Origin of the sequence: Psychrobacter sp. JCM 18901, from assembly GCF_000586435.1 — a bacterium.
Classification (GTDB): domain Bacteria; phylum Pseudomonadota; class Gammaproteobacteria; order Pseudomonadales; family Moraxellaceae; genus Psychrobacter.
On sequence record NZ_BAWH01000001.1, the window covers coordinates 173,015 to 230,685 of the forward strand.

The following is a 57,671-nucleotide window of genomic DNA, read 5'->3' on the forward strand; positions in this document are numbered from 1 at the left end:
TTCTAGGTCACGTTGCTTATCAGCCATAGTACGGACACGCTGCGCTACTTCAGGACGTTTTACTTTCAGCTGACTTGCCAACTCACTTAGCTGTTGCTCGCTTTGCTGAATGTTTTTGACCGCATTCATACCTGTGACAGCTTCAACTCGGCGGATACCAGCCGCAATACCAGACTCACTGGTGATTTTTAGCACACCGATATCGCCCGTACGCTGTACGTGCAAGCCACCGCATAGCTCGATAGAGAAAGGCTTGCGCTGACCATCAACGATACGGTCTGTACCCATGGTTAGGACTCGAACGTCACTGCCGTACTTTTCGCCAAACAGTGCCATAGCGCCTTGACTCATCGCTTCATCAATCGACATGTGCTCGATGCGGGCAGGGGTGTTGGCTTGGATTTGCTCATTAACGAGACGTTCGACACGCATGATTTCAGCGGCGCTAACAGGCTTGTCATAAGCAAAGTCAAAACGTAACACTTCGCTTGAGACCAACGAGCCTTTTTGCGTGACCGCGTCGCCTAGCACTTCTCTTAGCGCTGCATGCAATAGGTGAGTGGCCGAGTGGTTTTTGGCACTGGCTGCACGAATGCTAGACAGTACTTGCGCTTCAGCGGTTTGCTTAGTGCTGATATCGCCCATGGTGACGACACCATAATGGATAATCGCCTGACCAGATTTTTTTGGTATCTTGCACTTCAAAGACACCAGATGCTGTACGGATTTCACCAAGCTCACCAACTTGCCCACCACCTTCAGCATAAAATGGGGTGCGATCTAATACCACAACGCCTTCCATGCCTTCTGTTAAGCTGTCTGCTGGGTTGCCGTCTTGATAAAGCGCGTCAATAGTCACGCCGTCTTCTTCAAGCTGCTCATAGCCGATAAATGTCGTTGGCGTTTCTACTTGGATGACACTGCTGTAATCGACGTCAAACTTGCCAGCATCACGCGCACGCTCACGTTGTGCCTGCATATGCTCATCAAATTCGGCTTCATCAATAGCAATACCACGCTCACGAGTGATATCTGCGGTCAAATCAAGTGGGAAACCATAGGTATCATAGAGCTTAAATGCCGCTTCACCAGATAGCGTATCGCCATCTTGTAAGCCTTCAAGTTCGCTGGCAAGTAAACGTAAGCCTTGTGCCAATGTTTTAGCAAACTGTGCTTCTTCTTTTTGAATAGCACTTTCGATGACGCTTTGTTTGTCTTGTAGCTCAGGATAGGCACTGCCCATTTCAGCGACGAGTGGCGCAACCATCTTATAGAAGAACTCGCTATCAGCGCCAAGCTTGTTGCCATGACGTACCGCGCGACGAATGACACGGCGCAATACATAGCCGCGACCTTCATTACTTGGCGTAACACCATCAGCAATCAAAAATGCTACAGCACGAATATGGTCGGCGATGACTTTCAATGATGATTGTTGCTCATTATTGATCTCTAAGATGTCAGCTGCTGCATCCATCAAATGAACAAATAAGTCGATTTCATAGTTGCCATGAACGCCTTGCATGATGGCACTAATACGCTCAAGCCCCATGCCTGTATCGACGCTAGGTGCAGGCAGTGGTAATAGTGTGCCGTCCTTTTGACGATTGAACTGCATGAATACACAGTTCCAAATCTCAATATAGCGATCGCCGTCTTCTTCTGGCGTACCTGGCAGGCCGCCTTCGATATCGGCGCCGTGGTCATAAAAGACTTCGGTGCAAGGACCACAAGGACCCGTGTCACCCATCGTCCAAAAGTTATCAGAAGCGTAAGGAGCCCCTTTGTTATCACCAATACGAATGATGCGCTCACTTGGAATACCGATGTTTTTATTCCAAATTTCGAAGGCTTCGTCATCAGTCTCATAGATAGTGACATAGAGACGATCTTTATCAATCGCTAACCATTTATCTGAGGTCAAAAACTCCCAGATATACTCGATGCCTGCTTGTTTAAAGTAATCACCAAATGAGAAATTACCAAGCATTTCAAAGAACGTATGATGACGGGCAGTATAGCCGACGTTATCTAAGTCATTATGTTTGCCGCCAGCACGTACACACTTTTGAGAGGTTACCGCACGTGTATAGTCACGTGGTTCCATACCCAAAAAGGTTTCTTTAAACTGATTCATACCGGCATTGGTAAATAGCAATGTCGGATCATTGTGTGGAATCAAGCTAGACGATGAAACTTGGGTGTGCTGCTTGCTTATGAAAAAATCGATAAAGGCTTGGCGAATATCGGCTGAGCGAAATGGCTGGCTCACAGCGGCTCCTTACTGACGGATAGAATTGAGTAAATGACATAAAATAATTTTGCAAGCGATTTTAGCACAAACGCCCAAGCTCTTGGTACAAGAGTTATAACTACTAGGTTATTATACGTGTGCTAGTCATTGCCTAATTTATAGAGTATGCAAACTAGTTGGTCAAAATTGCCGCATCCGTTTCATCCAATTTGTCTTGTGTGGTTGGATTGGACTCGATTACTTGTACAGGCAAATAACGTAATTGGAGCTTGATTGGCAAGTACTCTGGGAAATTCTCTGCCATATCATTAGTAATGAGCGTTTCAATCTGGCGTACGTCATATGAACTCGGCAAAGTCTCTCCACGTACGATTGCTCGCACCACTTGGTTCTCTTCTGAGGTATCAAACTGCGTATTGGTCAATACATTGCCTTGGTCGATAAAGTAGTTGTTGATGGTTTCTTTGACACTACTCTCAAATACTTGCTGCTTGGCATTGGTCTGTAGGTTGATAGTCAAGTAGCACCTAGGCCGCCAAGTAGCAACAAGGTCACAGCATTCCGCTGCAAAAAAAGTCAGATAGGTATTGGACTTATAATCGTCATCGACCAAACGACGGAAGCCTAATACCCACAATACAAGCGCATTGGTAAACTGGATAGCAAGAATGTTGGTCGCTGCCAATAATAGCGCGCCAAGCCCGAGTTGCATCTCACCATTGGCGAGCAAGATACCACTCGCAGCCAGTGGTGGTACTAAGGCTGTGGCAACTGCAACGCCAACAACAGCAACCGAGAGATGCGGAGATACCATCGCATACGCACCAGCCGTGCCACCTGCTAAGGCAATCATCAAATCCATGGAAGTAGGCTGGGTGCGAGATAGGATTTCTGCCGTTAGCGGTTGGTCTTTATGTAGCCAACCAACGATAAAGCCGACCAATACCACCAATGAGACACCGATAATAACGGTAAAGAGCGACTTACGTAGCAGTGGCATACGGTGATCGATAATCGCTAGGGCTATACCCGTGATAGGACCTAGCATCATCGCAACCAGCATCGCTCCGATGACTACGGCTGCTGAATTGGTCACTAGCCCATAACTGGCAATGATGGCAGACAAAATGTTCATGATGAAGTACATCTTGCTGGGCAGGGCGTTCGCCTCAATCCTAACCCGTACTTCTGGGTAATCTACCTTTTGATTGCTGAATTGCTCGGCGACAAATTGCTTATAAGACTCAAGTTTGGCTTCTTTTTCCTCTTGAACCTCATCTTCGTCACTTTCACCTTGAGACTTTTGAGCGTCGCTGTCTTCTACATCGGTGTCTTTACTTTGACTTTTATCTTCTGAATTATTCTCTTGATTGTCATCATCGCGACTAGATTCATTTTTTTGTCTTTTGTTGATTGGCTGTTTTGTTATCTGATGACTGTGCTGCGATGTTTGTGTCATCAGCAGGGTCATCGGCAGTGTCGTCTTCTGCTTCTACCGTTACTTCAGCACCACTATCATCTTGAGCACTTTTTTTCTGTTATTTCTGCCGTATCCGACTGGAAGAAATCGGACTTTTCTTTCGCTTCTATAGTTTCTGACTCTGCAACCTCTGATGCTTCAGTATTTGATTGTGACTCAGGTTCTGTCGACTCCAATGTTGCTACGACCACATCGTCACTGATGGTTTCCATCGTTATCTCGGCGTCAGGTGGCTGCGCACATTCAGTGTCTACTTCGGAGTCTGTTTTGCTATCTGTATCAGTCGATTGCTTGTGTTGATTGTCTTCGCTTTCATCATTGTCTACAGCGGCATCATCAACTACTGGGTCAATTGTTGCGTCTTGATTTTGAGAAGCGTCAGTAGTGATTGGTGAATCTTTTTGATCCACTGAGTTATGCGCAGTGTTTTTTTCAGATGAGGACATAGCAGATGGCGTTCTTAGTAGAGAAAGAAAGTCATTATTGTAATGATAAATAGATAAAGATATAGGAGATTCTTGAAAATTATAAAAAAGAGTAGAGAGGAGATGGAAGTAAGAACTGATGTTTCTTATGATTAAGTCTAAAACCTTAATAATAGCATGGTTTTTATTCTAAAGTCATTCAATATAGATGCTACAATGGTTCACGGTAAATACTTACTTTTTTTGTGGAATTGAGGTTAAATATATTATATCCACAATAAAGATAAGGAATAACTTATGAACTGGCCATTATTTTCTGTCATATACTCAATGACAGCCACCGTGACTATTGGGCTTTTTATGATCGGCGCTCTCGTTACAGGGTTCGATGAGATATTTCATATTCAAATAGCAGTAGGATTGGGTGTTTTAGCTTCAATACCTGCAGGATTATTCTTTACCAAAAAAATTGGTAGTATTACTGGAAATGAGGAAGGCTATAAAACATAAAGTCGAACAGTATTATCGATATGAAGTGGAACCACTATCAGTAAACAAAAAAAGACCTCAATATTGAGGTCTTTTTTGTCATCATTAGAATTATTTGCTAACTAGCACCGAAGCTAGATTTACTGAGGTTCGATTTATTGAAGTTCGACAACCGCGCCATTTTCGATGTTGGCATAAACTTCTAACACATCCCAGTTGGTCAAACGAACACAACCTGCTGAGCCTTGACGACTGATACCTTCAGGTACTGGTGAGCCATGTAAACCGTAAGAAGGCTTAGATAATCCCATCCAAACGACACCGACTGGGTTGTTTGGTCCTGGTGCTATCATATGAACTTTCTTTTGAGCGCCTTCACCGACGGTTGACTTATACCAAGGCATTTTTACTTTATTGATAATTTTGAACGTACCTTTTGGAGATGGTGTGGCATCGCTACCAACGGTCGTCGGATAAGTAGCAACCAATTTGTCACCATTGTAGGCATACAGTGTTTTGTCGGCTTTGTTGGCGACTACGCGATTGATACGTTGGTTCAGCTTGTCACGAGTATTTAGCACCGTGATAGTCTCGCCAACAGCGTACTTTTTATTTTTGTTGAGTTTGTCTAAGTAACGTACATCCATATGGAAACGTTCACCTAGCATCTCTTTGATATCTTGATAATAAAGACCCTTCATTTTTGACTTCGCTTCTGAACCAGAAGGCGTGGTCGCAAAATTGGTATTGATATCGTCTGCGGTCAACGTATAAGTGACCAGTACAGGTTTGTTCGCAGGGATGTTTTTAACCAAGGCATCCCAAGTTTTTTTGATCCATTTTACCAGTCGCTGGCAAGCCTTTCATCGTTTGGAAGTTAACAAGGGCTTTTTTTGCTGTTCATGCCCCAACCACCATGATAGGACCAGGAGAAGCATGGTTCCAATCGAGCAGCGCCTGCATTTTGATGGTCATCGCTGAGTTGACTTTCATATTAGGTGACCAGACAGCACCATTCACTTGCTTAGCATAGTTCGACAAGTTCAGCGTTGTGTGCTTCTTACCATCCTTGTCTTCGATGTTTTTGATGGTTGGATCATCGCTAAAGTCTTGACGCTTCTCACTCTCTGGTAACTCAAAAGCGAGTGGATCAGACGAGTCGATAGATGATAGGTCGCTAGGCGCCGCGACGGCTTGACCTTCACTAATGTCATCATTGCGGTCAGCTTGCTCATCTTTACGCGTTAGTTCTGCTGCACTCATATTATCAGCAACTGGGGCTGGCACGTTTTGGTTGGCTTCTTGCTTATTATTGATAAGCTGGTTCATGCTGTCGACTGGTTTCGCTTTCTCTGTATTTAACTGTACAGTAGCAGCGCCATCTGAGCGACTACGGTTTTCTTGCACATTAAGGCTAACCTTTTTGGCAAGACCTGGCATAGCGTCAGCCGTGCGTACTGGCAATGTGCGAGTACTATCGGCAGGTGCAGCAAGTGCGGCTACACTAGCACTTACAGCTGCGATAGATATGGCAGTAATAATTGGCTTTATTTTCATCATATTGAGTCACTTGTGGTTGCTACTAATGCGGCTATTATGCGCATAATTTGATTGCATCGCAAACTTTTGACACATCTTTTTGCATTTAAGACTTGCCAAACGTCAACTGCTGACGTATTCGCTACAGTTGGGTAATAATTTAACCAAGGTGTGTATGGCGTCGTGCTCGATTCTTACGCAAACTGTCCATTATTCGCACTATTTTTTTGTGCAAGTAAAAATGACAGTTATTGGCGCTACTAGAGGTTTACGTCTATAATGTATGACTGAATTTTATTTAATATAACGATTTTTAGCAAAAAGCAATTTAACCCGCTAGCAGTTAATCCACAAGGTGCGATATGTCAGAAGACCAAACAATGAGTGCAGAAGAGTTTCAAAGCCAATACTTCAACGATGAGTCTGAAGGCTTAGACGGTGAGATGGAGTATGATTTAGAGACTGGACTTCTTGGTGAGCACGATGAATTTGCTAACTTACATTTAGAGCTAAACGAAGCACGTGAGCAGCTCGTCAGTATTCGCGACTTTATTCGTTTTTCAGTCACGCAGCTGCGTAACTATGACGTTGTTGTTGCACAAGGCACGACCGATGAGTTTGCAGAAGCGTCAGCCATTGTCTTGCATTCTTTGTCTCTCGATTGGTCTGCCAATGAGCAGATTTTAGACTGTCGTTTGACCACGTCTGAAAAGCAGTTGGTACTAGGGCTGTTAGAAGAGCGTATCGCTGAACGTAAGCCGTTAAGTTATTTGATTAACTTGTCGTACTTCTGCGATTTGCCTTTTTATGTTGATGAGCGTGTTCTTATCCCTCGTTCACCGATTGCAGAGTTGATTCGTCAGCAGTTCCATCCGTACTTTGAAGTTACCGAGTTGGCCAAACCACTGGGTGTCAGTCCGAACGAAAAGTCAGCGGTATTTTATGACCATGGCCTAGATGTGAAGCAGTTGTCGCAGCCTGAGCGTATCTTGGACTTGTGTACTGGCTCTGGCTGTATCGCTATCGCGCTTGCTACTCGTTTCGTTGATGCGTTGGTCGATGCCGTTGATATCGATAAAGGCGCATTAGAAGTAGCAATGGTCAATGTCGATCATCATGACCTTGGTCATCAAGTAAACGTAATCGAGTCTGATTTGTTTGCCAAGATACCTGCTGAGAACCAGTATGAGCTTATCGTCACCAATCCGCCGTATGTAGACGCTGCTATCATGGCAGATTTGCCGCCTGAGTTTTTATACGAACCTGAGCATGCACTAGCAGCTGGCCAAGATGGCTTAGATTTGGTACATCGTATCTTATTTGAAGCACCAGATTACCTTAGCCCAGATGGGTTGTTGATCTGTGAAGTAGGTGACAGCGAATGGGCGCTAAAACAAGCCTATCCTGAAATCCAATTTGATTGGTTGAAGTTTGCACATGGCGGTCATGGTGTCTTTGCGATTACCTATGATGAGTTAGTCTCAAACCGTCAATTGTTTGCCTCTTATGTTCAGCTATTAGATAGCCTTCAATAGACAGATATTAGGTTAAATAGACGTCGGCTTCATGAGCCGAAACTATAAGCAACAACTACAATCACTCATTACAAGCAGTATAATTAATAACCATGAGTGATTGGTCAAATAGTCATCAGTAGCGTTTACTTGTTTAAGGACAGTTATGGCAGGCAATAGTATTGGGCAGGTTTTTACGGTTACCACTTGCGGTGAGTCGCATGGGGCAGGCCTTATGGCCATCGTTGATGGCGTACCACCAGGTTTAGCATTATCTGCAGAAGACCTACAAGTAGATTTGGATCGTCGCAAACCGGGTACGTCTAAGTATTCAACCCAGCGCCGTGAATCTGATGAAGTTGAGATTATCTCTGGCGTATTTGAAGGCAAAACCACAGGTACGTCTATCGGTTTATTGATTCGCAATACCAATCAAAAATCTAAAGACTATAGCGATATCAAAGATACTTTCCGTCCTGGACACGCTGACTATACTTATAGTATGAAATATGGCTTCCGTGACTATCGTGGTGGCGGTCGTTCGTCAGCGCGTGAGACGGCCATGCGTGTAGCGGCTGGTGCTATCGCCAAGAAATACTTGCAAGAACGTCTGGGCGTGCAAATTCGTGGTCACGTGACTCAGATTGGCAATGAGCATAGTAATGTCTTAGACCCAAGCCAAATTGACTGGGAATTCGTAAATAGCAATCCGTTCTTTTGTGCAGACAAAGAAGCGATTGGCCGTTTTGAAACCTTGATTGATAACTTGCGCCGTGAAGGCACTAGCTGTGGCGCGCGCCTTGATATCATTGCGAGCGGTGTACCAGTAGCTTAGGTGAGCCAGTATTTGATCGTTTAGATGCAGATATTGCTCATGCGATGATGAGTATCAATGCGGTCAAAGGCGTCGAGATTGGCGATGGGATGGCGGTGGCAGGTCAATTTGGACATAGCGCTCGTGATGAGCTGACGCCAGATGGGTTTGCAGCCAACCATGCTGGCGGTGTCTTGGGCGGTATCTCATCAGGTCAAGATATCCGTGTGAGTATTGCTTTAAAACCAACGTCTAGCATTACTACTGCTGGCAAGAGCATTAACACTCAAGGTGAAGCAGTTGATATGCTGACTAAGGGTCGTCATGATCCTTGCGTTGGTGTGCGTGCTACGCCTATTGCCGAAGCGATGCTAGCGATTGTAGTGCTTGATCACTATCTGCGTCACCGTGGTCAAAACGCCGACGTGAAGCCGCCAGTACAATCGATTACTTAGTATTTTTGTCGTAGAGTAATCAGCCCTTTGTTGTTTCTAGTAGTTTAATACTATACAACAAAGGGCTTTTTTATGTCCAAATAAAATACAGGTGTTACTTAAATATAATTAACGCGTTGAGCGAACAAGATATCAGGCTGCCAGTTGATACTCATCAATAGCCACACACTGCTGATGTCGAAATACCAATAACAACCGGTGACTAGGAATCGCTAGCCAATGTCCAAACTCAATACTATCGACGCCTTGGCTCGTTAATGTCTGTGTACAGTGATGACGGCTAAGGCCGATTAGGCTCTTGACGATAGGGTTATCCGTTAATTGATGTGACATAGATTTTCTACTCCTAATTTACTTTACGAATTTGACGGTTCAATAGATCCTAGTGCTATCGTAAAACAATGAAGTAGAAATCCTGTGTAGTCATGATGGAAAGTTGATGAACTGCTATAAGTGTTTATTTTCAAGCTAAGGGCAAGGTAATACTAACCATCACACCAGAACGCTGGTTTTTACCAGTATCAGCGGCTTTATCATCGTTGGCATGGACATTATTGATGGCTACCTGACCGCCATGGTGCTCAATGACTTGCTTTACTAAAGTGAGTCCAAGACCAGTACCTTTTTTAAGCGTATTACTATTATGGTCAGTTTGCCTCAGCTCAGTCGTTGGATCTGCCGACTCTGTATTTAGATCATTACTATCTGTGTGATTCGTTGTTTGTTCCGTTGCTTGAGCTGATGGTTGGCTTTGATGAGACAAGCTAAAGTAACGCTCAAATGCTTTTGCGACAGCATATTCGGGTAGCAGCTTACCATCATTGAATATATCGATAGTGATGGTTCGAGCAGTGCTATGCAATGAAATCTCAACGATACGACTTGCAAAGTGTATTGCATTATCAAGCACATTTTGCAGTACCTGTATTAACCAAAATTGGTCAGCATACACACTAGTCGATGCCAGTACTTCTACTGGCAAGTTTGCAGTATTGGTCACATTCTTATTATCAATATATATATCAATAGGGTATAGATTCTGCTGTTGCTGCTTGGCCGTATTATCTCTGATCAAACTTTGCAAAAGCGGTAATAGGGGAGTCAGTTGTCGGTTGAGCTTAAAGGTAGGCTGTTCTATTTTAGCCAGCAACAGAAGTCGGTCGATAAGCTGTTGCAATTTTACGCTTTGCTCACCAACCGTCTCAATGAGCATCTGCCGATCTTCATTATCCAGTTTATTGCCATCTAGTCCATCGTCCTCTAATAGCTCGCTACTGGCACGTATGGCGGTCAAAGGGCTTTTTAGCTCGTGGGTCAAAGTATGGACATAATCAGTGACATAAGCACGATTTTCGAGTCGATGCTTCATGGTCTCGATAGTATCTGTCAGGCTGTTTAATTCATGACCCAGATAGAAATAGGGCTTTTTAGTGTCTTCTGCCAGCGCGCTAGTATATTGAGTCACCAAGGTAATGCTCTGCTTGAGCCACCATGCTACTAGACCTGCCAGTATAAGGGCAGCGATGCTGATAAGTAGTGCGGTGATAAGCATGCGGTTACGTGTGTCATCTAAATAAGGCAATACGCTAGCGACAGGCTTACCGACACTGACCACACCGATGATATCTCCAGACGAATTTTTGATGGGCTGAGCCACATACATGACCGAACCATCGCGCCGCTGATAGTCTCGCAGCGTGCTTCTTGCACCGTATTGTCCTTTTAAGGTGAGATAAACATCGTTCCAGCGTCCATAGTTCTGCCCTTCATTATTATCAGGTTTGGGCAGGGAGTCATAAATGACGATGCCGCTACTATCTGTCACATATACGCGAAAGCTACTGTAGCTTTTGGTTCGATCGACAGGACTGAGTGTTTCGTCCATCGCTGGCATGCCGACAAATGCAGCATCAAGTTGCGCTTGATACTCTTCATCATAGAGCTGCCCTGTAGATAACGGCACCTGTAGACTGGCCGCGAGTAATTTACTGGTGTCTAGTAGCGTGTCTTCGATGACTTGCTGCGCGGTTGGCTTGACGTAGCCAAACAACTGAGTAAACACCACCACGCCGCATATGACGAGCACCAACGCAACGGCTAGCCAAATCCTAAAAAATATACTTAAATTGAGCAGTCGTTTGCGTTTAGGGGTTTGCTGAGCAGTACCAATAGGATGCAGTTTGGCATACCAATTGCTTTGGTCATTATGAATATCATTCTCAGCAGGATTGGTTTTATTATTCATAAACTAGCAGCCACTGTTAAGCGGGACATAATGCGTAACCCAGTCCGCGATGCGTATGGATGACATCGACATTAGCATCTACCATAGCAAGCTGTTTACGAATTGATTTGATATGACTGTCTATAGTGCGTGCCAAACGGTGATCAGGATAGTCGCTTACTGCGCTAAGCAACTGCTCACGGCTAAAAACTTGCTGCGGTGCTTGTAATAACGTCAGCAAAATTTTGCGTTCTGTATTGCTAAGCTCAAGCTTTTGCTCTTGCCACGTTAATGAATAGTTCAGCGGTTGATAATGCCAAACGCCAGATTGGTTCTCAAACGTTAACGCTTGTCCTGAAAGATTATTCGAGGAAGTAGTATCAGTACTTTCATCTGAGTTTATGGTATGAGAGCCTGACTGCTGAATCAGCTGTTCACGTCGCCAAATGGCTTTTAAACGCGCGACCAACTCACGTGGACTAAAGGGTTTGGCGCAATAGTCGTCACCGCCCATCTCCAACCCCAAAATCCGATCGACCTCATCGCTACGCGCGGTCAAAAACACGATAGGCAAATCTTTTAAGGCGTCGATATCAGGTGTATGACGTATTTGTTGACATAGGCTCAAGCCGTCACCATCTGGCAGACCGACATCCATAATGATCGCCGATAGATCTTGTGCTTCATGACTATGCAGCATGGGTAACACGCTACTGGCATTATCTAGCCAAGTTATCTGCCAGCCTTCGCGCTTGCAGGTAACCTTAAGCGACATCGCGATCGCAGGATCATCTTCTACCAGTAAAATATGGGTCATAGTCTCTACATCGTCTTATAGGCTCAGTAAATTATCGTAGCACAAAACAGCAGACTGCTCTTGCTGCTACGAGTTAAATGGTGTGAAAAGTTAATGGAAAAATAAGGTATTAAGTGGACAGTTTGCGATGTGATCATTTTGATGCATTTAAAAAAAAGGCCAGCTCAATGGGTAAGCTGGCCTTGGTAATAAAAACTAAGCGTGATTATCTATTAATAGACTAAGCGAAAACCTATTTAAGACCTTTGCAGTTGGCATAGTAGCTCACCGTAGCGGGCCAATCTGAAAAAAAATGCCTTGGACACCGACGTCCTGCGCTAGTACGTCAATATAATTCATCATATCACCGTCATTGTTGATAGCATCGCTAAGACCGCTATAGTACCAATCGCCACCATCGATTAATGGTCCTGAACGCTCTATCGACCAGGTAATTATTTTTAGACCATTGGCTTTGGCTTGTTTTGCGTATTCTGATGGTTGCATATTTCCCTTACCATCAGTAGTGACTAATAACCAAAGGGCTGGAGCAATGGTGTTGATGCCACGTGCTTTGATATCAGCCAATGAATGCTTCCATGTGCTTGCGTCATTTTTATCAAATGTTTTACTCTTAGCGGTCTCATTGCTGTCATCAATCAGATAAACGGCATTAGCCCCATAAGCTGGCTCGTTTTTGATCCAGTAATCAAGATCTTCTATATTGAATGACTGGGCAAATACATCGCTTGCAGGTACATTTGCTGCCTTATAAGTATCTATCAGCTGTTGGCGATAATCGTTCAAACGATAGCCGTTAAACGGCATGGTCACTGCAGGCGCTTTTAGCTCAGGCGTGTGCTTCATACCTAGCTGACGTGCCAACGCGATATGCTCCGTTAAAGTTAACACTTTGCCGTTTTGTGAGTATAAGTCCGTTCGCCAAGGTGCAGTCGCATTCATATACTCGCTAATACTGGTTGCTTTTTTTATTGGCAGCATCCATCTTACCCGTCAAGGCTTTAAACTGGGCCGCACTGATATCTGAGGTGCGACATTCGATACTATCGGCATTGGTAAGTTTGCCTTTAGCATCTACTATTGGCGGTACAGTGCATTGGTTGGCGAGCGGCGTGGCTAATATATTAGTAGTGGTGTGCAAATCATTTTGGGCATGACGACAGACAAGCTCACCGTCATTGGTAAAAGCGACATCACATTCCAAGATGCCAGCACCCATTTGTGCTGACGCCACGTAGCTATCATAAGTATGTTCAGGCAGCTGTAATGGCGCACCTCGATGTGCAATAGAGAAGTCTGTCTTACTTGGCAGTTGCCTCTGCATGCCTGTAGCTCTTCTTTTAGTGGTCCCTCATCCATATCATTTATCAAATAAAACGGACGCACTCCATAGGTATATGCGACAGGTGAAGACGATTGTGATTGCGGTTGCGCTGTCGATAAAGAGGCTTTTGATGTGAGCATTGAGCGGCTGTCAGTAGTGCAGCCTACTATCAATAATGAGCTGATCAGCGTTAAAGGTAAGGCGAGATTCATCTTATTAACCTTAGCCGGCGTCTGCTTACTCAGCTCAAGCGCTGATTTATTAGAAATTGTCATGTAAAATGTTCCTGCAAAATTATAAAAAAATCCCATCGGACGTATGGATAGGAATTGAAAAATTAACGTTTGACTATTGGTTGCTACTTGCCAAAAGAAGCTAAGGGTCGTGCATTCTTATAAAAGCTTAGCCTTGTAAGAACTTGGTCTTGTAAGAACTTAGCATTAATGCGGATACAATTGTAGGCACATGTACTAAAGAATAGACAGCTGACAGTATTTACACTTGATAGTATTGAGCTTATCGGTCGTAAAATCATACGTGTCTTCTTATACTGTTCTCATTTTTGCTATTGTTCGTTTAGTACCTCACTATTGACCATACTCTCAAACTAACAGATGATATTGACCATATAATGACACACACATTATTTCGGCAAAAAATATAGAAATGCTTAAGGCATCTCTCACTACATTATTAAGGATAACTATGAATAACTATTTAGACGCCGTCGTCGTTGAGCACAATCCCTCTCAAAAAAAGATAGATCGCGCGGTGATTTGGCTGCACGGTTTAGGTGCTAGCGGTCATGATTTTGAGCCAGTGGTACCGCAGCTTGGCTTGGCTAATGATATGGCAGTACGTTTTATCTTCCCCCATGCACCTAAACGCCCAGTCACGGTAAATGGCGGCATGGTGATGCCAGCATGGTACGACATCATAGAGATGAGTCTGGAGCGTAAAGTAGATGTGGCTCAGATTGAAGAGTCTGCTCAGCAGATACAAGATTTGATCAGTCGTGAGATAGAGCGCGGCGTGTTACCAGAGCATATCGTTATCGCAGGGTTTTCACAGGGCGGGGCAGTTGCGTATCATGTGCACTTGGCTATCCAAAACGTTTGGCTGGCTTGATGACGCTCTCTACGTACTTAGCAACCAATGACAATATTGAGTATAGTGCTGCCAATAAAGACATGCCGATTTTGATTGAACATGGTTCTCATGACCAGTCGTGCCTGTTATCCTAGGTGAGCAAGCCCAGCAGTTATTGTCGGCAAAGGACTATAATGTGTCTTATAATACGTATCCGATGGCACATCAAGTCTGTATGCCGCAGATTCAAAATATCGGCAAATGGTTAAACATTGTTTTGGCGTAAATTATTAAGCTGTAACGTAATGTAATGCAGGCTACTTATAGGTTGAAACCTAACCGATATCTCCTATATAATAGCCAGTCTTATTGGGGATGTTCTGGCTTCGACGCTGGTGATGAAACTCAATGATGCATGTCGAGAGTGTATGTCCTCTCGTTAATCAAACATATATTGTTATAGTCGCAAACGACGAAACTTACGCTCTAGCAGCTTAAACCCTGCTTACTTAGTTGCTGATCACCTACAGTTGGTTAACTAAGTTGAAGCGTCCGCATGTAGGCTCGCCACAAGGGATTGTCTCAATCGCTTGGGTTCAAAAGTAGAGAATCGTCCAATCCATCCTGACTGTCGGATCGGTGCGGATTAAATTTAAAGACAGAAACTAAACATGTAGATTCATGAGCGTAATGCTGGCGGACGCGGTTCAACTCCCGCCATCTCCACCAAACACTGATAAAGGGCTGACCGTCATAGACTGTCAGCCCTTTATTTTGGGCGTTTTTTGGGTTTTCACTACCTCGTAGGGGTATGGCGAACCATATAGAATGTTGGTATTATTGTTGGTATTAGAGTTTATACACACTCTCAATACAACAAAGGATAGCCCAATGCCCTTAACTCATACCGTCATCAATAAGCTACAGCCTAGTAGCACCTCGATTGATACAAAGCGACCTGACAAGCATAGTGACGGTAACGGGCTGCAATTATGGGTGCGTTATACGGGCGTCAAGTCATGGATCAGCGCATACCGTTGGCAAGGTAAACAGCAAACCCTCACTATTGGCACTTATCCAGTTATGAGCTTGCAGAACGCAAGACAGCGCAATATTGAGATCAAACGCTTAATAGCTGATGGTGTGAACCCTAAAGATCATAAAAAAGAGCAGCAAGCCAGCCAAGACGGTTTAAATATTTTCGATAATATAGCCCAGTCATGGTATGCAGAACGTAAAACCTACCTAGCAGAAAGCACCTTTACCCGTAACTATTCCGCCTACATGCGCGATGTTAAGCCCTCCATCGGTCAAAAGAACATCAACGATATAACCGCGCCTGATATATTAGCCATTGGCAAAGCAGTAGAAAGCCGCGGAGCTAATGAAATGGCAAGGCGTACCATTAGAGAAGTAGGGCAGATATTTAAACACGCCATACGCAATGGACTAGCTACACATAACCCAGCCACTGACCTAGCCGAAGCAATCAAACCACACAAAACAACCAACCATCACCGCATTACTAGCCAGCAACTGCCAAAGCTACTAACAGACATCAATGCTTATCAAGGTGATGTACTGGTGAAGCTAGGCTTATGGTTTTTATGCTATACGTTTGTGCGTACCAATGAATTACGCTTCATGGAATGGTCAGAGATTGACTACAAACACGGTTTATGGCGAATACCAGCCGATAAGATGAAAGCCAAGCGTTTGCACATTGTGCCACTAGCACCACAAGCAATGGCGATACTGGAGCAGATCAAAGAGCTAGGTTTTTCGGATCAGTACGTTTTCTTTAATACCTCAACTCGTAAGCCATACAGTCAAAGCGCATTTATCAATGCCCTATGGAATATGGGTTATAAAGGCAAAATGACGGGGCACGGTTTCCGTGGGCTTGCCAGTACCACACTGCATGAAAAAGAGTTTATGCACGAAGCGATAGAGCTACAGCTGGCACATGACAGAGAAAACAAGATCAGCGCAGCATACAACGGAGCGCAGCACCTACCATACAGAATAGATATGATGCACCAGTGGGCAAAATTCATTGACGATGCTTACGCTGGCAAACTGGATAACGTGATCCGTGCAGACTTTAAAGGACAAAAACAAAAGCTAGGCTAACACTTAGCACCAACTATGCAAGGCTAGGACTAATTACCCGAACGACAGCTATTTACACACCCTTATGCTGTCACTGCCTTGCGCCTATTTTGATAAAAGGGTGTAGGGGTGTGTATTGTGAGTACTTTAATTGATGAACTAGAAGCGCGTAAAAATGACTATGTTTTAGTAGCAGATGTCATAACTTTGATGGAAAATGCGACCAATAGCACACCTCATGAGGTAGTAAAATACCTTGACGCACATAATATCGATGAGCAGATATCTATATTCTATATGGACGAGAGCTATAATTTTGAGCCTTATAATGGTCACTTAATAGGTCTAGGAAATGATGCAAACCGTACTTATTTCCACAAGTCTGATGTGATGGCGTTTGAACCAATCACAAAGCATAATGTTTTTAAAGAAAGTCTATACACGAATAATATAGTCGCTGATGTTTACGGGCGAACTCATGATGTTAATCAATATAAGAAAAATCGCGAGGAAACCTACTTAACACTAAGTGAAACAATTGATTTAATTAATACCAATATCAACCCTAGCAACCAGTATGGACTATCTGTTGATAACACTAAATTAAGAGACCTAGCTAGGAAAAAGAATTTTACACCTTGTTTTTATTATCATGGCTATGTTGGTGAAATAGATTATCAAGGCATTTTGCACACAGAAATTATCGCTGGTTACTTCACTTATAGGTTATTAACTGAGGAAATTTGTGGTTTCGATAATTACATGGAACTACCCAGTGATGGAGTGAAGATTTACAGAATTATCGAAAGGAAGTCCGCAAGGTTTGCAGATTATGATGATGGATTATTTTTATTCTATAAAACCCTAATGGACTGACCAATGCTGAAGCAGATAGGCAAACGCATGTTGAAGCGGACGAAATTAGGTTTGTAAAACGAGAAGTAGATAGCTACATAGCATCGCTCGCGAATAACAGTATGAGCCGAGACGACACACCAGCACAGAATGATAGTAAATTACTCGCAAAGCTGAAAAAGTTACAATCTGAAAATGACGACCTTAATGCTAGGCTGAGCACTGCTAGAAACACTTACAAGCAACACCGAAATGAGATAAAAGCACTCACAGAAAAGAACGAAAAAGCGGACAGTGAAAAAGCGGAACTTATCGAGCAGCTGAATAGCGTCCAAGCAAAGTTGGCAGACAAACAGACTGATAGCGCTACACTTTCAAACACTGATATTCAAAACATAAAGAAAGCAGCTATCAAGCAGTTCAATAGAAGCCTAGCGATGGCTTTGATTGACCTAGATTACCAAAGTAACCTAAGAAAGGGTGACATAGTCAATTTCATAATACCTTATATGAAAGAGTTGGCATATGTACTTGCTGATGAGCAGGCAGATAAAGCTAAAGTTTTGACGGTAAAAAGTAAGACAATTTATGATACTCACTTACAAGGATTAAAGTTTAAGCAGGGGACACAGACTAAAAAAGAAAGAGAACGAGTAAATATTGAACTTTTATTCAAAAAACAATTACCCGTCACGGAATAAATACCCCGTTAAATACCTTTCACAGCCCGTAAGCCCTCTATTTAGAGGGTTTTTTGTTATCTAAGCTATCCATATCGCAGAACACCGCTGCGATGCCACTTACACGATATGGAGTAGTTAGAATGACATACCCAACCCAAAACACCTCAGTTATCCCTTTGACTGGTAACACTTCTCACGATACCGAACTAACCACTGCAAACAGTCCAGTTATTCAACTGCCTACTACAGGTATGGGTAGAGCAAAGGACATTTTGCCGTTCCTACCTTTTAGCAAAACCACCTTGTTTGAATGGTCAAAAGATGGGCGTTTTCCAGCTGGCAGAAAGTTATCACCAACGATGACCGCATGGAGCTATGCAGACGTTCACGAATGGCTTAATTCTCACACCTCAACCACTAGCGAGGTGTAAGCCATGAATACACGGCAACCAAAGCAGACCTATAGCCAAATCATTATGGCGCACCTAATGGCAGGTAAGACTATAACCAATATGCAAGCCTATGACGAATACGCCATCACTTGTTTGGCTCAGCGCATTAGTGAGATACGAGCCGATGGCGTGATTATTCAAGATGAAATGATTAAGCAGAACGGCAAACGCTTTAAGCGGTACTGGATAGATCAGCCGACACCGCAAACTATAGAGGAGGTGTAATCATGCTTACTATCTCAAACAGTAACATAGGTATGAAAGACGGGCTTTACTCACTCAATGACCTACATAAAGCTAGTGGCAGTAAAAAGAAGCACCAAGCCAGTAACTTCATGCGATTAGAAGCCACAAAGGGCTTAATTGCTGAAATAGACCGTTCCTCAGATATGAGTAACGGAACAAATTCAACAGCTTACAAGATTATTCAAGGTGGTGACTCAGAGCAGCAAGGCACATTTGTATGCCGTGAGCTTGTCTATAGTTATGCAATGTGGATCAGCCCACGCTTTCAACTACTGGTTATACGTGCCTTTGACTCAATAGCTAATCAGCAAAATCAGCTTAGCCAGCGACTCAATGAGCTATGCCATGATCTTAATATTGTTGATGCTGGACTCACTAGCGCAGGTCGTTTCCTTTGCAAGGTTGGTAAGCAGATCAAGCCGCAAATCCAGCACGATATTGATAGTACCCTAAAACAGATGCAACCCAGCCTTTTAGACGTGGAGGACATGCAAGATGAGTAATGATGACAAAACCAATCTAAAAGCGCATCACGGGCAGCACAGCGACAGCCAGCCACATAAGCGTGGCTTACTACTTAGCTTTGTCATCTTTATGGCATGGGTGGCAGGTATTGGCTTGCTACTCTCACTAATCGCGTGCCAACCAGTACAACCAAAACCGATTGCAACCAATGATAGCAGCGGTTACTATATAGACCTCTCAAAAAAACACGCAAGCGGACAGCCAATCCGTAAACCTTTGGCTTTTTTTGTGCCTGTCATTGGTATGGACTCTCAATCCTCAACCAAACAGACAGACACCGCCCTAAGAGCGCATTTAAGCGCATCAAGGGGGCAAACCATCATATCTATAGCAAATCACTTGCTAACCGACTATGACGGGTTGACGCTGCAAAATAAAATAGCCTTTGGGCGAATATGCAGGGCGGTTGCTTGCGTGACCGAGAGTAAGACCCGTCACCCTATACTTTTACCGTATAGCGTGGCACATACTCAAAAAACGACGCAAGGAGGGCATTATCATGCCTAATTCAATCCGTACGACCTCAAACACCCAAACCACTACTAACAGCACACCAGCCACATTCAAGGCAGGTGATAGCGTTCTGTGCCCGTCATTGAGCCTTAACCCGTTTGTACTTCACAATGACCCATACGGCAAGCGCAAACTATTGGCATTTACTCACGATGACAGCCACTTGTACTATGACAAGCAAGGCTATTTTGTCCCAGCTTGTGACAAACAGACAGGCGATTATCAGCCGTCACTATTCCACGACACGCCAGCAAACCGCCAAGCGATAGCCACGCTATACAATGGCAGCCAATCAAGCCAGCGCACAGTAATAGACATAACCGAACCGAACGACAACGAAGTTATCATCATGTCGTCGCATGAGTTATCAGATATTGCTTGTGACCTTGAAAGCGCAGCCGTTGTTATAAGTGACATTGGCAAGCTATTAGCCCTTATTCACTATGAGAAAATAAAACCTGATGTTGCTATATCAATGGCACGTTTAACGCATGACACTACTGAAACATGGCACGAACTGCTACAAAGCCAGTTAGGTTCAATCAAGAAAACCCTAGCAATGACTCGTTACGCTTTGTTGGAGGCAGCCAGTGAAAACTACCCTCCAAAACAAAGCCGTAAGCACGCCAAGCGCAAAAGCTACTACAAGAAGTACATAGCCATGCGCCAGCCTAAACAGTCACATGCAAGGGGGAACAGATGACCACCACACCACAAACGATAGACAATAAAAAAAGCCCATGCGGACAACATGGGCGCTCATACTCTCTTACAGGATTGCAAGCCACCTACAGAGGAACAGCTGGCAAACAATCCGTTTTTAATCAAACTCAATGACATGCTAGAACCTGAACGGCTGCTATTCGTTACAGGTGACACCACTATATATTATGGTGAACAAATTGGCAAAACTGAACCAACAGCCAACACCATAGGCTTAGCATTGACCGACAAACAAGGCGATACAGTAGGCGCGGTATTCTACACACCAAACAGCAAATCAAAGCCCATTGTCATTGATCCTACAGGTTATGGCGCTATTGTCATTGGTGAGCCAAACAAAGCCAATGAAATGATAGCGTTTAATGACCTTGATAGCGGTATTGATGTTTACAGCTACCTGATGGGCAGCGATAAAACAATCATTGTTAGCCCTCACAAAACCAAGCAGTGCCTTAAAAAGATGGTGCAGCACTGGAGCAGTGGATCACAAGTAATTGTACCTATGACACTTGATGACAAGGGCTTGATAAACCTATTGGCAGGTGTGAGAGCGCAAGCATTGGTTACTGTGGCTCATATCGTCACTATGCTACAAAATGACAGCTACGAAGCGATACTGGCAGACAGTGACACCCAGCTAATCAACTTACAAGATACTGCCTATTATCCTGAATGGCGCGATGATCCCCAGCTGAATGAACCGATGATCTACAGTGATGGGCGTTTTGAGCTTTACCACGATGGACTGTTTTTCGTGAAGTATAACGATGATGACCCAGCAAACATTACGTTCAAGTTTAAGGCGTTTGTTTGTTCACCGATAGAGGTTATCGCCAAAACAAGGGACACAAGCAGCGTACATGGGGACGGTTACTGCAGTGGCGCGATGATGACAGCGTATTGCATACATGGTCAATACCGTTATCACTACTGCAAGGTGATGCAAGGGAATACCGCCGTGAGCTTGCCAGTCAAGGCTTGAACATTACCACCAACCCCAAACAGCGCAGCTACTTAGACACCTACATTCAAAACTACCCTATTCACAAACGGGCGTTATGCGTGGATAAGTTAGGCTGGCACGATAAGCAATATATATTACCTGACAGGGCCATAGGCAGCGATGGTAAACAGCTTATTGTCTATCAGTCTGCAAATAGCATTAACAGCACCTTAACCCAGCAGGGAGAGCTAGCCCAGTGGCGCGATAACTTATGCAAACCACTAGCAGAGCAAAGCCGTTTTGTTTTCTCTATTGCTTGCGCGTTTGCAGGTCAATTACTGGAGTTATTAGAGTATGACGGGGGCGGTTTTCATCTCTTAGGATCATCAAGCATGGGCAAGTCATTATCGCTTAAATTGGCTGCTAGTGTATGGGGCAACCCTAACAAGTATGTTAAGACATGGCGCAGCACTGATAACGCACTAGAGAGCACAGCAAGCGAGCACAACGACAGTTTTTACCACTTGATGAGATCAGCGAATGTGATCCCAAAATAGTAGGTAAGACCGTTTACATGCTGGCTAATGGTCAAGGTAAAGGACGTAGTACCACCACTGGACACAATCGCATAGCCAAAACATGGCGCATTATCTTTTTGTCTAATGGTGAGGAGTCGCTACAAAATTTCATGGCGCAAGCAGGACAGAAAACGAATGCAGGTATTGAGGTTCGAGTCGCGCATATTGATGCTGATGCTGGCAAAGGGTTAAAGACCTTTGATAGTTTGGTACTGGCAAAAACAAGCGAAGCACAAGCCGATAGGATCAAAGAGCTGTCACACGCTTACTATGGATCAGCTGGCATAGCATGGCTAGAACATATCACCAGTGATAAGGCAGCGACCACCGCCAACGCTGGGCAGCTTGTCAGTGACTTTATGAACCAGTACAGCGACCTGACAGCACAAGCGCATAGAGTGGCTAAACGGTTCGCTATCGTGAGCGCAGCTGGTGAGATAGCAACACAGGCAGGTATAACGGGGTGGCAAGCAGGACAAGCAACGACAGCCGTCATGACATGCTTAGATAATTGGCTTGATAACTATGGGCGTGATGGTGAGCATGAGCAGCGCCAAATTATAGATCATATCAAAGCGTTTATTGAACAGCACGGATCAAGTCGTTTTCAGCCTTGCCACATTCACACATACCAAGACTTTGAACCCAAGATAACCAACCGCGCTGGCTATCACAATTACGACACAGGGGAATACTATTTCTCTACCAGTACCTTTGATGAAGTCTGTTCACCATTTAACAAAAGCAAAGTCTTACAAGTGTTAGATGAAGCTGGATTGTTGAATGTGACTGAGAATGACCGTAAGACTTGCAAAGTGCCTTTACCATTCAAAAAGAACCGCCAGCGTGTTTATGCGGTCAAAAGTGAGATATTAAGTTGTGAAACTAAAAAAAGCACTGGGACAACTGGGACAACTGGGACAACCTATACACCACAAGGGCTAGAACCTGTCCCAAGTATTAAAACACCACTGGGACAGCTGGGACAAAATAGCTCAATTTGTTAATCTGTCCCAAGTGTCCCAAAGGCTAAAAAAGGGCTGGGACAGCTGAAAGCCAGTAAGTACGGGCGCTGTCCCGTTGTCCCAAGTGTCCCAAGCAAAAAAGCAGATGCAGACAAAAATAATCTAAGGTGGGCGTTTATCGTTTGCCTTTTTTTGTGCCTGATGTTTATAAATGTTTATCGTGAGATCAGGTTAATGACTAACCTGTATTAAGTACTCCATGCTAACGTGAGCAGCTCAAATAGGAAGTACTAAAGATATCGAAGTCAGTTTAATTCATTGAATTAAGTTCTTTATAGCATGCTAGGTAATTCATTGAAGTAAACTCTTCTACCGCTTGTTGCTTATCGTCTTCACTACTGTAACGAGGCTCATTGAAGCTAAGCTAATTAATTCAATTGCGAGGGCATCTTCATCTCCGAATGCCTTTTCTGCTGCATTTATTAAAGTCGATGCAGCCATACCATTTTGTCTTGCAGCCATTATAAAACCTGCACTTTCTGAAACAGTTTCACAAATATCATCTTCAGCTTGTGCAAAAATAGAAACAACTGATAAGCCAATCGTTAAAAGTATTTTTTTTCAAAGTTTATTCTCCCTAATAAAAAAGAAATATAGCTGACAAATAATTTAATATAATCAATAGCGGATTATAGATAAAATCAGTTTTGAGACTATCACTTGCTAAAAACAGTCTTAGACACGTTAGGCGATTACTGCCAAGCCTTTTTTTATAATGTAAAAAAACTAAGGTTTCCCTAATTTTCTTACATTATAAAAATATAGAAAAGTCGCAAGGTTCTTAAAAGACCTTTGCGACTCAAAAATACTAAATTAAACTTCTTACTTAATGACAGTGATAAGTACCTCGTTTGGTGTCATTGTGGCAACCTGATGCATCAGTTCCACCACCATGAGCGAAAGCAGCTGAAGCGAATGTTACTGTGAAAAGTACTACTAGTAGCTTTTTCATAAAATTATCCCACTATAGTTGATTAATATAGATTCTACTATATGTAAAAATACGAAGTATTGATACTTAATAAACCATTACAATATTGGTTTTATCATTAGTTTTTCTAAACTTTGAGCTGATATTATCTCAATATGAGAATTGTTATGTCTGAATCAGTATTGGCACGCATCGTAGCAATGAGATATGTATAATTTTCGAACTCGTTAAAACCTGACAAAACCTTACATTCAAAACCAATTTGCATGTTGTCATTTGTTAACATTGGCAGACAGTACCGACTTAATAAAACTTAACATTGAAAACCAAAGCACACACCGCTAAACGCTGGAATAGATGCCCCCAAGTTTGGGGTTATTTAGTTTTCGGAGTCCATAAAAGGGACAATTTACGGACATCATAAGCAGGGTCAAAAATGAGTTTATGGAACAGTACGCACACGCGCGAAGCAAGCACCAATGACGGGGGTTCTTGGAGTCCATAAAAAGGGGACTTTTCGGACAGGTATCGAGGGGGGTATTGTTTTGAGTGTTGAGCGTATCGACAGAGGACACCGCCACCATTCACACGCACAAAATAAAAACCATTTCAAAAAGAGGTTAAAGGGACTTTCGCGACAAGTATCGTAAGAGTAGGGCTTACAGCGATCAGCAGTAGGTTAAAGCCGTGTTAAAAGTTAAAGCACACTGTTTGTCAGTCATGCTAAGGTATAGTGTATTGAATGGACACCAGTGGACGAATAGATGAACAAGTTAATCCCTATAATCTTATTATCACTGACAGCTTGCCAGCCCAGTAAAAATACGATTGATAATGTTGATGATGCTATAACTGTTCATGATTTATATTGGTCAGGTTATGGCAATGTTCAGCCATACCCGTTTACTACTGAGTATGGTCATATTGCTTGCAGTTTAAACGAAGTAACATATTATCCTGATGATACGATCAATGATGAGTCGCAAGTAGGCTTGCCATTAAACAAGCTAGCTCAACAAAGACAAGATGAAAGCGGTATAACAGCAACCGTACCAAACGCCATAAAGCCTAATGCTGATTTGTCCGAAGCTATTAGAATGGGGCTAGATAGGTGCAAGCAGGTACAACAGCAATTAGATAAACTTAGATCAGAAAGTGGTATGTAAAAAAATCAATGAGCTAAACTTTTAATTTCGCTTATGTGAAAATATGCATATGTCAGCGGTCACCGCTTGTGAAGCCCTGAACAATTACACCACCCTAGTATGTTAAAGCAGTAAATAATTACAAAATAATATTTAGTTGATAGGGTTGGCATTGAATAACAGCAAAATAAAAAAACGATTGTTGGTATTATGGTTGGTATCGTCTATTTTTAAATTGTTAATAATGTTTATTATCAGTTACTTATAGCTATGGTTTGGTTTCCGCCATCTCCACCAAACATTAAAAATCCGATCACTTAGGTGGTCGGATTTTTTTTGTCTAAATTTTATGGTTAATTAAAGAAACAATGATACCAATAAACTTTTGATGAGAAAGTAAAAACTATTTATATAGAGTAATCATCAAGTCTTTGAAGTTGAATCACAGTTTTTCGTCGCCTATGGAGAACATAATATTAACTTGTCTTAAAGAATAATTCTGATTATTCTTAGTTGAGGCCTATTCTTCGCATCAGGCAATGCAGTAGCAAGAATAAGCGGACTTTCAAATAACTACAGGGAATGTATTATGTTAGGAAAAATGATGTATCAGCCATTGCTGATCAGTGGTCTAATCGAACACGCTGCCCGTTATCATGGCGATACGGCGGTTTTGTCCAAAGAAGTCGATGGACAGATGACTCATACCAATTGGCGTACTGTCTCAGATAACTCAAAACGATTGGCCAATGCGTTGGCTACACTGGGACTTCAATCATCAGAACGCATAGCGACCTTGGCTTGGAATAATCGTCGTCATTTAGAAGCTTGGTATGCGATTTCAGGTAGTGGCATGGTTTGCCATACTATCAATCCACGTTTGTTCCCTGAGCAGCTTAGCTACATTATCAATGACGCTGATGATCGAGTACTGTTTTTGATACTACTTTCCTACCGTTAATTATGGCAATCAAAGAGCATATCAAAGGTGTTGAACACTTCATTTGTCTAAGTGATCGAGATGATAGTATCGTAGAAAAACTGCCTAATGTATTGTTCTTTGATGAGCTATTAGCAGAAAATTCTACTGACTTTGACTGGCCTCAATTCGATGAAGCAACAGCCAGCTCTTTATGCTACACATCAGGAACTACTGGTAACCCTAAAGGGATTTTATATACGCATCGCTCTTCTGTGCTACATGCGATGGCGTTATGCATGCCTGATGTCTCCGCGCTCTCTGCACAAGACGTTTTGTTACCCGTGGTACCGATGTTCCATGTCAATGCGTGGGGCACGCCTTATGCAGCTGCCTTGACTGGTTGCTCTCTCATACTTCCTGGTCCAAATCTCGATGGTGATAGTCTGGTATCTCTTATTGATGATTGTCATGTCACGGTTGCTTTGGGTGTTCCAACGATTTGGCAAAGTCTATTGACCGCTGCCAAAGCCCGAGGTAGCAAGCTTGATAGTATGACGCGTACCATTGTCGGAGGGGCGGCATGTCCACCATCGGTAATCAAAACGTTTAGAGAAGACTTTAACTGCGATGCGGTGCATGGTTGGGGCATGACAGAAACTAGCCACTTGGAACGATGAATCAAATAAAAGCCAAGCATAAATCGCTGAGTAAAGATGAGATTAATGAGTTGCGTAACTCTCAAGGTCGTCCGCCCTACGGCGTTCAGCTACGTCTCATAGATACTGATGAACCGCTACAGCGAGTCGAAGAAGATGGTATGTCTCAAGGTCGTTTACAGATCAAAGGTCATTGGATCATCAATGACTATTACACAGAAAATCCTGATGCGATAACTGAAGATGGTTGGTTCGACACAGGCGATATTGCAACCATTGATGCCGATGGCTATATGAATATTCGGGATCGCTCAAAAGATTTGATCAAATCTGGTGGAGAGTGGATATCGTCAGTAGAGCTTGAAAACATCGCAGTCGCCCATCCGCAGATAAGAATGGCGGCCGCTATTGCTGCAAAGCATAAAAAAATGGAGCGAGCGCCCAGTATTGATTGTGGTGAAAGAACCAGATTCAGAAATCGATGAGTCGCAAGTGCTGAGCTTTTACGAAGGTAAAATCGCCAGCTGGCAAATACCCGATAAAGTCATATTTGTAGATAATATCGTCCTAAATGGCGCTGGGAAAATGGTCAAAAAAAGATCTGCGTGATGACTATGGCAATGTGTTATTAGGTAGCTGATTTGGCTGTTAAGAGCATAAATTGATAATGCTACTTGCCAAACCAAGTGTGTAATCTAGATAGGTTTTTTTAAGAATAGTGGTATAGGTGAGTAGGGCGTTTGAGATGCTCGTCATCTATATCGCTTGTCATGATCATTATTTCAAATGAGCACTGACAGGTTAAGGTACATCAGATGCACGGATTGGGCTAGATAAGACAGGACAGTATAGAACGCCAGATACAGCAAAGCCCCTGATATCAGGGGCTTTGGATGTTCTATAAGATAGTATAGGACTATGTAATGGTACCCGGAGCGGACTTGAACCGGCACGCTATTGCTAGCGAGGGATTTTAAATCCCTTGTGTCTACCAATTTCACCACCCGGGCAAAACTTGTTTTATCTAAGATGTAAACTAGCTGATAGACCATCTAGTTACTAGATAAGTGGTCGCTATTATAATCGGTTGTGATAATAATGCAAGCCAAAATTAACGTAAAGTTAATAAATAATTGGAGGCTGGAGTCGGAATCGAACCGGCGTTAACGGAGTTGCAGTCCGCTGCATGACCACTCTGCCATCCAGCCAATCAAGGTCGCCTATATTAGCAAAAATATAGTAAATTACAAGTCCTTTTTTTCATTAAAAACAGCTTATTTATTATCTTATCTATATTTAGCCCCAATTTAGAAGCGTTTATACTGTTAATAGGCTTTTTCAAACTATTAGTAAACCAGTGTTTGATGATGATGGTTTAAAATATAGTGCGCTAAACTATATCTCTATTGTTACGTTTGGCACTTTTCACATCACGATAAGTGGCCGTGCAAATTAATACGAGTACGCCAAGAGTAATGGCGGGCCAAATTAAGATATATAAGCCGTAGATAAAGACGTTGTCCATGATATCTCCTTATAATATTGCTAAGTAAGTAGCGATTAGCCAAATACTTCTGGCCAATCGGCACTTGGATAAAGCGACTTTGATTTAAGATTTAAGATTTAAGATTTAAGATTTAAGATTTAAGATTTAAGTGACGATGGGATTTCCGACTTTTTATCGTAATTGCCCACGCGCTGCTTAATTAAATCGAAGTCGAAGTGTTCATCCCCCATCAGGCTGATAATCACACAGACGACAGTACTAGCGCCGTAAGCTGTTAGAGAAGCTAGCAGGACCATATATTGACGTAAGAAGCCAGTAGCGAAGATAAGCATCAGCACAAGCGTGATAGCTGCGGCGACCATGCCAATCTTACGACCTAAGAATCCAAAGACCATTAGCCCAATAACAACCGCTGCACCGACACTGGCCAGTATTTCAAAGAATAGGGCGGTGACACCAGTGATTGGGAGTAATTCGAAACGGGCAACGCAAAATAAGAGTAGTCCGACGATAACTGCTGAGGTAAAGGCAGTATTGGTGACGCGATTCCAAAACACACTGGCGATAACAGGGAAGACAATAGCCCCCCATAGTGCACCAACAAATACTAGCATGACGAGAATATCAAGCTTAAAGCTCGCAAAAATTAGTCCAGCTGCTGTCGCAACAATCATCGTGCCGCGACCAATTAGCATCATTGTTTTAGGTTTAACATGGCCTTTTTTTGGCGATATTTTTACCGTAGACATCAGCCATCATAATGGTTGATAGCGCTGATAAATCTGAGTCAGCGGTCGAGGACAACGACCCAATCACTAAGATAAAGAATAAGGCGATAAAGACAGGATGCAGATAAGTACTGACCATTTGAGGAATGAGGTTATTCATATTGCCATCGAGTGGCTCCACGCCAATCGTCACAGCCATTAGTCCAATCATTCCAAGACCAATAACGATACCAGCATAGCCGACTGTAGCAGTGATAAACGTCGCTTTAATCTTAGTTTTATCAATCGCAAATAGGCGCTGAGTGATGGTTTGATTACCGATAGCATATGCTAATACAGCGACGAAGTAAGGCGCACCTTGTTGAAAGAATGCCTCAGAGGAGAAAAAAGTTCTGCTGCTCTAACGTCAGGTTCGACAGCCCGCTGACCATAACCTCAGGGCCACCCATGCCAAATAACACGGCGGGAATAATGACAATGCCAATGGCCATTAGAGCGACCAACTGGGCGAAATCCGTAAAGACAGATGCTCGAAACCCTGATGTCAATGTATAACTCAGGACACCGATACCTGCGATCATTACCCCTGTTTGGAACGATAATGGCGACAGGACTGACACCAATGCCCCAGCAGCGGTAAAGTTGACCATCAAGCTAATTAAACTGCCCATAATATTGGATATGGCTAAGATTAATTGGCTTGATGAACCGTGGCGGGCATGAATCAGTTCACCTAGTGTATGGCCATCTGGTGCCAATTCACGAAAGCGCATACCAAAAGTAGATGAATAAAATCATCAATGCACCCCAAAAGCCATAATGTATCGGCCCTGATACGCCGTACTTATAGCCAGAGGTGGCCGCAGCGTAAAATGAGGCTGCCCAAATCCAAGTGGCGGTCATGCTGGCTGCACCCATACCAAAGCCAACACCGTGACCTGCGACCATAAATCCAGAAGTTGTCTCTTTATCTTTTTTTGATTAATAAGGACAGTAAATAGGTGCCGCCATAAAATGCTAATAATAATAAAATAATCGTTAATGATGAAAATTGGAACAATGACTCAGTTTTCAAACTCAGACCTCGCAATTGTTAGTTGATGAATAAAGTTCAGCAAAAATGAAAGATACCAAACCATTAGGAATACAGCATAGCCTACACAGTCCTCATACCGAACGTATGTGGCTAATATAAATAGCGAAAATACCAACTGCAGTGGTAAGCAAATGCTAAGTGTTACGCCCAAATCTTAATGAGACAGATACTGTCAAATCAAAAAGACAGGGACTACTTTCAATAGGCGTCAGTTAATGGGTAAACCATCACGCTATTAATAGGCATACACAAAGGTAGCTACATGCTAAAGAAAACTCATGTGATGAGTGTCTATAGCGGAATTACGAATAAGCACTAAGCCATGATAAAATGACCCGAACTCGATTTAGACAGCCTTATCAGCTGTAATAAACAATAGCTGAGAAATCTCTACTCATCTATTGCGATTGATGTGTTACTAAGCGGCATTAATAAATAAAACTACATACTTGTTAAGTGCCTGTAACATATTTGCGCGATAAGAGTAACCTATTATGTCACTAACCTCAAACATTATCCGATATTTACCAGACAATGACCGCAGATGACATATAAGTATTTGTTTAAAGAGATTCAATGATATTTTTAATAAGCCATTGAAAAAATAGGGCTTTATTATGAGCAGCATCAAGTGATATATCATTATGAGCAAAATTTCACCTATGAATGATTAGCTGAAGTTTTCATTAGAAAGAAATAGATGATGGGCGATAGATGGGTGCTCTCAATGAACAAGTAGACGTGAATTTTTATATATTATCTTGTTTGGTATAGTAAGTGACTCGGTTATCACGTAAAAATCCAGCCAATCCAAGGCCATAACGCTCAGCCACGCGCACTGCTGTACTGGTAGGCGCTGACATGCCAACTAGCCACGGGATTTGACTTCGAATAGACTTTTGAACCAGTTCAATAGAGAGACGCGAAGTCATAAGCACACAGCTAACGTCTGCTTTTTGGCGTAATTGCCAACCGATGAGTTTATCAAGTGCATTATGGCGGCCTACATCCTCAAATAAATACAGCTGCTGATTATGTATCGTTGCTGCGGCATGTACCGCACCTGTCAGCTGATGTGTATGCTGCGCGGCATCCACTTGTTGACGCAGTGCCAATAGGGAGTCAAGACTTGGTGCGACCGTTTGAATGTCATTTATACCTTTTTGTCGGTTATGTTCATAGTGTAAATGGTCTGGTGAGTAAGCGCTTAAATCAGGCAAAGCTTGTGTTAGTCCAGTAATACCGCACATACCGCAGCCCGTACGCCCTGCTAGCTGACGTTTTTGTGCTTGGATACGTTGATGGCAGCGTTGGCTTAATACTAGTTCCACGACATATATATCGTAATCTTGAAATTGTTCTAAGCTTTGCTCAATTGATACTGAGTCAAGGCTTTCATCATTCGAATCTTGAGCAAACTTCTGGTAGCTAGCGATATCTGCAAGGTGAGTCACTTCCCAGTCGAGTAACTCGTGACTGTATTGAATTAATCCTTCGCTAAATAAAAACCCAACCGCTAAATATTCTAGCTGATGAGGACTGGCCATCAACACAGCATAGTGAATCCCATTAATGATGATAGAGACCGCAGCTTCGACTGCTAAGCTGGTGCTCTGAGATTCAATTTGAAGGTGAGAGTCATGATTAGGATTATTGTTAATTGACGGATAATGATGCTTGTGTGCAAAATGACCACGAGCGAGTGGTGTCTCTGACAACCTATCATCGTTAGACAGCTCAGGTGTAACTATCTTAGTGCTAGTTGAATTATCTATCATAGTAGGGTCAATAAAAGCATCACTTTGCTCAGCGTTATCTTCAATGGTTATCACGATTTATTATGGCCTAAAATTATGAGCATGCTTATGGTCATATAGAGGTAGAGCCAATGAAATTTTCATTCTCATTGGCTCTTCGCAGTATGATTTACGCAGGCGTAGCGATCGACGTATTTGCCTCTACGCGCTTTAAAATGACAGTGGTCGATTTGTACGCTGGGATATGAGAATCTGGCGCATGTGTCTCTAAATCAAAGAGGTCGTTGCACTCAGGATAGTAAGCAGCGACAGCGTTAGAGGCAATATCCATCTCGCTCAATACCAATGGGCCTAATACGCGCGGTTGCTCTAGGCTGTCTTTGGCACGCTGGCGAGTGACCATAACACGGTCACCTTTTTGCCAACCTAAACGACTTATTTCATCAGGGTGCATGAATAGCACATCACGGCGATCCGTCTGACGATAGCGGTCTTTAAACCCAAAAATCATAGTGTTGAACTGGTCATGGCTACGGACACTGGTCAACTGCCAAACTTTTTGTGCTGTATCTGCATGCTCATCGATATCGTTTGCGGCTGCCATTTGTGCTGCGACAAAAGTAATCGGATATTGTGGTACTTCAAACTGAGCTTTGCCGCTTTCGGTATTCCATACACGATGACGCGCCGCATGATACAAATGAAAGCCACGCTCAGAGGTGCGAATACGTTGATTGAAGTCTTCAAATCCATTAATCGCTTGAGCGATATAGTCTCGAATAATATCGAAATCTTCACTCATCGCCAGCCAAGGAATAGACGTGTCGGCGCCGAGTACATGGGTCGCAATATCCGCCACGATTTGTGCTTCAGATTTTAAAGTATCACTAACAGGTTTGAGCTTACCTTGAGTTGGTACGATCTGACACATAGAGTCTTCGATAGTGGCAAACTGCTCACCCTTTGTGGTGACAATACGTTCGGTACGGCCTAGGCATGGCAAGATCAAATTATTAGCACCGGGGTATAGCATAGTCTCATTGAGCTTAGTACCGACAAATATATTAAGCTGAGTAGTGGTTAGTGCTTGTTCAATGGCGCTGGTATCAGGGGCAGCCACTGCGTAGTTACCACCCATGCCCATAAAGACTTTTAATTTACCTGCGATAAGAGCCTTGGCACCTGTGACGACATCGTAGCCATGCTCTTGCGGCATAGGGTGCTCAAATACACGCTCTAAACTGTCTAGTAAGCTTTTGCTAGGACGCTCGTGGATACCCATTGTGCGATCGCCCTGTACGTTGGAGTGCCCACGTACTGGAGATGCACCAGCGCCATCAATACCGATCATGCCCATCAGCAGTAGCAAGTTGGTAATCATCGCGACATTGTCATCACCCTGCACGTGCTGAGTAATGCCCATGCCCCAAGTGCAAATCGTTGCTGGACTATCAGCCACGAGCTCAGCGAGATTAATAATATCTGTCTGAGAAATACCGCAGCCAAGTGTGATATCTGACCATGATTGCTCTGTTAGCCACTGTTTTAGAGGTTCAAAGCCTGAAGTATGAGTGGTAATAAACTCATAATTTATTTTATCGTTTTCGATTAACCACTTGGCAATGCCCGTCAATAAGGCTGCATCACCGCCGATTTGAATTTGAATAACATCATCAACCATGTCAGCACTTTGACCGGCTGCCATGTGTGTTGGTTTTTGTGGATTTCTGAACTTGCTTAAACCTTGTTCACGCATGGGGTTGATTGAGATGATTCGACAGCCTTGCTCATGCGCATGGGCGAGCATCTCTAGCATACGTGGATGGTTAGTCGCTGGGTTTTGCCCAAACATCAATATCAGATTGGCTTGCTCAAAATCTTCTAACATCACGGTCGCTTTACCAATACCTAGCTGTCTGCTTAGCATTACTGAGGTTGGCTCGTGACACATATTTGAGCAATCAGGCAAATTATTGGTACCAAAGCAGCGTACGAATAACTGAAATAAGAAGGCAGGCTCATTAGTCACACGGCCTGATGTATAAAATAATGCCTCATCCGGTGAATCTAGCTGTCCTAACTGCTCAGCGATCAGTCTATAAGCAGCTTCCCAAGGGATAGGAACATAGCGATCTTGCGCCGCATCGTAATACATTGGCTCTGATAAACGACCACTATGCTCAAGCTCGTAACCAGTCCAGCCTGTAGTTCAGTGACAGTATATCTTGCAAAAAACTCGGCATCTGCTTTGTGGGTCATGGTCTCACTGGCAATGACTTTAATGCCGTTCTCACAGACATCGATGGCTTTGTGTGACTTATGGTCAGGCCATGCACAGCCTGGGCAGTCAAATCCGCCTTGCGGCTGATTGCTTTTGAATACACTTATACCACCGCGCAAAAATGTCTTATAGTCCATTAGCTTTTGGGTAGAGGAGATCAGCGCAGGCCAACCAGCAGCAGGGTGGGAGTAGATAGGAATTTTGCGCATGACAGACCTCATATAGTAAGTGACAACGGCGAAGCTTTGATAGACAACAACTATATAATGGTCAGTGAAAAGTTAATATAATCATTAACTATAGATAACAAAAAACCTCCAAGAAAAATCAATTCTCTTGGAGGTCTTAGAAGTTGTCGAACATGGTTATATTCGACAGGTACAAATTTATAAGTCGTAAGTTATTGGCAGTATTAGCTCAAAACTTAGCTTAAAATCAGGCTATCGTCTTCAACTTTTTCACCACGTGTTTGCTCAAACATATCGAGTAGATCATGTACAGTCATGCCTTTGCGAATGTCACCAGCCACATCTAGCACTACTTGACCTTGGTGCAGCATAACGGTGCGTGTACCATGTGCCAATGCTTGTTGCATTGAGTGGGTGACCATCATGGTAGTGAGTTTGTTGTCAGTGACGATTTTATCTGTCAACTCTAAGACAAAAGCGGCAGTTTTTGGATCGAGAGCAGCAGTATGCTCATCAAGTAGCAAAATCTTAGAGGGCTGCAATGATGCCATCAGCAGACTTACTGCCTGGCGTTGGCCGCCAGAGAGCAGACCCATACGATCGGTCAAACGATTTTCTAAACCTAATTTTAAAACGGATAGTTTTTCTCGAAACAAATCACGGTTGTTCTGGTTCAATGCAAACTTCAAACCGCGATTACCGCCGCGTTTGTAGCCAAAGCCATATTTTCTTCAATCGTTAGCGCTTCACAAGTGCCCGCCATCGGATCCTGAAAGACACGAGCAACCCAATGCGCACGTTGATGAGCAGATTTCTTAGTTACATCAATGCCATTTAGCAAGATTGAGCCACTATCGACGCGCGTCGTACCGCTTACTGCGTTCAAAAAAAAGTAGATTTACCTGCACCATTGGTACCAATGACAGTGACAAATTCACCATCAGCAATATTTAAGCTGATACCACGTAGGGCAGGGTTTTCGATAGGCGTGCCTGGGTTAAAGGTCAACCGTAAATCGGTGGCTTGCATCATAATCGTTATTCCTTATTATCTCTTCAAGCATCGCAAGTGTTATAAATACCTGCTTTGACTGTCATTAGGCGCGAACTTTGCGCGATAAAAACTTGGTTTTCGCTTTTGGCAATACCAAGGCTAGTACCACGAGCAATGCGGTAATCAAGTTCAAATCCTGTGGTCCAAAGCCGATGCTACGTAGCGTATCGCTTGATAGTGCAACCTGAATAAACAGTTTGTACAATACCGCGCCGACAACAACGGCAAAGGTGATCAGCCAAATACGCTTGGCAGGAATGATTGTCTCACCGATGATGACTGCTGCTAGACCGATAACGATCGTACCGATACCAATCGAGATATCTGCACCACCCTGAGTCTGCACAAACAGCGCTCCCGCTAAGGCAATCAAACCGTTAGAAATCGCCATACCGATGATTGTCATCCACGAGGTATTGATACCTTGCGCCTGTGCCATTCTTAGGTTTGAGCCAGTAGCACGCATCGACAGACCTGTCTCAGTGCTATAGAACCAGTTCAAAAATAACATGGCGGCTGCGACAACGACACCAATAATCAGGCAGCGCATCCAATAACCATTACCATCGGTCACCAAGGTGCTAAACACTGTGGTTTCGCCAAGCAAGGGTAGGTTTGGCGCGCCCATGATGCGTAGGTTGACAGAATATAAAGCAACCATGACCAAAATACTGGCAAGCAGCTGCAAGATGCCAAGTTTGACATGTAGCCATGCCGTGACGATACCAGCGACTGAACCTGCTAACATCCCAAAAGCACAGGCCAACCATGGGTTGATACCAGCGATGATAGAAATACCAGCGACTGCACCACCTAACGGGAAACTACCGTCAGCGGTCAAATCTGGAAAGTCGAGCGTACGAAATGAGATAAGCACACCGAGTGCTACTAGGCCATAAATCAGACCACTTTCAAGCGCACCAAAAAAAGCAATTAAAGACATAAGAGATCAGTAAGTCATAACCAAGTGTCTAGCGTATGGTACCAAGATAAGTAAATGGCAATTGCCAAAATCATCTATCTGCTAAACAGCTAAGCGGTGAATTTAACAGATTAAGCAATCTGCGGTTAGGGTAAACCAAAACATATCACGATTAACAGCGATCATAAGCTACCTTCGTTTGAAGCGATGGTTTAAGGAACTGCAATGTAATCAATCAACATATCATCTACTTAACAAGTATCAGATAAATTGTCAGACAAATACAGCACTATCAAACACGCTTGCAAAAAAAGACTCTGTTTAGACAAGAAGCCCAGCCTAATGACTCATAGCTGGGTTTCTTATTTAATCAGTAGCCGTATACTTTAAGGTATGCAACACAGTATTAAGTAGTGTCGCTATCTTATTTATACCTGCTATTGTGAGCCAAATACAAAGGTGCGTTATTCTACCACTTCTTTAGCTTTATCGATAACCGCTTGTGGCAACGTGATGCCTTCTTCTTTAGCGTGTTTTGGACTGACGTATAGATCAAGCGCTTGTGGAGTGTAAACAGGGATAGCGCCTGCTTTTTCACCGTTTAAGATACGTACGACAATTTTACCAGTTTCGCGGCCAAGCTCATAGTAGTTCACACCTAGAGCAGCAACGGCACCGCGCTCAACTGAGCTAGTATCTGAGGCAATTAGAGGAATCTTGCTTTGTTTGGCGATTTGATAAAGTGATTCGTACGCTGATACTACGTTGTTGTCAGTTGAAGTATAGATCATATCGACCTTACCTTCGAGACTACGGGCTGCCATCGCGATGTCGTTACTACGCTGTGCAGGTGCTTCAAGTACATTGATACCGAGTGGTGTTAGCTTCTCTTTTAGATTTTTTAAGATAATCGTTGAGTTGACTTCACCTGGGCTATAGACATAACCGACGTTCTTTAATGATGGAATGATTTGACGCATCAAATCAATCTGTGGCTCATACGGTAGGGCATCTGATGCGCCTGTAACGTTGGTGCCAGATCCATCTAACTTAGGTACCAGTTTGGCTGCTACTGGATCAGTAACTGCTGAGAATACCAATGGAATGCTGCTAGTAGAAGCGGCAACAGACTGCGCAGAGGGTGTTGCGATAGCGACGATAACGTCTGGCGCATCAGCGACAAATTGTTTGGCAATCTGACCAGCAGTAGCAGTGTTTCCTTGCGCGCTTTGGAAGTTAACGGTTAAGTTTTCACCGTCCTTGAAGCCTGCTTCGTTTAGCTCGTCGATGACACCTTTACGTACATCATCAAGCGCTGGATGTTCGACGATAGCGGTAATAGCAACGGTTTTCATAGCTGTCGCTGCATCACCAGTAGCGGCGGCATCCGTGGAGCCATCATCTTGTGCTGATTGGTTACAACCAGTCAAGATAGCAGTACATACACCGCCTAATAATAAAGCCTTACCGAAATTAAAACGACCAAAACGATTTTGAGACAACATGGGTCTTACTCCTAAAATAATAGTGTGTCCGTACACTATATAAATAATTGACGAGCTAATAGATAGCTTACTACTTTTTATTTGGTTTCGGCATCAATATCAACATTGATGGCGTTTTTTTAGTAATTCTGCTGGCAAGCTGACACCTTGTGTTTTGGCGTGCTTAGGACTGACATATAGGGTCAGATCATTCATGACTTCAGGTTTGATAGTATTGACCGCTTCGCCATTTAATACGCGATATACCATCTTGCCAGTAGTACGACCAAAATCATAGTCATTAACACCAAGCGCAGCAGTGGCACCGCGTTTTACACTGAATTCATCAGACGCGATAATTGGTAACTTTAGCTCATTTGCTGCTTGGGTCATGGCCTCAAAGGCAGACGCAACATTGTTGTCAAATGAGGTATAAATGATATCTGCACGTCCTTGCAAGCTGCGCGTCGCCATACCGATATCTGTTGGACGATTGGCAGGAATGTCTAATAGTGACAGACCTCGTGCTGGTAGAGCTTGTTTTAGGTTCTCACGCAATGACACTGAGTTTGCCTCACCTGGCTATAGACATAACCAATGGTCTTTAAGTCGGGTTTTATCTGCTGTAATAAATCCAATTGCGGCTCTAGTGGCAACTGGCTTGAGAGTCCAGTCAAATTGCTTTGAAAAGGCTTGCCATCTGCCGTGATGAGTTTGGCACCCAATGGATCTGACACAGCAGTGTAGATAATAGGGATAGTGGTGGTCGCGGCTACCACTGACTGCGCAGAAGGCGTTGAGATTGCTACGATTGCATCAGGGTTGTCTCCTGCAAATTGCTTGGCAATCTGTCCTGCAGTCGCTGTATTTCCTTGCGCACTTTGAAAGTTAACAGTTAGGTTTTGACCTTCGACATAACCGTTATCTGCCAACTCATCAATAATACCGCGGCGCATATCATCTAATGATGGATGCTCAACGATTTGAGTAATGGCAATAGATTTGGCAGGTTTGTCTGTAGCCGTACTATTTTCAGCAGTCGCTGTGGTCTCGGTAGAGGAGTTTGAGCAGCCGATTAGTCCCAGTGTGCTAATGGCGCTAAGAGCAACGCCATATAGGCTTAAGCGTAGAGTAGAAGCGATAGTCATTATTAGGTTAACTCATAGGTTATATCAATCGCAAAAACCAAGTAGATACGGCCAGACTGACTGAGCTACTAACTTATATAGTAGTCATTTTGCTCATCTGTTTGGTGTACTTTGGTTTTTTACCATGATATTGAAGAATGCAGATTAGCCAAGTCAATGCTATGTTGATGCTGAGATAGCAGGCTAACAATTAAATAAAGTAATCGTTCCATCGATTATTATGTTCATATTATGACAGTAATGTAAGTTATCGCAATAAGAAATTAATCTGTAGCGGTCATGGTGATGGATAATAAAAAAATCATCACTTCTTTTTATCTTATTAAGACGCGTGATGCATTGAAGCTCTTATGTAGATCTGAATATAACGGATGCCGCTAGGGTACTTTTGTTTGCTCAAACCATATGCAAAACGCTTACATCCTAGCAACGCATCTATTACGTACTCACTTCATAATTAACGTAAGCTAATTTTCATACGAGAAACATGATAATTTTAAAGATAATCCAGTCATTTTGTTGACATTGTACTGCCATAGTGGATATGAAGTAGTCCTTATAACTTATCTAACTTTTTCGAATGACCATTTTAAGGATAATATTATGAACACTGCTAATCTTAAATTATTAACCATCGCCGGTATAACAGCCACTTCTTTGATTGGATTGCCTGCTATGGCAAAAGATGGTCATGGAAACGGGCACGGTAATGGACATGGTAACAGCAAAGGTAACTCTGCCCATGTTAGTAAAAACTATAAGCATAATGCAATGCCCACCCAAGTATTAACGCTTATCGTAATGCTAGCCCAAATGCTTCATTTAAGCGTGATCTTGATAGATACGGTTATAGAGTAGTCGGCAAGATTGATAGAAGGGATTATGATCGCTCTGTCGTTTTAGACCGTTATGATGACCGTTACGTTCGTATTCGTACGCCAGAAAATAATATTGTGACGGTGATTAATGATACGTTGCAGATTATCGATATTTTGAGTAGATAGGTATCAGGCTTGGTTTTTAGTCATTTGCTAAATCAACCATAAAAAAGATGCCGCTTAGGGCATCTTTTTTATTTCTTAATCCTAAAAATAACAGCTAAGCCAATACATCACCAACAACACAAGCATCCGGTAAGGTAACGACAGTTAAGCCTGTCTTTGGCTCGCCAGTTGACAATACCATACCTTCTGATACGCCAAATTTCATCTTACGTGGGGCAAGGTTGGTCACGCAAATAACCTTTTTATTAATCAATTGCTCAGGCTCATAGAACTTACGAATACCGCTAAACACATTGCGTGGCTTGTCTTCACCAACGTCTAGTGTGAACTGTAGTAACTTATCAGCACCTTCTACATGGTTACAGGCTAAAACGTGTGCAACTTTCATCTCGACTTTGGCAAAGTCTTCGATACCAATATAGTCAGTTTGCTCAGCATCTGCATTTGTTGCAGGTGCTTTTTCGTTTGCGGCAGGCTTACTACTTTCAGTCGCAGCAGGAGCGTCTGCTTGAGTTAAGGATGCTTTAGAATCTTCTACCATTGCTTCAATATCTTTTTCTTCGATACGCTGCATTAGTGGTTTGAACTTATTGATTTTATGTCCTAGTAACCACTCATTACGACTGGCAAAACTTAAGTCATCAAGGTTCAAAAACTCTTTGGCATTATTAGTCAGTTCAGGTAATACTGGCGCGAGATAAACCATCAATTGTCGGAAGATATTGATAGCGACCGAGCAGACGTCTTGAACTTCTTGCTCAGTACCTTCCAACTTCGCTAATGACCATGGTTTTTTGGCATCGATATATTCGTTGGCTTTGTCCGCACATTGCATGATTAGGCGCATGGCACGTGAGAATTCACGGTTCTCATAAGCAGCAGCAATCTCATCGCCCGTTTTGGTGATGTCTTCTAACAGCTCTGATTCGACGCAAACTTCTGACAGTATACCGTCGTACTTCTTAACCAAGAATCCTGCACTACGACTGGCGATGTTAACGACTTTACCAACCAAGTCAGAGTTGACCTTTTGCATAAAGTCTTCTAAATCTAAGTTGATGTCTTCAACTTTATCAGACAGTTTGCTGGCGAAATAATAACGCAGGTATTCAGGATGTAAGTGCTCAGCATACGTCTCGGCTTTGATAAAAGTACCGCGTGACTTACTCATTTTTTCGCCATTGACCATCAAGAAACCATGGGCAAAGACGCCAGTCGGCGTACGCAGTTCACTACCTGCTAGCATCGCTGGCCAAAACAAGGCATGGAAGTAAACGATGTCTTTACCGATGAAGTGATAAACTTCAGTTTTGTGCTCGTTTTCTTGTGCCCAGTAGCGGTCAAAATCAAGCGCTTGGTCTGTTCCTGCACGCTTATCACAGAGGTTTTTAAAGCTTGCCATGTAGCCAACTGGCGCATCTAGCCACACATAAAAGTATTTGTCTGGCTCATCGCTTGGGGTATCTGGGATTTGGAAACCGAAGTAGGGTGCATCGCGTGAGATATCCCAGCTGGCAAGTCCTGCCTCAAACCATTCTTGAAGTTTGTTGGCGACTGACGTTTGCAAACGGTTGTCACTGCGCGTCCAGTCTTTTAGGAACTGTTCAAACTCTGGCAAGTCAAAGAAATAATGCTTAGAGGTTTTGAGCACAGGCGTTGCATTAGACAGTGTCGAATGTGGGTCTTTTAGATCCGTTGCATCATAAGTGGTGCCACATACTTCACAGTTATCGCCGTACTGGTCTGGTGAATCACACTCTGGACAAGTACCTTTGACAAAGCGATCAGCTAGAAATAATTGCTTTTCAGGATCAAATAGTTGCTCGACATCCTTTGTGCTGATATGACCAGCATCATTGAGACGACGATAAATCAGCTCAGAGAACTGTTTGTTTTCTTCTGAATGCGTGCTGTGGTAGTTATCAAAGTTGATAAGGAACTTTGAAAAATCCGCTTCATGTGAGGCTTTAACTGAGGCAATTTGTTCCTCTGGCGTTACGCCATTGGCCTCTGCTTTGAGCATGATTGCCGTACCGTGTGCATCATCCGCGCAGACATAGGTGACCTGATGGCCTTGCGCTTTCATCGCACGTACCCAAATGTCAGTCTGAATATATTCTACAAGATGCCCCAAATGGATATAGCCATTGGCGTAGGGCAGCGCACTGGTTACTAGAATCTCACGCACAAAATCACCTATATTTTTATATAAACGGGTTAGTTATCGAACATCTTAAGCGGCTCATCGCTCATAGATGCGACATCGTTAATGCTAAAAACTTCTAAAAATAATAAAAATTCAAAAAGTGTGCCTATGATACCGTAAATCAAATAAATTTGTGATATTCCTTGGTAATTACTTCTCATTTGGCAAGCACTTATTAACCATAAACAATAGCCTTGCATCGTATTTGATAGTTATAGAATAGTTATCAATCAGCCATGAAAAAACCCACCAAGCAGTATGCCGAGTGGGTTTTTATTTATCCATTATTCACCTAGATACCAATAGTTAGTCACAATAAATAGCTAAGTTACTAAGCTAGCTTAGAATGAACCGAACATGGTACCTAAGATAATCACAGCGACTACAGCAACCAATGGAATGACCATCGTAACCATCGCCAAATTTAAATAAGATTGCTTATGGGTCAGACCACAAATCGCTAGCAAGGTGATGACCGCGCCACTGTGCGGAAGCGTATCAAGACCACCTGCCGCCATAACGGCTACGCGGTGCATCAGCTCAGGGTCGATACCCGCATTGACGGCCATTCTTAGATAGTCTTCACCTAATGTCGACAGCGCAATACTCAAACCGCCAGACGATGAGCCTGTGATACCAGCAAGCGTGGTCATCGCGACGGCTTCTGAGATCAGAGGGTTGTCAGGGGTAAGGTTTAAAATGCTATCACGAATGATAAGGAAGCCTGCGAGCGACGCGATAACTGCACCGTAACCCACTTCTGATGCCGTGTTAAAAATAGGCAACATCGAATCATAAGTACCACGGTTGATGGTTTTTTGTAGATTATTCCAGTGTCCAATACGTAGCAGAATTAACACCACACAAGCCACGACCAACGAGATAATAATTGACCATAACCCAAGTGAGCCTGCGACATTCAAGTCTGGGAACTGAGTTTGTAGACTACTGAAATCTATCGACGGGAATACCACATAGGTCAATATAGCGTTTAAGCCAATGACCAATACCAGCGGAATCATCGCAATGGTAAAAGAAGTGTGATGAGTGTTTAATACCTCAGCTTCTTTTGCCGCCGCACCAATGCTACCTGTATCCTCTTCATCATGCTGACCATAGCCTTCGCCCGCTGCATTGGCTTTTCTGGCACGTGATTGCAGCCACATCCAACCACAAATAAACATGATCGTACCGCCGATGATACCTAGGATAGGCGCGGCAAAGACGTTGGTATTATAATAAGGAATTGGAATGGCATTCTGAATGGCTGGCGTGCCCGGCAATGCCGTCATCGTAAACGTAAATGATCCTAGAGCAATCGCTGCTGGAATCAAACGTTTTGGGATATCGGCTGCTCTAAACAAGTCTTTGGCGATTGGATAAATAGCAAAAGCCACAACGAATAACGAGACGCACCATAAGTCAAAATGGTACAGACCAAAATCACTGCAAGTATGGCTTTGCTGGCACCGAGCTTTTCGACGACGGTATTGGCAATGGCAGTTGCTGCACCAGAGTCGGCCATCAAACGCCCAAACAATGCCCCTAGCAAGAATATAGGAAAAAAAACTTGAGTAAGAATCCACTTAACGCGCCCATAAAGACATCGGTATAAGCGGGGATGGTGCTTAAGAAGTCACCTGATAGTAAGACTGCTAGCGTCGCCATAATCGGTGCTAGGATCAGCACAGAGTAACCGCGATAAGCAAAAAACATGAGTAATAATAGGGTGATGACAATCGCAAATGTACTAAACATGATAGCCCTCCTTGGCAAAAAAAATAAGGCAGCGAGTATGCCGTGCTTATCCATATAGGTCAATAAAATTAATCAAAACAGGTCTATTTCGTCTGTTTTATCAAACATAAATCTAGACTCATGCGCTATCCATCATTAATATCTTACCGATCTATATACTGCACAGCGTTGACTCACATGCGCTGATGGTTATTTTCTAGTCGCTACGAAAATAATATGTTAAGTTAGCACAAGTGTTTCATGCATGATATAGCGATATAAAATGTATTGTTATGAGTGACAATATAAAATACAATGTTTTCCATTTATTAGGTGCAGTAAACAGTAATTGCTCTCAAATATGATAATCGTTCAACATAGCTCTAACTATAATTTTTAAAACCAAACATTAAATTTACAAGGAATGTGAATATGTTTAGTGCCATCACCAATATAAGCGTGCAGTTAGTTAACCGCTATCTACCATCCCCATTCGTATTTTCGATCGTTTTAACCCTTATCGCGTTTGCGGTGGGACTGGCTATTACTGGCCAAGATATGATTGCTATGGCAGGGCACTGGGGCAATGGGCTATGGTCATTACATAGCTTTGCCATGCAAATGGCATTAGTCCTAGTGACAGGCTACGCATTTGCCAGCGCTCCATTTATCCAACGCTTATTGGACAATCTCGCTAGTAGAGTTCACTCTCCTACGACCGCCATTATCGTATCAACCTTGGTTGGACTGGTTGGTTCATGGATAAACTGGGGGTTTGGTTTAATCATCGGGGCAATCTTTGCAAAGGCACTGGCTAGAAAAGTGGCTAATGTCGATTATCCACTATTGGTCGCTGCTGCTTACTCAGGCTTTGTAATTTGGCATGGTGGTTTTTCAGGTTCGATACCTCTGACACTCAGCTCTGGTGGTGATACGTTACTGACGTTGTCAGGCAATACTATGACAGAAGCAGTGCCTTTATCTCAAACGGTATTTGCAGGCTACAACATGCTGCTAGTAGGTTTGCTTATCGTTATTTTGCCACTCGTCAATCGCTTTATGCATCCTAAAAACCCTACGGTTATTGATCCTAAACTGATCAAAGAAGAGATCTACGTCGCACCCCAAAGAGACACGCCTGCACAAAAGCTAGATGATAGCCGTATTATCGCTGTCATCTTATTGGCCTTAGCACTGATGTACTATATCAGCGAGTTTGGTAGTAACGGTTTTAACCTAGGGCTAAACATCGTCATTGGGCTATTCTTATTCATAGGTTTGCTATCGCATGGCACGTTAGAGCGTTATTATCGTGCTGTACACTCAGGTATCGGTGGCATCACAGGTATTGTGTTATTGTTCCCATTCTACGGCGGCATCATGGGCATCATGACGGGAGCAAATGCGGATGGTATCTCTATCAGTACGCAAGTGACCGAGTTTTTTTGTCAATTCCGCTTCCGCAGACAGCTTTCCGATTTTTGCATTTTTAAGTGCTGGCTTGGTCAACGTCTTTGTACCATCGGGCGGTGGACAGTTTGCGGTACAAGGCCCTGTTATGATTCCTGCTGGTATCGAACTGGGTGTTAGTCCAGCCATTACTGCAATGGCGATTGCATGGGGTGACGCATGGACCAACATGATTCAGCCGTTTTGGGCTTTGCCATTATTGGGTATCGCAGGTTTGGATGCACGCGCTATCATGGGCTACTGCCTAATAGTATTGGCAGTATCGGGTGCTATTATCATGAGCGTGTTTTGGCTATTGGTATAGTCATTTCACTATAAAAGTATTACTGCGTTCACCTCGCTTGAAGTATTTAATATACATCTACACTCGGTTGCCTTGTACTATTCTTAAATTGAATTGACTATACAAGGTTATAACGCTCAAAAGAAAAATTAGCGTGGTTCATTTTCGCTTTTAGTTTTTAATTTTCATAACAATCAAACGGATAATTGAGACACTTAATTCAGCATTAGTTTATGCACGGATTAAAAATATAAATAACAGTCATAGGAGACAAGCATGAGTCAGTCAAAAGTATATAACAGTGCCGAAGAAGCGCTAAAAGGCGTCGTCAGTGATGGGCAAACGCTCGCGATCGGTGGCTTCGGACTATGCGGTATTCCAGAAGCATTAATTGCAGCGCTGCGTGATAGCAAAGTTAAAGAGCTGACTTGTATCAGTAACAACGCTGGTGTCGATGACTTCGGTCTTGGTCTGTTGCTACAGACACGCCAAATCAAAAAAATGATTTCATCATACGTTGGTGAAAACAAAGAATTTGAGCGTCAATATTTGGCTGGCGAGCTAGAGGTTGAGCTGACCCCACAAGGCACATTGGCTGAGAAATTACGCTCAGGCGGTGCTGGTATCCCTGCATTTTATACCGCAACGGGCGTAGGCACATTAGTCGCTGAAGGCAAAGAGACTCGCGACTTTGATGGGCGTACTTATGTGTTAGAGCACTCATTACGTGCTGATGTTGCTCTAATCAAAGCGCAAAAAGCTGATAAAGCGGGCAATTTAATCTTTAACAAAACCGCTCGTAACTTTAATCCAGATTGTGCAATGGCCGGTAAAATCACAATTGTTGAAGTCGAAGAAATCGTCGAAACAGGTACGTTTGATCCAGACGAAGTGCATCTACCAGGTATCTTCGTTCAGCGTATTGTATTGAATGCTAGCCCTGAAAAACGTATCGAAAAGACCACGACTAAAGCTGTAGAAGGCGCGTAAATAGAAACGTGGTCGACGCTTGATCGTACGTGAAATCAATAGTTAACTTTAGATTGATAATAGTTTAGACAGCCAATTGATTAAATAATTGGCTGTCTAAATGAATAAAAATAGAATATCGCAAAAAATAAGGAAATCAGCATGGCATGGACAAGAGAGCAAATGGCGCAACGCGCTGCAAAAGAGCTACAAGATGGCTACTATGTGAACCTAGGCATCGGTCTCCCAACGTTGGTCGCCAACTACATTCCTGAAGGCGTGGACGTATGGCTACAATCAGAGAATGGCTTGCTAGGTATCGGTGAGTTCCCTACAGCAGAAAACGTCGATGCGGACTTGATTAATGCGGGCAAGCAAACGGTGACTGCAGAAGCTGGTGCTAGCTATTTCAGTAGCTCAGAGTCTTTCTCTATGATTCGTGGTGGTCATGTCAACTTGGCCATATTGGGTGCAATGGAAGTCTCAGAGAAAGGTGATCTTGCTAACTGGATGATTCCCAAAAAGATGGTCAAAGGCATGGGCGGCGCGATGGATTTGGTTGCAGGCGTACAGCGTGTGATTGTATTGATGGAGCAAGTTAATAAACACGGTGACCCAAAAATTTTGGCAAACTGTGAGCTACCATTGACGGGTAAAGGCGTGGTTGATCGTATCATTACTGAGCTTGCTGTATTAGACGTTACGGATGAAGGTCTCAAACTGGTTGAATTAGCAGATGGTGTAAGCTTTGATGAGCTACAAGAAAAAACACCAGTAAGTATTATTCAGTAAACTTTGTGAAATAAAGTGACTGTCGTAAGATTAATATGTTTTCTCCCGCAAATAAATACGCCACTATGACTATAGTGGCGTATTTGTTCAGTTCAATTTTATAAAAACTAATAATATTTTAGACCATGATAAGGAATATGTATGGCGACCCAATTAGAACAAGATTTGACAGGCAAAGTAGCATTGGTCACTGGCTCTGCAAGTGGTATCGGACGTGACATCGCTGAAACTTATGCAAAAGCAGGCGCAGCGGTTGGTATTGCTGATATTAATCTCGAAGCAGCACAAAAGACGGTTGATGCTATTGAAGCGGCTGGTGGACGTGCTCTGGCGATTGCTATGGATGTTACCTCAGAAGATGCGGTAAACGATGGTGTACAACAACTAGTTGATACTTTTGGCAGTATTGATATTTTGGTTTCTAATGCTGGTATTCAGATCATCGACCTATTGATAAAATGGCGTTTAGCGATTGGAAGAAAATGCTTAATATCCACTTAGATGGCGCTTTTTTTGACCACTAAAGCCGCGATTAAGCACATGTATAAAGGCGATAAGGGCGGCACAGTTATTTATATGGGCTCTGCGCACTCGCATGAGGCCTCATTATACAAAGCCCCTTACGTGACTGCTAAGCATGGACTACTAGGACTGTGCCGTGTGTTAGCCAAAGAAGGTGCAGCGCATAAGGTACGTTCGCATGTGATTTGCCCAGGATTTGTCAAAACGCCATTGGTAGAAAAACAAATCCCAGAGCAAGCAGCTGAAAAGGGCATCAGTGAAGAGTCGGTTATTAACGATATTATGCTGGTCAATACCGTAGATAAAGAGTTACGACAGTAGAAGACATTGCCCAATTGGCGCTATTTTTAGCGGCTTTCCCAACCAATGTATTCACTGGACAATCTATCGTTGCCAGTCATGGTTGGTTTATGAATTAATATATATGCCATTTGCATATACCACAGCGTCAGACCTACTGGCGTTGTGGTTTTTTATGCGTCCAATTCAGCTACACTGTCACGATAGAAGGTTTGGCTAATATACTCATTAACGTTATCGGTTGTAATATGCGCAACGAGACGACTTGAGCGATTTGTCAGATCTACCCACTTGTATAGGCCATAATAGTAGCTATGTTTAACTTTATGAAGAAAAAAAACCACAAAAACCGAAACGCCTCAGCAGCAGGCAGAGCGTGATAGTGCCGTCGACAAAGTCCTACTTGGATATGAGATAGGTGCCGTCAGTATTGCCACGATGGTCACAGGACTTGAGCGTGATGGCGAAGCACTTACGTTAGACCTGCGTTTGCCAAAAGATAGCAATCCTGAAGTTATCCAGCAGGAGCTCGGGCAGTTGCTACACCCGCATGGTATTACCACGATTCATATGAATGTGCGTCTGCCTGCGCCAGAAAAGGGTTCAGGTTCAAGCTTACCAAAGCAGATGCCAAAGACAACCAATGCGATGGAATCTCAGCCTTCATCTGGCGCTAATAACAATGCTAATAGCACTAACGCTGAGCCACCGATTACGAAAGCTGCACCTACCCAAGCATCGTTGGCAGCGCATCCTCGTATCCGTCATATTATTGTCGTGGCATCAGGTAAGGGCGGTGTTGGTAAATCGACAACGACGGTCAACATCGCACTAGCACTACAGAAGCTTGGTAATCGCGTTGGTGTGCTAGATGCAGATATCTATGGTCCTAGTATGCCAACGATGCTAGGCGTTGCTGATGTGAAACCGCAACTAGAAAACGAGCAGTTCGTGCCAGTTGATGCGCATGGTATGGCAATGCTCTCTATCGGTAGTTTGCTTGATGGAGATAATACCCCGGTCGCATGGCGTGGACCGAAGGCAACGGGTGCATTGATGCAGCTATATAATCAAACCAACTGGCCGCAGCTAGACTATCTAGTGATTGATATGCCGCCTGGTACGGGTGATATACAGTTGACATTGGCGCAGCGTATTCCAGTCACAGGTGCTGTCATTGTCACGACACCGCAGCATGTTGCCTTGCTCGATGCGCAAAAAGGCGTTGAGATGTTTAACAAGACCAATATTCCTGTGCTTGGCGTGGTTGAAAACATGGCGCTACACACGTGTAGCAACTGTAATCACACCGAAGCAATCTTTGGTACGGGTGGTGGTGAGTTTATCGCTGAGCAGTATCATGTACCACTATTGGGTCAGTTACCACTTGCCAGTGGCATTCGTGCACAAGTTGATAAAGGCATACCGAGTGTCTTGGCTGATGATGAGTTTGCACAATATTACCTAGATATTGCCAAAAATATTGAAACCAATATCAATAAATTTGCAAAGCCTGTCGATGATAAGCGGATTTTTTGATAATGGAGAAGTAGCCTAAGCTGGCGACTTTTAAAGTGAATGTATTGTCTAAAAAGAGGATATTTTGAACTTATCTATTTATCAAAGCCATTTAGACAATACTCCCAAGCAGTATAGAGTCTTACGATTATTTCGACCGCCGATATACATCATTGAACTCTCAAACAATCAGTTGATTGCCGTTTGCTACTATAAAGATGGCAGTAGCAAACGCTATCAGATTAATGCTGACTTTAGCAATCGCCGAATGGTAATTGCCGATTTTAACAAATTCACAAAGGCTCTCGCTGAGCTGTTAAAAAAAGTTTCCAAGACACTTTTTATGGGTGAGTGCGCTTGCATCAATCAATGTTACAGAAACACTAGCAGATGGATTAACCAATATTGAAGTTAAGGTGATAACTGAAGCATTTTTTGTGGGTGCTGTACAGGCAAAAAGAAGGATTTCACATAGCACCGTGAGCTATCAAGGACAGATAGTACCTTTAGAAAAATTTGGCTAGGATGCCGATATCATGAATAAAAGCCACGACAAACCGTATACTGCCGCCAACTTGAAACTGGCAAATCTCGAATATCTTATCCAAAATGGTCAGCCTGTTTTTGGTGTTTTCTCCCAAGTCAAAAGTATCAACTACTTAGACTATTATAGTCATCTCATTTCACAAAAATCCTTACCTAACTGGCGTAAAGAACTAAAAGCCAACCAATTCTGTTTCATTCAGATACTCCAGCCCCCGTATCGATGTGCCTCGCGCTCGCAACGATTAAGCTTGCGACCAGTGCTTTCGTTTACATTTATAATGAGGATACTCAGCAGCTAGAAGTCTGTGAGCGCTACAGCCTTTGACGCATCATACGCACTTAGGCGGTGATGGTTATCAAGGGCAGATGGCATTTACACATACAAAGCTCAGCGTCACCTTAGATTTTAGTCCTGCTCAGATGAATATTGCGCTTAACAGTCAGTATGTTGCAATAACGGCAGCGTTAGCACGAAGCGCACAACCGTTAGCCATATGTACGCCGACTGCTAGGCGTGGCTGGACGTTTACGCAAAAAGAGCCGTTGACCGCACTATCTGGCATTTGCTCATTAAAGCCAAGTCGAAATTTCATACTGATGCTCCTGATGCTCCTGATGCTCAACCTCAAAAAATAACCTTCACCGATGCTACTATTGCCAATCTAGATTGGACGCTCGGCTATATGCGTCATGAGACCAATTGGTTTTGGAGCTGTATCACTAGCTATTTGTCAGATGGTCGACACTTTTTGCTCAATCTGTCTATGGGTGTCAATGAGACAGGAGCCAGTGAAAATGCTTGCTGGCTTGATGGGCAAATATTTTATTTACCACCCGTTATGTTTGCTCGTGAGGATTCCAATATTCGATCAAGTCAGCCAGACAGTCTTGAGCCAAGTATAGAAAATGTAGAAACTGACGCTAGCATCTCAAAGCCATGGCGTATCTATCATCAAAATCTAGGGTGGAGCAATGTCGATATTGATTTGAGCTTCACACCGATTACCGTCTATAAAAAGACCGATAATTTTGGTGTGATAGCCAGTATCTTTGAGCAGTGGATAGTTTTTATAGTGGTGAAATTCGAATAAGAGATGAAGTTATTAGGCTTGATAATGTCATGGGGCTCGCAGAAGATCATTTTGCCAAGTGGTAGCTTCTAAGACATAACATGGGAATAAATGAGATTAATGGCTGTATTCAGTTTTAAGTAGCCGCTCCTCTATAAATTCAGCCGTCAATTCCGTATAATCGTCGCTATTAAATATTTGCTAAGGAACAACAATGTCTATTAAGTCTGACCGCTGGATTCGTAAAATGGCCGAAGAGCACGGCATGATTGAACCGTACGAGCCAGGTCAAGTGCGCTTTAATGATGCAGGCGAGCGTTTGGTTAGCTACGGCACCTCAAGCTATGGTTATGATGTGCGCTGTGCTCCTGAATTTAAAGTTTTTACCAACGTACATTCAGTGGTCGTTGATCCTAAAAACTTCGATGATAAAAGCTTTATCGATATCGTTGGTGACGAGTGTATCATTCCACCTAATTCGTTTGCTTTAGCTCGTACTATGGAGTATTTCCGTATTCCGCGTGATGTATTGACTATTTGCCTAGGTAAATCAACGTATGCGCGTTGCGGTATCATCGTCAACGTGACGCCACTTGAGCCAGAGTGGGAAGGGCACGTTACTTTAGAGTTTAGTAATACCACCAATCTGCCAGCCCGTATCTATGCTGGCGAAGGCGTTGCGCAAATGCTGTTCTTCCAAAGCGATGCTGATGATGTCTGTGAGACCAGTTATAAGGATCGTGGTGGTAAATACCAAGGTCAGCGCGGCGTGACACTGCCAAGAACCTAATCAGTAGGTGTCCGTTTAAAAGCTTATCAGTTATAGAAAGTTAATAAGCCTTTAAATAGTTAATAAAAAAGCTAGTCATATTAAATATGGCTAGCTTTTTTTATTGGGTTAAATAGAATTGGTCTAAGGTTCTATTTATTTCAAGATTTTCTACTTTAAGACCTTTAAACCTGCTTTATTATCGCGCTTTGGTTTAGGGGTTTTAATAGCGCTGTTGTTAGACATTGGCGCTGAGTCGTCTTCTGGCTGATAGTTATCATATTCTTTTGGATCAAAAAAACATTCCTTGCGAGTTTTCTTTAGCGTAGATACCCATCACCGCAGTAAGTGGTACCCATATTTCTTGTGATACACCGCCGAAGCGCGCACTAAAATGAATATAGTCATTTTCCATACTCATGTTACCAGTAGCACGGCTGGCGATATTCAATACAATACGACCGTCTTGCACATGTTCGGTTGGTATTTGCACATTGTCAGCAGTGGCATCGACCATCAAGTATGGTGTCAGAGCGTTGTCTTCTATCCATTGATATAGTGCACGTACCATATAAGGGCGGGTAGGTGTAATAGAGGTGGTTTCGCTCATCTAATGATTTCCTATACTAATAATTTTTAATAATGAAAAATATCTCGTTTAGCAATTTATCAAATGACAGATGCTAATTAACGTCTATCTTATTTATACTTTATTTTAGGACAGCTTTTGATACTTGTCTAATCAACGCACGCTTTTTTTTGGAAGCTACTACGCTCAAACACTCTCGTTTGGTATTCAAACAATGGACGGCTAATGGCACGTGGCAGCTCAATACCCATCTCATCTAATCGCCATAATAATGGTGCTAATAATATATCACACCAACCAAATTCATCAGCCATAAAATAAGGCTTGTGGGCGAACAGCGGAGATAAGGTAATTAACGAATCACTGAGCTGTTTTTTGGCCAACGCTGCCTGTGCTTTGTTAAAGCTGTCTGGATGGATAAGCAGGCGCTTACCGAGCGAAAGCCAATCACGTTGTATGCGCCAAGCTAATTGACGAAACTGTGCACGTTCCTGCGGTGTCTCAGGGAGCAATTTGTTTGTGTGATAACGCTCTTCAAGATATTCAAAAATGACGTTAACCTCATAAAGCGCAATCTCACGCTGCTGTAATACAGGCAAGGTGTGATAAGGGTTTAGCTCAGTCAAATCTTCAGGGCGCTCAGAATGTAAGCGAGACAAATAGTAAGCGAGCTTTTTTTCTTCAAGTAATAGGCGTACCACATGACTGTCGTAGCCGTCATCAGCATACAAAATTAGCTGACTACTTGGAATGTCATTCGCATCAATCATGAAAGCCTAATGTTAATAGTGAAGGTTGTCATCGTAAACAAACTCGCAACGTTTATCAAGGTAGAGTACGTAAACATTAGCGCTGAGCGACTTATTTTCCGGATTATCTAGTATTTACACTCTATATCAAGGCACAAAAAGGCACTACCGAAGTAGTGCCTTTTTTATTTCTAAAAACTAACTGCTGACTATGACTTATTTGACATCTTTCCAGAATTCTTTATTCAATAAGTAAACTGGGATGAGCAGTACTAATAAGAATAGAATTACGAAGAAACCAATGACTTGACGGTCGTGACGAGCAGGTTCACCCATCCACGCCATAAAGTTAACCAAGTCACCAACTTCAGATTCAAACTCTTCTTGGCTCAACTCTTCTTGCATGTTATGCAATACGTGAGGCATCGCTGCATTGGCCAGTACTAAGTTATTCGCGCCCCAAGGACGGCTTGGATCTTCATAGAACGATAGTAGGTAAGTATATACCCAGTCGTCGCCACGCAGACGTGTCTCAAGTGATAGATCAGGAGGCGCTGCGCCAAACCAAGACGCTTGAATCTCAGGATCTATCTCAGCAGTAATGTGGTCACCGATTTGATCGGTAGTAACCATCAAATACTTTTCAACCAACTCAGGCGGTATCTCTAAATCTTTGGCAATGCGCGAATGACGAACGTACTTGGCTGAGTGACACCCAGCACAGTAGTTCATAAAGATCTTCGCGCCGTTTTGTAGTGAGCCCTTATTGGTAAAATCAATAGGAGCTGTACTACAAGCCAGGTGTTCATCAACGCCATCTGCATTGGTGAATGTACCGCAGCCACTGCCTGAAGCCATTGCCGTACCAGCAGTCAAGGTTAATGCCGCGCCTAAGCCTAGACCAGCTAGGGATTTAATTAGCGTGTTCATTAGTGACCTCCGGTAACGCGTTCTGGTGGCTGTTTACACTTCTCAATCGCAGTGTAGAAAGGCATCAGTAAGAAGAACAAGAAATATAGAATCGTGAATACACGAGCCATGATGGTTGCCGTTGGTGTAGCAGGCGTCGCACCCAAGTAGCCCAATACAACAAAGCTAATAGCAAAGACGGTCAGCGCAATCTTAGATAATATACCTTTGTAACGTATAGAGCGCACAGGAGACCTATCAAGCCATGGAATCAAGAACAATACGGCAATCGCACCACCCATCGCAATCACGCCACCAAGCTTATCAGGAACCGCACGCAAGATAGCGTAGAAAGGCGTGTAGTACCATACTGGTGCAATATGCGCTGGTGTTTTCAGTGAGTTCGCTGTCTCAAAGTTTGGTGGCTCAAGGAAGAAACCGCCGCCTTCTGGGAAGAAGAATACCACTGCAAAGAAACAGATAAAGAACACTACGATACCAACCATGTCATGCACGGTGTAGTACGGATGGAATTCGATACCGTCTAATGGTACACCATTTTTATCTTTTAGCTTTTTGATGTCGATGCCATCAGGGTTGTTCGAACCCACATGGTGCAACGCCACAATATGCATAAATACTAGGCCCACGAGTACTAATGGAATAGCAACAACGTGTAGAGCAAAGAAACGGTTTAGGGTAATACCAGAGATGATATAGTCACCACGTACCCATTCAGCAAGGCCATCACCAATAACAGGTAGTGCTGCAGGTAAGTTCAAGATAACCTGTGCACCCCAGAATGACATGTTGCCCCAAGGTAGTAGGTAACCGAAGAAACCTTCTGCCATAAGTGCTAGGTAGATACCCATACCGATGAGCCAGATAAGCTCACGAGGTTTTTGGTATGAACCGTATAGCAAAGCTCTAAACATATGCAGGTATACAACGACGAAAAACGCAGATGCGCCGGTTGAGTGCATATAGCGAATGAGCCAACCACCTTTTACGTCACGCATGATGTATTCAACAGACGCAAATGCCCCTTCGGCACTTGGGTTGTACATCATCGTAAGCCATATACCAGTCACCAATTGGTTGACCAGTACAATCATTGATAGCACGCCAAAGAAGTACCAAAAGTTAAAGTTCTTTGGTGCGTAGTACTTTGACATATGGTATTCATAGGTTTCGGTCGCTGGAAAACGCGCGTCCACCCAATGCATTAACTTTTTACCCATACTCATATTAAGCCTCCCCAACCGTCAAGATGGTACCATCCATACCATATTCTGGAACGGGTAAATTAAGTGGTGCAGGGACGCCGCTATACACGCGACCTGCTAAGTCATATTTTGACCCGTGACACGGACAGAAAAATCCGCCGTACCAATCATTACCACCTAAATCCACCGCGCCCACATCAGGACGGTAGTTTGGTGCACAGCCCAAATGTGTGCAAACGCCTTCGACCACCAATACGGTTGGATCTAAAGAGCGAGTAGGATTTTTGCAATATTCAGGTTGTAGAGACGCATCAGACTCAGGATCAGATAATAGAGGTTTGACTGACTCTAGTCCTGCAACCATGTCTTCGGTGCGCTTAACCACATAAATAGGTTTACCACGGTATTTGACGACGATCATTTGTCCATCTTCGATAGAACCAATATCTTGGGTCACTGCAGCCCCTGCAGCCTCAGCTTTAGCGCTTGGGTACCAAGAACGGACAAAAGGTGTCGCCACGGCAGCTACCCCAGCTGCACCAATCGCGGCAGTTGAGGCAATAAGAACTCTACGGCGTTGTACATTAACGCCTTCGGCTTGGCTCATTAATACTTCCTCCAGGTGAATGAAATGGGATTATCCCACACTGGGTTTGTGGCTTAGAAAATATACAATATCAAGCCACTTTAGCTGTGCCTAATTTTGCTAATTGTTGCTATTCTAAGCTATTTCGGTGATAAAATAAATTATTGCGTTAAAAATAAAGCAACCTCAATAGGACATATTAGAAGGTTGAATATGATAATCAAACCAAAACAGTTGGATTATCAACGCTTAACGCTAACTTTGCTTTAACAAGGATTATGATGTGATGACCTTATAAATAATAAGGATTTTCAGCAATAGCGAATGATACTTGAAATTAAGGTAATGTTCACTAACTTTCACCATCTAACTACTTTGTAAGTTGCTGTAAAACAAATATCACCACTCTATATAATAAAGTGGTGATGTCTTCATAATGATTAATAATGTTTTGTCAAACTATCAGGAACTTATTTATCGAAATACGCAATGCAAAGTACATATGCGATATTCCAATAAACTCAGCTAGAGAGTTGCCAATACTAGCCTTCAAGCTCGCTCCAGCGTTCAAGCTTGTGCATCATCTCATCTTCAATGGTTAAGAGACGCTCACTAGCAGCTGTCGCCGCATCAAAGTCAGTATTAAACCAAGAGCCATCGGCCAGCTTTTCTTGCAATTGAGCTTGTTCGGCTTCGAGTGCAGCGATTTCTTTTGGCAAGTTATCCAGTTCGCGTTGATCATTATAATTTAGCTTTTTGGCTGCCTTATTTGGTTTCGCTGCTGTGCCAGACTTGTTTGTCGCTTTATTGCTTGCTGCATTGTTGGCAGGTGCTTTGGCAGCACGAGATGCTTCTTCGCGGTTCTTTTGTACGAGGTACTCTTGATAACCACCTACATACTCATTAACCACTCCTTTGCCATCTTCATCTTCGCCAAACACCCACGTAGAGGTGACGACGTTGTCCATGAATGAACGATCATGACTGATCAGCAAAATCGTACCACCAAAGCTGGCGACTGACTCTTCTAATAGCTCAAGTGTTGCCATATCCAAATCGTTGGTCGGCTCATCGAGTACCAAAATATTGGCAGGTTTCAATAACTGTTTGGCCAGTAGTACTCGGTTACGCTCACCACCAGACAGTGCTTTAACAGGTGTGCGTGCGCGCTCTGGAGCAAATAAGAAATCTTGCAAGTAGCTCATGATGTGCGTCTTACGGCCACCAACTTCGACAAAGTCAGAACCTTCCGAAACGTTTTGCGCAACGCTCGCTTCAAGATCTAACTGATCACGCAACTGATCGAAGAATGCGATTTTCAGATTAGTACCTAATTCGACACTACCAGACTTAGTCACTTCATCATCAGACATATCGAGTAGGGCTTTAATAAGCGTAGTTTTACCAGCACCGTTAGGGCCGACAATACCAATCTTATCGCCACGCATAATAGTGGTCGTAAAATCATCTACCAAGACATTGCCATCATACTCAAGATGTAAGTTTTTAACTTTACAGACAAGCTTACC

43 protein-coding genes, 2 tRNA genes, 1 other RNA gene and 15 pseudogenes (2 of these 61 running past the window's edge) are annotated in these 57,671 nt (G+C 43.2%); 29 read left to right on the forward strand and 32 right to left on the reverse strand.

All coding sequences use genetic code 11. The annotated features are described in order from the left end of the window. From alaS to TT11_RS00840, 3 genes and pseudogenes are all read right to left on the reverse strand, one after another. Positions 1-2,272: pseudogene (gene alaS, locus TT11_RS00830) on the reverse strand (alanine--tRNA ligase) (it extends 403 nt beyond the left edge of the window). Between the two features lie 154 nt (positions 2,273-2,426). Beyond that, a complete protein-coding gene (locus tag TT11_RS00835; RefSeq protein WP_261868769.1) occupies positions 2,427-3,725 on the reverse strand; it encodes a TIGR00341 family protein in 1,299 nt (432 codons plus the stop codon). A gap of 44 nt (positions 3,726-3,769) precedes the next feature. Continuing rightward, positions 3,770-4,180 carry a hypothetical protein gene (locus TT11_RS00840; RefSeq protein WP_261868770.1) on the reverse strand — a complete coding sequence of 137 codons (411 nt, stop codon included), beginning with the start codon at positions 4,178-4,180 and terminating at the stop codon, positions 3,770-3,772. Between the two features lie 276 nt (positions 4,181-4,456). Between TT11_RS00840 and TT11_RS00845 the strand changes: the two genes are divergently transcribed. Continuing rightward, positions 4,457-4,669 (forward strand): hypothetical protein, encoded by a 213-nt coding sequence (locus TT11_RS00845; protein WP_102090391.1) that lies wholly within the window; start codon positions 4,457-4,459, stop codon positions 4,667-4,669. A 134-nt stretch (positions 4,670-4,803) separates the two neighbouring features. Here TT11_RS00845 and TT11_RS16800 read toward each other — a convergent pair. Next, positions 4,804-6,208: pseudogene (locus tag TT11_RS16800) on the reverse strand (L,D-transpeptidase family protein). 341 nt (positions 6,209-6,549) lie between these two features. Here TT11_RS16800 and prmB point away from each other — a divergent pair. Continuing rightward, positions 6,550-7,722 carry a 50S ribosomal protein L3 N(5)-glutamine methyltransferase gene (gene prmB, locus TT11_RS00860; protein WP_261868773.1) on the forward strand — a complete coding sequence of 391 codons (1,173 nt, stop codon included), beginning with the start codon at positions 6,550-6,552 and terminating at the stop codon, positions 7,720-7,722. Positions 7,723-7,936: 214 nt separating this feature from the next. Further along, positions 7,937-8,970 (forward strand): annotated as a pseudogene (aroC, locus tag TT11_RS00865) (chorismate synthase). A 132-nt stretch (positions 8,971-9,102) separates the two neighbouring features. Here the strand turns inward: aroC and TT11_RS00870 are convergent. From TT11_RS00870 to TT11_RS00890, 5 genes are all read right to left on the reverse strand, one after another. Then, entirely contained in the window at positions 9,103-9,303 is a 201-nt protein-coding gene (locus TT11_RS00870) for a hypothetical protein (RefSeq protein ID WP_201599839.1), read from the reverse strand. A 130-nt stretch (positions 9,304-9,433) separates the two neighbouring features. Then, a complete protein-coding gene (gene creC / locus TT11_RS00875; protein ID WP_261868774.1) occupies positions 9,434-11,215 on the reverse strand; it encodes a two-component system sensor histidine kinase CreC in 1,782 nt (593 codons plus the stop codon). A 16-nt stretch (positions 11,216-11,231) separates the two neighbouring features. Next, the gene (locus TT11_RS00880; RefSeq protein WP_261868775.1) at positions 11,232-12,011 is read right to left on the reverse strand and encodes a response regulator; all 780 of its coding nucleotides are present in this window, start codon (positions 12,009-12,011) and stop codon (positions 11,232-11,234) included. Between the two features lie 264 nt (positions 12,012-12,275). After that, entirely contained in the window at positions 12,276-12,992 is a 717-nt protein-coding gene (locus TT11_RS00885; protein ID WP_261868776.1) for a hypothetical protein, read from the reverse strand. Beyond that, entirely contained in the window at positions 12,961-13,335 is a 375-nt protein-coding gene (locus TT11_RS00890; protein WP_261868777.1) for a glycerophosphodiester phosphodiesterase family protein, read from the reverse strand. Before TT11_RS00890 ends, TT11_RS00885 begins: the two co-directional genes overlap by 32 nt. Before the next feature lie 132 nt (positions 13,336-13,467). Here TT11_RS00890 and TT11_RS00895 point away from each other — a divergent pair, with 132 nt between their 5' ends. From TT11_RS00895 to TT11_RS00960, 14 genes and pseudogenes are all read left to right on the forward strand, one after another. After that, entirely contained in the window at positions 13,468-13,614 is a 147-nt protein-coding gene (locus TT11_RS00895; RefSeq protein ID WP_261868778.1) for a hypothetical protein, read from the forward strand. Positions 13,615-14,040: 426 nt separating this feature from the next. After that, positions 14,041-14,710 (forward strand): annotated as a pseudogene (locus TT11_RS00900) (alpha/beta hydrolase). A gap of 85 nt (positions 14,711-14,795) precedes the next feature. Further along, positions 14,796-15,153, forward strand: a transfer-messenger RNA (tmRNA) gene (ssrA, locus tag TT11_RS00905). A gap of 162 nt (positions 15,154-15,315) precedes the next feature. Then, complete coding sequence (locus TT11_RS00910; RefSeq protein WP_261868779.1) at positions 15,316-16,557, forward strand: integrase arm-type DNA-binding domain-containing protein; 1,242 nt, start codon at positions 15,316-15,318, stop codon at positions 16,555-16,557. Positions 16,558-16,674: 117 nt separating this feature from the next. Continuing rightward, positions 16,675-17,412 (forward strand): hypothetical protein, encoded by a 738-nt coding sequence (locus TT11_RS00915; RefSeq protein WP_261868780.1) that lies wholly within the window; start codon positions 16,675-16,677, stop codon positions 17,410-17,412. Positions 17,413-17,513: 101 nt separating this feature from the next. Continuing rightward, positions 17,514-18,092 (forward strand): hypothetical protein, encoded by a 579-nt coding sequence (locus tag TT11_RS00920; RefSeq protein WP_261868781.1) that lies wholly within the window; start codon positions 17,514-17,516, stop codon positions 18,090-18,092. Between the two features lie 122 nt (positions 18,093-18,214). Beyond that, positions 18,215-18,505, forward strand: coding sequence for an AlpA family transcriptional regulator (locus TT11_RS00925; protein WP_261868782.1), 291 nt, complete (start codon positions 18,215-18,217; stop codon positions 18,503-18,505). Between the two features lie 3 nt (positions 18,506-18,508). Next, a complete protein-coding gene (locus TT11_RS00930) occupies positions 18,509-18,751 on the forward strand; it encodes a helix-turn-helix domain-containing protein (RefSeq protein ID WP_261868783.1) in 243 nt (80 codons plus the stop codon). 2 nt (positions 18,752-18,753) lie between these two features. Continuing rightward, complete coding sequence (locus TT11_RS00935; RefSeq protein ID WP_261868784.1) at positions 18,754-19,275, forward strand: KilA-N domain-containing protein; 522 nt, start codon at positions 18,754-18,756, stop codon at positions 19,273-19,275. Next, complete coding sequence (locus tag TT11_RS00940) at positions 19,268-19,804, forward strand: hypothetical protein (RefSeq protein ID WP_261868785.1); 537 nt, start codon at positions 19,268-19,270, stop codon at positions 19,802-19,804. Before TT11_RS00935 ends, TT11_RS00940 begins: the two co-directional genes overlap by 8 nt. Then, positions 19,797-20,513 carry a hypothetical protein gene (locus TT11_RS00945; RefSeq protein WP_261868786.1) on the forward strand — a complete coding sequence of 239 codons (717 nt, stop codon included), beginning with the start codon at positions 19,797-19,799 and terminating at the stop codon, positions 20,511-20,513. Before TT11_RS00940 ends, TT11_RS00945 begins: the two co-directional genes overlap by 8 nt. A 48-nt stretch (positions 20,514-20,561) precedes the next feature. Beyond that, positions 20,562-21,515, forward strand: coding sequence for a hypothetical protein (locus TT11_RS00950; protein ID WP_261868787.1), 954 nt, complete (start codon positions 20,562-20,564; stop codon positions 21,513-21,515). Continuing rightward, positions 21,434-22,047: pseudogene (locus tag TT11_RS00955) on the forward strand (DUF927 domain-containing protein); the annotation flags it as partial. The gene TT11_RS00950 and the pseudogene TT11_RS00955, both read left to right, overlap by 82 nt. A 3-nt stretch (positions 22,048-22,050) precedes the next feature. Next, the gene (locus TT11_RS00960) at positions 22,051-23,061 is read left to right on the forward strand and encodes a hypothetical protein (protein WP_370587758.1); all 1,011 of its coding nucleotides are present in this window, start codon (positions 22,051-22,053) and stop codon (positions 23,059-23,061) included. 327 nt (positions 23,062-23,388) lie between these two features. On the opposite strand, the gene TT11_RS00965 is transcribed toward TT11_RS00960, so the two are convergent. Further along, a complete protein-coding gene (locus TT11_RS00965; protein WP_261868789.1) occupies positions 23,389-23,541 on the reverse strand; it encodes a hypothetical protein in 153 nt (50 codons plus the stop codon). A gap of 364 nt (positions 23,542-23,905) precedes the next feature. Then, a complete protein-coding gene (locus TT11_RS16805) occupies positions 23,906-24,031 on the reverse strand; it encodes a YHYH domain-containing protein (RefSeq protein ID WP_370587730.1) in 126 nt (41 codons plus the stop codon). Between the two features lie 743 nt (positions 24,032-24,774). Between TT11_RS16805 and TT11_RS00970 the strand changes: the two genes are divergently transcribed. Then, positions 24,775-25,176 (forward strand): hypothetical protein, encoded by a 402-nt coding sequence (locus tag TT11_RS00970; RefSeq protein ID WP_261868790.1) that lies wholly within the window; start codon positions 24,775-24,777, stop codon positions 25,174-25,176. Positions 25,177-25,744: 568 nt separating this feature from the next. After that, a pseudogene (locus TT11_RS00975) lies at positions 25,745-27,373 on the forward strand (long-chain-fatty-acid--CoA ligase). A 284-nt stretch (positions 27,374-27,657) separates the two neighbouring features. Here TT11_RS00975 and TT11_RS00980 read toward each other — a convergent pair. The 13 genes and pseudogenes from TT11_RS00980 to TT11_RS01045 all read right to left on the reverse strand — a co-directional run bounded on the left by TT11_RS00980 (position 27,658) and on the right by TT11_RS01045 (position 38,897). After that, positions 27,658-27,743, reverse strand: a tRNA-Leu gene (locus TT11_RS00980). A 124-nt stretch (positions 27,744-27,867) separates the two neighbouring features. Then, positions 27,868-27,941: transfer RNA gene (locus tag TT11_RS00985), tRNA-Cys, on the reverse strand. Positions 27,942-28,123: 182 nt separating this feature from the next. Then, positions 28,124-28,258, reverse strand: coding sequence for a putative transporter small subunit (locus TT11_RS00990; protein WP_218870079.1), 135 nt, complete (start codon positions 28,256-28,258; stop codon positions 28,124-28,126). A gap of 119 nt (positions 28,259-28,377) precedes the next feature. After that, positions 28,378-28,938 (reverse strand): hypothetical protein, encoded by a 561-nt coding sequence (locus TT11_RS00995; RefSeq protein ID WP_261868791.1) that lies wholly within the window; start codon positions 28,936-28,938, stop codon positions 28,378-28,380. 10 nt (positions 28,939-28,948) lie between these two features. Continuing rightward, positions 28,949-29,290: a hypothetical protein gene (locus TT11_RS01000; RefSeq protein ID WP_370587742.1), complete on the reverse strand. Its 342-nt coding sequence runs from the start codon at positions 29,288-29,290 to the stop codon at positions 28,949-28,951. A 52-nt stretch (positions 29,291-29,342) separates the two neighbouring features. After that, on the reverse strand, positions 29,343-29,741 hold the full coding sequence (locus TT11_RS01005; protein WP_261868792.1) for a hypothetical protein: 399 nt from the start codon (positions 29,739-29,741) through the stop codon (positions 29,343-29,345). Continuing rightward, the gene (locus TT11_RS01010) at positions 29,728-29,916 is read right to left on the reverse strand and encodes a hypothetical protein (protein WP_261868793.1); all 189 of its coding nucleotides are present in this window, start codon (positions 29,914-29,916) and stop codon (positions 29,728-29,730) included. Before TT11_RS01010 ends, TT11_RS01005 begins: the two co-directional genes overlap by 14 nt. Positions 29,917-30,813: 897 nt before the next feature. Further along, positions 30,814-31,842, reverse strand: coding sequence for a formate dehydrogenase accessory sulfurtransferase FdhD (locus TT11_RS01015; RefSeq protein WP_370587743.1), 1,029 nt, complete (start codon positions 31,840-31,842; stop codon positions 30,814-30,816). Between the two features lie 148 nt (positions 31,843-31,990). After that, positions 31,991-34,311: pseudogene (locus TT11_RS01020) on the reverse strand (FdhF/YdeP family oxidoreductase). 215 nt (positions 34,312-34,526) lie between these two features. After that, positions 34,527-35,322 (reverse strand): annotated as a pseudogene (locus tag TT11_RS01030) (ABC transporter ATP-binding protein). 64 nt (positions 35,323-35,386) lie between these two features. Then, the gene (locus tag TT11_RS01035) at positions 35,387-36,286 is read right to left on the reverse strand and encodes an ABC transporter permease (protein ID WP_101204314.1); all 900 of its coding nucleotides are present in this window, start codon (positions 36,284-36,286) and stop codon (positions 35,387-35,389) included. 443 nt (positions 36,287-36,729) lie between these two features. Continuing rightward, on the reverse strand, positions 36,730-37,770 hold the full coding sequence (locus tag TT11_RS01040; protein WP_114700879.1) for an ABC transporter substrate-binding protein: 1,041 nt from the start codon (positions 37,768-37,770) through the stop codon (positions 36,730-36,732). A gap of 77 nt (positions 37,771-37,847) precedes the next feature. Then, a pseudogene (locus tag TT11_RS01045) lies at positions 37,848-38,897 on the reverse strand (ABC transporter substrate-binding protein). 603 nt (positions 38,898-39,500) lie between these two features. Between TT11_RS01045 and TT11_RS01050 the strand changes: the two are divergent. Then, entirely contained in the window at positions 39,501-39,755 is a 255-nt protein-coding gene (locus tag TT11_RS01050; RefSeq protein WP_261868797.1) for a hypothetical protein, read from the forward strand. Positions 39,756-39,995: 240 nt separating this feature from the next. On the opposite strand, the gene metG is transcribed toward TT11_RS01050, so the two are convergent. Continuing rightward, positions 39,996-42,089 (reverse strand): methionine--tRNA ligase, encoded by a 2,094-nt coding sequence (metG, locus tag TT11_RS01055; protein WP_261868798.1) that lies wholly within the window; start codon positions 42,087-42,089, stop codon positions 39,996-39,998. A 359-nt stretch (positions 42,090-42,448) separates the two neighbouring features. Then, a pseudogene (locus tag TT11_RS01060) lies at positions 42,449-43,865 on the reverse strand (GntP family permease). A gap of 411 nt (positions 43,866-44,276) precedes the next feature. Here TT11_RS01060 and TT11_RS01065 point away from each other — a divergent pair. The 9 genes and pseudogenes from TT11_RS01065 to dcd all read left to right on the forward strand — a co-directional run bounded on the left by TT11_RS01065 (position 44,277) and on the right by dcd (position 52,104). Next, positions 44,277-45,434, forward strand: a complete 1,158-nt coding sequence (locus TT11_RS01065; RefSeq protein ID WP_261868799.1) for a TIGR00366 family protein — start codon at positions 44,277-44,279, stop codon at positions 45,432-45,434. Then, complete coding sequence (locus tag TT11_RS01070; RefSeq protein ID WP_261868800.1) at positions 45,346-45,618, forward strand: TIGR00366 family protein; 273 nt, start codon at positions 45,346-45,348, stop codon at positions 45,616-45,618. The genes TT11_RS01065 and TT11_RS01070 overlap by 89 nt, the downstream gene beginning before the upstream one ends. A gap of 255 nt (positions 45,619-45,873) precedes the next feature. Beyond that, complete coding sequence (locus TT11_RS01075; RefSeq protein WP_261868801.1) at positions 45,874-46,587, forward strand: CoA transferase subunit A; 714 nt, start codon at positions 45,874-45,876, stop codon at positions 46,585-46,587. 141 nt (positions 46,588-46,728) lie between these two features. Continuing rightward, positions 46,729-47,358, forward strand: a complete 630-nt coding sequence (locus tag TT11_RS01080) for a 3-oxoacid CoA-transferase subunit B (RefSeq protein ID WP_057759289.1) — start codon at positions 46,729-46,731, stop codon at positions 47,356-47,358. 141 nt (positions 47,359-47,499) lie between these two features. Further along, positions 47,500-48,201, forward strand: a pseudogene (locus TT11_RS01085) (3-hydroxybutyrate dehydrogenase). A gap of 450 nt (positions 48,202-48,651) precedes the next feature. After that, a pseudogene (gene apbC, locus TT11_RS01090) lies at positions 48,652-49,719 on the forward strand (iron-sulfur cluster carrier protein ApbC); the annotation flags it as partial. A gap of 326 nt (positions 49,720-50,045) precedes the next feature. Then, the gene (locus TT11_RS01095; protein WP_261868802.1) at positions 50,046-50,222 is read left to right on the forward strand and encodes a hypothetical protein; all 177 of its coding nucleotides are present in this window, start codon (positions 50,046-50,048) and stop codon (positions 50,220-50,222) included. A 12-nt stretch (positions 50,223-50,234) separates the two neighbouring features. Then, positions 50,235-51,400: pseudogene (locus TT11_RS16810) on the forward strand (DUF2804 domain-containing protein). A 128-nt stretch (positions 51,401-51,528) separates the two neighbouring features. After that, positions 51,529-52,104, forward strand: a complete 576-nt coding sequence (gene dcd, locus TT11_RS01110) for a dCTP deaminase (RefSeq protein ID WP_058024138.1) — start codon at positions 51,529-51,531, stop codon at positions 52,102-52,104. Between the two features lie 150 nt (positions 52,105-52,254). Here the strand turns inward: dcd and TT11_RS01115 are convergent. From TT11_RS01115 to TT11_RS01140, 6 genes and pseudogenes are all read right to left on the reverse strand, one after another. Next, positions 52,255-52,693, reverse strand: a pseudogene (locus TT11_RS01115) (ClpXP protease specificity-enhancing factor). 128 nt (positions 52,694-52,821) lie between these two features. Next, the gene (locus TT11_RS01120) at positions 52,822-53,442 is read right to left on the reverse strand and encodes a glutathione S-transferase N-terminal domain-containing protein (RefSeq protein WP_261868805.1); all 621 of its coding nucleotides are present in this window, start codon (positions 53,440-53,442) and stop codon (positions 52,822-52,824) included. 195 nt (positions 53,443-53,637) lie between these two features. Then, positions 53,638-54,351, reverse strand: coding sequence for a cytochrome c1 (locus TT11_RS01125; RefSeq protein WP_101205476.1), 714 nt, complete (start codon positions 54,349-54,351; stop codon positions 53,638-53,640). Then, on the reverse strand, positions 54,351-55,571 hold the full coding sequence (locus tag TT11_RS01130; protein ID WP_370587744.1) for a cytochrome bc complex cytochrome b subunit: 1,221 nt from the start codon (positions 55,569-55,571) through the stop codon (positions 54,351-54,353). Before TT11_RS01130 ends, TT11_RS01125 begins: the two co-directional genes overlap by 1 nt. Before the next feature lie 7 nt (positions 55,572-55,578). Next, on the reverse strand, positions 55,579-56,163 hold the full coding sequence (petA, locus tag TT11_RS01135) for a ubiquinol-cytochrome c reductase iron-sulfur subunit (RefSeq protein ID WP_057759305.1): 585 nt from the start codon (positions 56,161-56,163) through the stop codon (positions 55,579-55,581). A gap of 521 nt (positions 56,164-56,684) precedes the next feature. Next, a pseudogene (locus tag TT11_RS01140) lies at positions 56,685-57,671 on the reverse strand (ATP-binding cassette domain-containing protein); it runs 957 nt beyond the window's last position.

What these genes read in the sequence shown, in the direction of transcription:
- TT11_RS01010 (WP_261868793.1), bottom strand. Translation starts at nt 29,916, where the DNA reads ATGGTCGCAGGTCACGGTGTTGGCTTTGGTATGGGTGCAGCCAGCATG.
- TT11_RS16805 (WP_370587730.1), bottom strand. Translation starts at nt 24,031, where the DNA reads ATGAAAAAGCTACTAGTAGTACTTTTCACAGTAACATTCGCTTCAGCT.
- TT11_RS00940 (WP_261868785.1), top strand. Translation starts at nt 19,268, where the DNA reads ATGAGTAATGATGACAAAACCAATCTAAAAGCGCATCACGGGCAGCAC.
- TT11_RS01080 (WP_057759289.1), top strand. Translation starts at nt 46,729, where the DNA reads ATGGCATGGACAAGAGAGCAAATGGCGCAACGCGCTGCAAAAGAGCTA.
- petA (WP_057759305.1), bottom strand. Translation starts at nt 56,163, where the DNA reads ATGAGCCAAGCCGAAGGCGTTAATGTACAACGCCGTAGAGTTCTTATT.
- prmB (WP_261868773.1), top strand. Translation starts at nt 6,550, where the DNA reads ATGTCAGAAGACCAAACAATGAGTGCAGAAGAGTTTCAAAGCCAATAC.
- TT11_RS00845 (WP_102090391.1), top strand. Translation starts at nt 4,457, where the DNA reads ATGAACTGGCCATTATTTTCTGTCATATACTCAATGACAGCCACCGTG.
- TT11_RS00835 (WP_261868769.1), bottom strand. Translation starts at nt 3,725, where the DNA reads ATGACCCTGCTGATGACACAAACATCGCAGCACAGTCATCAGATAACA.
- TT11_RS00890 (WP_261868777.1), bottom strand. Translation starts at nt 13,335, where the DNA reads ATGCAGAGGCAACTGCCAAGTAAGACAGACTTCTCTATTGCACATCGA.
- TT11_RS00990 (WP_218870079.1), bottom strand. Translation starts at nt 28,258, where the DNA reads ATGGACAACGTCTTTATCTACGGCTTATATATCTTAATTTGGCCCGCC.
- TT11_RS00885 (WP_261868776.1), bottom strand. Translation starts at nt 12,992, where the DNA reads ATGCTGCCAATAAAAAAAGCAACCAGTATTAGCGAGTATATGAATGCG.
- TT11_RS00995 (WP_261868791.1), bottom strand. Translation starts at nt 28,938, where the DNA reads ATGATGCTAATTGGTCGCGGCACGATGATTGTTGCGACAGCAGCTGGA.
- TT11_RS00870 (WP_201599839.1), bottom strand. Translation starts at nt 9,303, where the DNA reads ATGTCACATCAATTAACGGATAACCCTATCGTCAAGAGCCTAATCGGC.
- TT11_RS01120 (WP_261868805.1), bottom strand. Translation starts at nt 53,442, where the DNA reads ATGATTGATGCGAATGACATTCCAAGTAGTCAGCTAATTTTGTATGCT.
- TT11_RS01065 (WP_261868799.1), top strand. Translation starts at nt 44,277, where the DNA reads ATGTTTAGTGCCATCACCAATATAAGCGTGCAGTTAGTTAACCGCTAT.
- TT11_RS01050 (WP_261868797.1), top strand. Translation starts at nt 39,501, where the DNA reads ATGAACACTGCTAATCTTAAATTATTAACCATCGCCGGTATAACAGCC.
- dcd (WP_058024138.1), top strand. Translation starts at nt 51,529, where the DNA reads ATGTCTATTAAGTCTGACCGCTGGATTCGTAAAATGGCCGAAGAGCAC.
- creC (WP_261868774.1), bottom strand. Translation starts at nt 11,215, where the DNA reads ATGAATAATAAAACCAATCCTGCTGAGAATGATATTCATAATGACCAA.
- TT11_RS01125 (WP_101205476.1), bottom strand. Translation starts at nt 54,351, where the DNA reads ATGAACACGCTAATTAAATCCCTAGCTGGTCTAGGCTTAGGCGCGGCA.
- TT11_RS01075 (WP_261868801.1), top strand. Translation starts at nt 45,874, where the DNA reads ATGAGTCAGTCAAAAGTATATAACAGTGCCGAAGAAGCGCTAAAAGGC.
- TT11_RS00945 (WP_261868786.1), top strand. Translation starts at nt 19,797, where the DNA reads ATGCCTAATTCAATCCGTACGACCTCAAACACCCAAACCACTACTAAC.
- TT11_RS00965 (WP_261868789.1), bottom strand. Translation starts at nt 23,541, where the DNA reads ATGGCTGCAAGACAAAATGGTATGGCTGCATCGACTTTAATAAATGCA.
- TT11_RS01130 (WP_370587744.1), bottom strand. Translation starts at nt 55,571, where the DNA reads ATGGGTAAAAAGTTAATGCATTGGGTGGACGCGCGTTTTCCAGCGACC.
- TT11_RS01040 (WP_114700879.1), bottom strand. Translation starts at nt 37,770, where the DNA reads ATGTTGTCTCAAAATCGTTTTGGTCGTTTTAATTTCGGTAAGGCTTTA.
- TT11_RS00970 (WP_261868790.1), top strand. Translation starts at nt 24,775, where the DNA reads ATGAACAAGTTAATCCCTATAATCTTATTATCACTGACAGCTTGCCAG.
- TT11_RS01005 (WP_261868792.1), bottom strand. Translation starts at nt 29,741, where the DNA reads ATGCGCTTTCGTGAATTGGCACCAGATGGCCATACACTAGGTGAACTG.
- TT11_RS01035 (WP_101204314.1), bottom strand. Translation starts at nt 36,286, where the DNA reads ATGTCTTTAATTGCTTTTTTTGGTGCGCTTGAAAGTGGTCTGATTTAT.
- TT11_RS00930 (WP_261868783.1), top strand. Translation starts at nt 18,509, where the DNA reads ATGAATACACGGCAACCAAAGCAGACCTATAGCCAAATCATTATGGCG.
- TT11_RS00950 (WP_261868787.1), top strand. Translation starts at nt 20,562, where the DNA reads ATGGGCGCTCATACTCTCTTACAGGATTGCAAGCCACCTACAGAGGAA.
- TT11_RS00840 (WP_261868770.1), bottom strand. Translation starts at nt 4,180, where the DNA reads ATGTCCTCATCTGAAAAAAACACTGCGCATAACTCAGTGGATCAAAAA.
- TT11_RS00920 (WP_261868781.1), top strand. Translation starts at nt 17,514, where the DNA reads ATGAGCCGAGACGACACACCAGCACAGAATGATAGTAAATTACTCGCA.
- TT11_RS00880 (WP_261868775.1), bottom strand. Translation starts at nt 12,011, where the DNA reads ATGACCCATATTTTACTGGTAGAAGATGATCCTGCGATCGCGATGTCG.
- TT11_RS00960 (WP_370587758.1), top strand. Translation starts at nt 22,051, where the DNA reads ATGCTGGCTAATGGTCAAGGTAAAGGACGTAGTACCACCACTGGACAC.
- TT11_RS01015 (WP_370587743.1), bottom strand. Translation starts at nt 31,842, where the DNA reads ATGATAGATAATTCAACTAGCACTAAGATAGTTACACCTGAGCTGTCT.
- TT11_RS00935 (WP_261868784.1), top strand. Translation starts at nt 18,754, where the DNA reads ATGCTTACTATCTCAAACAGTAACATAGGTATGAAAGACGGGCTTTAC.
- TT11_RS00925 (WP_261868782.1), top strand. Translation starts at nt 18,215, where the DNA reads ATGACATACCCAACCCAAAACACCTCAGTTATCCCTTTGACTGGTAAC.
- TT11_RS00910 (WP_261868779.1), top strand. Translation starts at nt 15,316, where the DNA reads ATGCCCTTAACTCATACCGTCATCAATAAGCTACAGCCTAGTAGCACC.